General features: G+C 70.3%; 50 protein-coding genes and 2 pseudogenes (1 of these 52 only partly in view). 33 read left to right on the top strand and 19 right to left on the bottom strand.

The genetic code is table 11. The features are described from left to right. A complete protein-coding gene (locus FBY35_RS04795; RefSeq protein ID WP_142212586.1) occupies positions 1-348 on the top strand; it encodes a GNAT family N-acetyltransferase in 348 nt (115 codons plus the stop codon). Continuing rightward, positions 348-1,046, top strand: a complete 699-nt coding sequence (locus FBY35_RS04790) for an aspartate/glutamate racemase family protein (protein WP_142212585.1) — start codon at positions 348-350, stop codon at positions 1,044-1,046. Before FBY35_RS04795 ends, FBY35_RS04790 begins: the two co-directional genes overlap by 1 nt. 267 nt (positions 1,047-1,313) lie before the next feature. Here FBY35_RS04790 and gndA read toward each other — a convergent pair whose 3' ends face one another. After that, positions 1,314-2,753 carry an NADP-dependent phosphogluconate dehydrogenase gene (gene gndA / locus FBY35_RS04780; RefSeq protein ID WP_142212583.1) on the bottom strand — a complete coding sequence of 480 codons (1,440 nt, stop codon included), beginning with the start codon at positions 2,751-2,753 and terminating at the stop codon, positions 1,314-1,316. A 266-nt stretch (positions 2,754-3,019) separates the two neighbouring features. On the opposite strand from gndA, the gene FBY35_RS04775 reads away from it, so the two are divergent. Then, positions 3,020-4,033, top strand: coding sequence for an NADP-dependent oxidoreductase (locus tag FBY35_RS04775; RefSeq protein WP_186356860.1), 1,014 nt, complete (start codon positions 3,020-3,022; stop codon positions 4,031-4,033). A 5-nt stretch (positions 4,034-4,038) separates the two neighbouring features. Next, a complete protein-coding gene (locus FBY35_RS04770; RefSeq protein WP_142212582.1) occupies positions 4,039-4,827 on the top strand; it encodes an SDR family oxidoreductase in 789 nt (262 codons plus the stop codon). Between the two features lie 131 nt (positions 4,828-4,958). Here FBY35_RS04770 and FBY35_RS04765 read toward each other — a convergent pair whose 3' ends face one another. Genes FBY35_RS04765 through FBY35_RS04750 form a run of 4 tightly spaced genes read right to left on the bottom strand, consistent with a single transcriptional unit; the run spans position 4,959 to position 9,536 of the window. After that, positions 4,959-6,314, bottom strand: a complete 1,356-nt coding sequence (locus FBY35_RS04765; RefSeq protein WP_142212581.1) for a GH1 family beta-glucosidase — start codon at positions 6,312-6,314, stop codon at positions 4,959-4,961. Between the two features lie 25 nt (positions 6,315-6,339). After that, the gene (locus FBY35_RS04760) at positions 6,340-7,203 is read right to left on the bottom strand and encodes a carbohydrate ABC transporter permease (RefSeq protein WP_142212580.1); all 864 of its coding nucleotides are present in this window, start codon (positions 7,201-7,203) and stop codon (positions 6,340-6,342) included. Then, positions 7,196-8,212 carry a carbohydrate ABC transporter permease gene (locus FBY35_RS04755; RefSeq protein ID WP_142212579.1) on the bottom strand — a complete coding sequence of 339 codons (1,017 nt, stop codon included), beginning with the start codon at positions 8,210-8,212 and terminating at the stop codon, positions 7,196-7,198. The genes FBY35_RS04760 and FBY35_RS04755 overlap by 8 nt, the downstream gene beginning before the upstream one ends. Positions 8,213-8,222: 10 nt before the next feature. Next, the gene (locus FBY35_RS04750) at positions 8,223-9,536 is read right to left on the bottom strand and encodes an ABC transporter substrate-binding protein (RefSeq protein ID WP_142212578.1); all 1,314 of its coding nucleotides are present in this window, start codon (positions 9,534-9,536) and stop codon (positions 8,223-8,225) included. Between the two features lie 142 nt (positions 9,537-9,678). Between FBY35_RS04750 and FBY35_RS04745 the strand changes: the two genes are divergently transcribed. Both FBY35_RS04745 and FBY35_RS04740 read left to right on the top strand, forming a co-directional pair. Next, positions 9,679-10,947 carry an ROK family transcriptional regulator gene (locus FBY35_RS04745; RefSeq protein WP_142212577.1) on the top strand — a complete coding sequence of 423 codons (1,269 nt, stop codon included), beginning with the start codon at positions 9,679-9,681 and terminating at the stop codon, positions 10,945-10,947. A 90-nt stretch (positions 10,948-11,037) separates the two neighbouring features. Next, entirely contained in the window at positions 11,038-12,294 is a 1,257-nt protein-coding gene (locus tag FBY35_RS04740) for a transglycosylase family protein (RefSeq protein ID WP_142212576.1), read from the top strand. Here FBY35_RS04740 and FBY35_RS04735 read toward each other — a convergent pair. Next, the gene (locus tag FBY35_RS04735; protein WP_142212575.1) at positions 12,196-13,275 is read right to left on the bottom strand and encodes a DMT family transporter; all 1,080 of its coding nucleotides are present in this window, start codon (positions 13,273-13,275) and stop codon (positions 12,196-12,198) included. The two genes, FBY35_RS04740 and FBY35_RS04735, sit on opposite strands and share 99 nt — an antisense overlap. A 221-nt stretch (positions 13,276-13,496) precedes the next feature. Between FBY35_RS04735 and FBY35_RS04730 the strand changes: the two genes are divergently transcribed. The 7 genes and pseudogenes from FBY35_RS04730 (at position 13,497) to FBY35_RS36350 (ending at position 19,145) form a co-directional block, all read left to right on the top strand. Beyond that, positions 13,497-14,189, top strand: a complete 693-nt coding sequence (locus FBY35_RS04730) for a (2Fe-2S)-binding protein (RefSeq protein ID WP_142214902.1) — start codon at positions 13,497-13,499, stop codon at positions 14,187-14,189. A 180-nt stretch (positions 14,190-14,369) separates the two neighbouring features. Continuing rightward, positions 14,370-15,089, top strand: a pseudogene (gene glgA, locus FBY35_RS04725) (glycogen synthase); the annotation flags it as partial. After that, positions 15,085-15,591 (top strand): annotated as a pseudogene (locus FBY35_RS04720) (glucose-1-phosphate adenylyltransferase); the annotation flags it as partial. The pseudogenes glgA and FBY35_RS04720, both read left to right, overlap by 5 nt. A gap of 142 nt (positions 15,592-15,733) precedes the next feature. Next, the gene (locus FBY35_RS04715) at positions 15,734-16,150 is read left to right on the top strand and encodes an ATP-binding protein (protein WP_142212574.1); all 417 of its coding nucleotides are present in this window, start codon (positions 15,734-15,736) and stop codon (positions 16,148-16,150) included. A gap of 121 nt (positions 16,151-16,271) precedes the next feature. After that, the gene (locus FBY35_RS04710; protein WP_142212573.1) at positions 16,272-16,802 is read left to right on the top strand and encodes an SRPBCC domain-containing protein; all 531 of its coding nucleotides are present in this window, start codon (positions 16,272-16,274) and stop codon (positions 16,800-16,802) included. Between the two features lie 164 nt (positions 16,803-16,966). Further along, a complete protein-coding gene (locus FBY35_RS04705; protein ID WP_142212572.1) occupies positions 16,967-18,430 on the top strand; it encodes an SDR family NAD(P)-dependent oxidoreductase in 1,464 nt (487 codons plus the stop codon). A 541-nt stretch (positions 18,431-18,971) separates the two neighbouring features. Continuing rightward, the gene (locus FBY35_RS36350) at positions 18,972-19,145 is read left to right on the top strand and encodes a hypothetical protein (RefSeq protein WP_186356859.1); all 174 of its coding nucleotides are present in this window, start codon (positions 18,972-18,974) and stop codon (positions 19,143-19,145) included. Between the two features lie 54 nt (positions 19,146-19,199). Here the strand turns inward: FBY35_RS36350 and FBY35_RS04700 are convergent, their stop codons facing one another. The 5 genes from FBY35_RS04700 to FBY35_RS04680 all read right to left on the bottom strand — a co-directional run bounded on the left by FBY35_RS04700 (position 19,200) and on the right by FBY35_RS04680 (position 24,612). Further along, positions 19,200-20,135, bottom strand: a complete 936-nt coding sequence (locus FBY35_RS04700) for a helix-turn-helix domain-containing protein (protein ID WP_142212571.1) — start codon at positions 20,133-20,135, stop codon at positions 19,200-19,202. 28 nt (positions 20,136-20,163) lie between these two features. After that, entirely contained in the window at positions 20,164-21,603 is a 1,440-nt protein-coding gene (locus tag FBY35_RS04695; RefSeq protein WP_222123103.1) for a carotenoid oxygenase family protein, read from the bottom strand. Positions 21,604-21,773: 170 nt separating this feature from the next. Beyond that, positions 21,774-23,180: a lipase maturation factor family protein gene (locus FBY35_RS04690; RefSeq protein ID WP_142212569.1), complete on the bottom strand. Its 1,407-nt coding sequence runs from the start codon at positions 23,178-23,180 to the stop codon at positions 21,774-21,776. Further along, positions 23,180-23,722, bottom strand: coding sequence for a DUF1990 family protein (locus tag FBY35_RS04685; protein WP_142214901.1), 543 nt, complete (start codon positions 23,720-23,722; stop codon positions 23,180-23,182). Before FBY35_RS04685 ends, FBY35_RS04690 begins: the two co-directional genes overlap by 1 nt. A gap of 71 nt (positions 23,723-23,793) precedes the next feature. After that, positions 23,794-24,612 (bottom strand): YndJ family protein, encoded by an 819-nt coding sequence (locus FBY35_RS04680; protein ID WP_142212568.1) that lies wholly within the window; start codon positions 24,610-24,612, stop codon positions 23,794-23,796. Between the two features lie 160 nt (positions 24,613-24,772). On the opposite strand from FBY35_RS04680, the gene FBY35_RS04675 reads away from it, so the two are divergent. The 4 genes from FBY35_RS04675 to FBY35_RS04660 all read left to right on the top strand — a co-directional run bounded on the left by FBY35_RS04675 (position 24,773) and on the right by FBY35_RS04660 (position 30,751). Then, positions 24,773-25,840: a DUF6777 domain-containing protein gene (locus FBY35_RS04675; protein ID WP_186356858.1), complete on the top strand. Its 1,068-nt coding sequence runs from the start codon at positions 24,773-24,775 to the stop codon at positions 25,838-25,840. A 54-nt stretch (positions 25,841-25,894) separates the two neighbouring features. After that, positions 25,895-27,967 carry a SpoIIE family protein phosphatase gene (locus FBY35_RS04670; RefSeq protein WP_142212567.1) on the top strand — a complete coding sequence of 691 codons (2,073 nt, stop codon included), beginning with the start codon at positions 25,895-25,897 and terminating at the stop codon, positions 27,965-27,967. Between the two features lie 115 nt (positions 27,968-28,082). After that, on the top strand, positions 28,083-29,426 hold the full coding sequence (locus FBY35_RS04665; protein WP_142212566.1) for a wax ester/triacylglycerol synthase family O-acyltransferase: 1,344 nt from the start codon (positions 28,083-28,085) through the stop codon (positions 29,424-29,426). Positions 29,427-29,890: 464 nt separating this feature from the next. Further along, the gene (locus FBY35_RS04660; RefSeq protein ID WP_142212565.1) at positions 29,891-30,751 is read left to right on the top strand and encodes an Fpg/Nei family DNA glycosylase; all 861 of its coding nucleotides are present in this window, start codon (positions 29,891-29,893) and stop codon (positions 30,749-30,751) included. A 28-nt stretch (positions 30,752-30,779) separates the two neighbouring features. On the opposite strand, the gene FBY35_RS04655 is transcribed toward FBY35_RS04660, so the two are convergent. Then, positions 30,780-31,451, bottom strand: coding sequence for an anti-sigma factor (locus FBY35_RS04655; RefSeq protein WP_142212564.1), 672 nt, complete (start codon positions 31,449-31,451; stop codon positions 30,780-30,782). A 240-nt stretch (positions 31,452-31,691) separates the two neighbouring features. On the opposite strand from FBY35_RS04655, the gene FBY35_RS04650 reads away from it, so the two are divergent. The 5 genes from FBY35_RS04650 (at position 31,692) to FBY35_RS04630 (ending at position 36,420) form a co-directional block, all read left to right on the top strand. Next, entirely contained in the window at positions 31,692-32,540 is an 849-nt protein-coding gene (locus FBY35_RS04650) for a LytTR family DNA-binding domain-containing protein (protein WP_142212563.1), read from the top strand. 163 nt (positions 32,541-32,703) lie between these two features. Beyond that, complete coding sequence (locus FBY35_RS04645) at positions 32,704-32,973, top strand: hypothetical protein (RefSeq protein ID WP_142212562.1); 270 nt, start codon at positions 32,704-32,706, stop codon at positions 32,971-32,973. A gap of 92 nt (positions 32,974-33,065) precedes the next feature. Then, positions 33,066-33,446 carry a hypothetical protein gene (locus tag FBY35_RS04640; RefSeq protein ID WP_142214899.1) on the top strand — a complete coding sequence of 127 codons (381 nt, stop codon included), beginning with the start codon at positions 33,066-33,068 and terminating at the stop codon, positions 33,444-33,446. A 23-nt stretch (positions 33,447-33,469) separates the two neighbouring features. Continuing rightward, positions 33,470-35,203, top strand: a complete 1,734-nt coding sequence (locus tag FBY35_RS04635; protein ID WP_142212561.1) for a cation acetate symporter — start codon at positions 33,470-33,472, stop codon at positions 35,201-35,203. Then, complete coding sequence (locus tag FBY35_RS04630; protein WP_142212560.1) at positions 35,200-36,420, top strand: sensor histidine kinase; 1,221 nt, start codon at positions 35,200-35,202, stop codon at positions 36,418-36,420. Before FBY35_RS04635 ends, FBY35_RS04630 begins: the two co-directional genes overlap by 4 nt. A 91-nt stretch (positions 36,421-36,511) precedes the next feature. On the opposite strand, the gene FBY35_RS04625 is transcribed toward FBY35_RS04630, so the two are convergent. The 3 genes from FBY35_RS04625 to FBY35_RS04615 all read right to left on the bottom strand — a co-directional run bounded on the left by FBY35_RS04625 (position 36,512) and on the right by FBY35_RS04615 (position 38,793). Further along, positions 36,512-37,036, bottom strand: coding sequence for a hypothetical protein (locus FBY35_RS04625; protein WP_186356857.1), 525 nt, complete (start codon positions 37,034-37,036; stop codon positions 36,512-36,514). Positions 37,037-37,287: 251 nt separating this feature from the next. Next, the gene (locus FBY35_RS04620) at positions 37,288-37,947 is read right to left on the bottom strand and encodes a hypothetical protein (RefSeq protein WP_142212559.1); all 660 of its coding nucleotides are present in this window, start codon (positions 37,945-37,947) and stop codon (positions 37,288-37,290) included. A gap of 318 nt (positions 37,948-38,265) precedes the next feature. Continuing rightward, positions 38,266-38,793, bottom strand: coding sequence for a sigma-70 family RNA polymerase sigma factor (locus FBY35_RS04615; protein ID WP_142212558.1), 528 nt, complete (start codon positions 38,791-38,793; stop codon positions 38,266-38,268). Positions 38,794-39,038: 245 nt separating this feature from the next. On the opposite strand from FBY35_RS04615, the gene FBY35_RS04610 reads away from it, so the two are divergent. Further along, positions 39,039-40,106: a CapA family protein gene (locus tag FBY35_RS04610; RefSeq protein WP_142212557.1), complete on the top strand. Its 1,068-nt coding sequence runs from the start codon at positions 39,039-39,041 to the stop codon at positions 40,104-40,106. A gap of 24 nt (positions 40,107-40,130) precedes the next feature. On the opposite strand, the gene FBY35_RS04605 is transcribed toward FBY35_RS04610, so the two are convergent. After that, positions 40,131-40,604, bottom strand: coding sequence for a universal stress protein (locus FBY35_RS04605; protein ID WP_186356856.1), 474 nt, complete (start codon positions 40,602-40,604; stop codon positions 40,131-40,133). 61 nt (positions 40,605-40,665) lie between these two features. On the opposite strand from FBY35_RS04605, the gene lysX reads away from it, so the two are divergent. Together lysX and FBY35_RS04595 are read left to right on the top strand one after the other, a co-directional pair. Continuing rightward, positions 40,666-43,971 carry a bifunctional lysylphosphatidylglycerol synthetase/lysine--tRNA ligase LysX gene (lysX, locus tag FBY35_RS04600; RefSeq protein WP_142212555.1) on the top strand — a complete coding sequence of 1,102 codons (3,306 nt, stop codon included), beginning with the start codon at positions 40,666-40,668 and terminating at the stop codon, positions 43,969-43,971. Between the two features lie 101 nt (positions 43,972-44,072). After that, the gene (locus FBY35_RS04595) at positions 44,073-44,915 is read left to right on the top strand and encodes a polysaccharide deacetylase family protein (protein WP_142212554.1); all 843 of its coding nucleotides are present in this window, start codon (positions 44,073-44,075) and stop codon (positions 44,913-44,915) included. A gap of 65 nt (positions 44,916-44,980) precedes the next feature. Here the strand turns inward: FBY35_RS04595 and FBY35_RS04590 are convergent, their stop codons facing one another. Then, positions 44,981-45,631: a class F sortase gene (locus FBY35_RS04590; protein WP_142212553.1), complete on the bottom strand. Its 651-nt coding sequence runs from the start codon at positions 45,629-45,631 to the stop codon at positions 44,981-44,983. Between the two features lie 312 nt (positions 45,632-45,943). On the opposite strand from FBY35_RS04590, the gene FBY35_RS04585 reads away from it, so the two are divergent. Continuing rightward, positions 45,944-46,483 carry a hypothetical protein gene (locus FBY35_RS04585; protein ID WP_142212552.1) on the top strand — a complete coding sequence of 180 codons (540 nt, stop codon included), beginning with the start codon at positions 45,944-45,946 and terminating at the stop codon, positions 46,481-46,483. 110 nt (positions 46,484-46,593) lie between these two features. On the opposite strand, the gene FBY35_RS04580 is transcribed toward FBY35_RS04585, so the two are convergent. Beyond that, positions 46,594-47,112 carry a hypothetical protein gene (locus FBY35_RS04580; RefSeq protein ID WP_142212551.1) on the bottom strand — a complete coding sequence of 173 codons (519 nt, stop codon included), beginning with the start codon at positions 47,110-47,112 and terminating at the stop codon, positions 46,594-46,596. A 268-nt stretch (positions 47,113-47,380) separates the two neighbouring features. Between FBY35_RS04580 and pip the strand changes: the two genes are divergently transcribed. The 4 genes from pip (at position 47,381) to FBY35_RS04560 (ending at position 52,744) form a co-directional block, all read left to right on the top strand. Further along, positions 47,381-48,346, top strand: a complete 966-nt coding sequence (gene pip, locus FBY35_RS04575; protein ID WP_142212550.1) for a prolyl aminopeptidase — start codon at positions 47,381-47,383, stop codon at positions 48,344-48,346. 205 nt (positions 48,347-48,551) lie between these two features. After that, entirely contained in the window at positions 48,552-49,544 is a 993-nt protein-coding gene (locus tag FBY35_RS04570) for an SCO0930 family lipoprotein (RefSeq protein WP_142212549.1), read from the top strand. A 222-nt stretch (positions 49,545-49,766) separates the two neighbouring features. Continuing rightward, positions 49,767-50,579, top strand: a complete 813-nt coding sequence (locus FBY35_RS04565) for an SAM-dependent methyltransferase (RefSeq protein WP_142214897.1) — start codon at positions 49,767-49,769, stop codon at positions 50,577-50,579. After that, positions 50,579-52,744: a bifunctional diguanylate cyclase/phosphodiesterase gene (locus tag FBY35_RS04560; RefSeq protein ID WP_186356855.1), complete on the top strand. Its 2,166-nt coding sequence runs from the start codon at positions 50,579-50,581 to the stop codon at positions 52,742-52,744. Before FBY35_RS04565 ends, FBY35_RS04560 begins: the two co-directional genes overlap by 1 nt. Positions 52,745-52,790: 46 nt before the next feature. Here FBY35_RS04560 and FBY35_RS04555 read toward each other — a convergent pair whose 3' ends face one another. Further along, positions 52,791-53,681 (bottom strand): LysR family transcriptional regulator, encoded by an 891-nt coding sequence (locus tag FBY35_RS04555; RefSeq protein WP_142214896.1) that lies wholly within the window; start codon positions 53,679-53,681, stop codon positions 52,791-52,793. An 83-nt stretch (positions 53,682-53,764) separates the two neighbouring features. On the opposite strand from FBY35_RS04555, the gene FBY35_RS04550 reads away from it, so the two are divergent. The 3 genes in view from FBY35_RS04550 to FBY35_RS04540 are tightly spaced (at most 1 nt apart) and all read left to right on the top strand, a layout consistent with a single transcriptional unit that may run on beyond the window. Next, entirely contained in the window at positions 53,765-54,469 is a 705-nt protein-coding gene (locus FBY35_RS04550; RefSeq protein ID WP_142212547.1) for a succinate dehydrogenase, read from the top strand. 1 nt (position 54,470) lies between these two features. Continuing rightward, a complete protein-coding gene (locus tag FBY35_RS04545) occupies positions 54,471-56,417 on the top strand; it encodes a fumarate reductase/succinate dehydrogenase flavoprotein subunit (RefSeq protein WP_142212546.1) in 1,947 nt (648 codons plus the stop codon). Beyond that, a protein-coding gene (locus FBY35_RS04540; RefSeq protein WP_142212545.1) for a succinate dehydrogenase/fumarate reductase iron-sulfur subunit crosses the window boundary here: on the top strand, positions 56,414-56,590 show its beginning. The gene runs 570 nt beyond the window's last position; the window shows 177 of its 747 coding nt (coding positions 1-177); it begins with the start codon at positions 56,414-56,416; its stop codon lies beyond the right edge, outside the window. Before FBY35_RS04545 ends, FBY35_RS04540 begins: the two co-directional genes overlap by 4 nt.

Here is a 56,590-nt window from a genome sequence, read left to right as displayed (position 1 = left end):
GTGGCAGAACACGACATCCGTGACGACAGGCCGAAGGGGCTCCTCCAGACGCATGCGGACGGTCACGTGACGGGCCGCATCGTCTACTTCACCCTCGACGCCGATCCCGCCGCCCTGGTCGCCGTGCACACCGAGGTGGAGCCGGAACACGAGGGCAAGGGCATCGCGAGCGCCCTGGTGCGGGAGTTCTACGCGATGGCGGCACGCGAGGGTGTACCCGTCGTGCCGCTGTGTCCGTACGCCGCCAAGTGGGCCACCAAGCACCCCGACGAGGCGCCCGTGCCCCCGGCAGAGCTTGTGCAGGAGGCCAAGGCGCAGCTCAAGACCGATCACGCGGAGCTCCGGTAATGCCCGGCGCGCCCGCGGGGACGCTGGGGCTGCTGCACACCTCCCCGGCCCATGTTCCGGTCTTCGACGCGCTGCGGGACGCGGACCATCCCGGCCTCGGGCTGCGTCATCTCGTCCGCGAGGATCTGCTCGCCCGGGCCCGGGCGGAAGGGCCAAAGGCCGTCGCCCCTGCCGTCGCGGCCGCGCTGGCACAGGCGGCGGACGAGGGGGCGAGCGCCGTCCTGTGCACCTGCTCCACGATCGGCGCCGTCGCCGAGGCGTGCGCGGCCGGGCTCGGTGTGCCGGTGCTGCGGGTCGACCGCCCGATGGCCGCGACGGCGGCAGCGGCCGACCGGATCGTGGTGGTCGCCACCGTGCACAGCACCCTGGAGCCGACCCTCGCGCTGATCCGTGAAGAGGCCGCCGGCCGTGGCGTCGAGCTGCGCACCCTGCTCGTCGAGGGCGTCTGGGAGCTGTTCGCGGCGGGCGACCGCGACGGCTATCTGGACGCGGTGGCCGCCGCCGTCGACGGTGTACGGGAAGCGGACGTCATCGTGCTGGCCCAGGGGTCGATGGCGGAGGCGGCAGCCCGTACGACGACAGCCCTGCCCGTACTGTCGAGCCCGCGGTCCGGACTGCGGGCCGCCGCCGGGGTCATCACGTCCGCATCGCGACGCGTGGACCCGGCGGGCGTGGGCACGCGCAACGGGAGACAGTAGGAACGCACGACTCCGTACTTCTGGAGGCCCGGCATGACCCAGCCGCCCGTACCGCCGTCGCCGCCCCTACCGGGACCTGATCCGGGGCCCCTTCCGGGCCCGGTGCCTCCCTCACCACCGCCGGGCCCCTCGCCGGACCCCGTTCCGCAGCCGCCGGGCCCCGGCCCGGCCCCCGGCCCCCAGCCCGTACCCCCGCCGGAGCCGGAGCCCCAGCCGGGGCCTGCGAGCTGATCGACCGGACAGCCTCACCGAGGCCGGAGCGCGGACTCAGCCGCTCACCTCGGTGCGGTCACCGCCCCACAGGGTGTGGAACGAGCCCTCCCGGTCGGTCCGCCGGTAGGTGTGCGCACCGAAGAAGTCGCGCTGCCCCTGGGTGAGCGCCGCGGGCAGCCGCTCCGCGCGCAGTGCGTCGTAGTACGCGAGGGCAGCCGAGAAGCCAGGCGTCGGCACGCCCTGCCGGGCAGCTGTCGCGACCACCTCGCGCCAGTCGTCCTGCGCCGCGCCGATCTCCTCCGCGAACTGCTTGTCGGAGAGCAGACTCGGCAGCTCGCGCTGAGCGTCGTACGCGCCGCGGATGCGGTCCAGGAACGCGGCCCTGATGATGCAGCCGGCCCGCCAGATCGCGGCCACCGAGCCGAGGTCGATGTTCCAGTCGTACGTCTCGCTGCCCGCCTGGATCTGATGGAAGCCCTGCGTGTAGGACACGATCTTGGACGCGTACAGGGCCTGCTCGACACGGTCGGCGAAGCGTCCGGCATCGGCGGCGCTCATCGGCTGCGCCGTCGGCCCGGGCAGGGTGCGTGAGGCGTCGCGCAGTTCGGCATGGCCCGACAGGGAGCGGGCGAACACGGCCTCCGCGATGCCGGAGACCGGCACACCCAGGTCGAGTGCGATCTGTACGGTCCAGCGCCCGGTGCCCTTCTGCTCCGCCTGGTCGGTGACGATGTCGACAAAGGGCTTCCCGGTCGCGGCGTCCGTATGGGCCAGCACCTCGGCCGTGATCTCGATCAGATACGAGTCGAGGCGCCCGGTGTTCCAGGTGCGGAAGGTCTCGGCGATCTGCGCGGGGGAGTAGCCCGCGACGGCGCGCAGCAGGTGGTACGCCTCGGCGATCAGCTGCATATCGGCGTACTCGATGCCGTTGTGGACCATTTTCACGAAGTGCCCGGCGCCGTTGGGGCCGATGTGCGCGACGGTCGGGGTGCCGTCGGGAGCCTTGGCGGCGATCTTCTCGAGCAGCGGTCCGAGCGACGCGTACGACTCGGTGGAGCCGCCCGGCATGATGCTCGGTCCGTGCAGCGCGCCCTCCTCGCCGCCCGAGATGCCCGTGCCCACGAAGTGGATGCCGCGCTCGCGCAACTCCTTCTCCCGGCGGACGGTGTCGGCGAAGTGGGCGTTGCCTCCGTCGATGATGACGTCGCCCTCTTCGAGCAGCGGCGCGAACTCCTGGATCACGGCGTCCGTCGGGTCGCCCGCCTTGACCATGATGATCAGGCGGCGCGGGCGCTCCAGGGCCGCGACGAACTCCTCGGGCGACTCGGCGGGCACAAAGGTGCCCTCGCTGCCGAACTCCTCCACCAGCGCGCGCGTCCTGGCCGCCGTGCGGTTGTGCACGGCGACGGTGAGGCCGTTGCGCGCGAAGTTACGGGCGAGATTGCGGCCCATCACCGCGAGCCCCGTGACGCCGATCTGGGCTGTTCCACTCATGCGTGCGCTCCTGGATGTCCGTCGGATAATCCGGCTCCCACGCATACGTACGGGCGGAGCCGGCCATTCATTGATCCCTGGCCCTGCCCATGCTTCCGTATTCCCGGCGCCGACGAGTCCCGTCGCGGGGCCGGCGATGTGACGGGCACCACTCATGGGCGTCTGGTGGGCCGCTTGCCTCCTGTTGCGGTGGCATCTAGCCTCGCATGTGTCGTACCGACCAGTTGGTACGTTCGGATGTGCCCACCACGGCCGAGGAGCAGACGATGAGCCGCACCAACCACCAACTGCGCCTGGCCGCACGTCCCGTGGGGCAGCCCCGGCCCAGCGACTGGGAGCATGTCGAGGAGCCGGTCGGCGAGCCGGGCGACGGTGAGCTGCTGGTGCAGGTCCTCTACCTGTCGATCGACCCGGCGATGCGCGGCTGGATGAACGCGGGCAAGTCATACATACGCCCCGTCGAAATCGGCGAAGTGATGCGCGCCGGCGCTGTGGGCCGGGTCATTGCCTCCCGGCACCCCGGATTCTCGGTGGGTGACCACGTCTCGGGCTCGTTCGGTGTCCAGGAGTACTGCGTCTCGGACGGGCGCGGTGTGACGAAGGTCGACCCGGCCATGGCGCCGCTGCCCGTGTACCTCGGCACCCTCGGCATGTCGGGCATGACGGCCTACTTCGGCCTGCTCGACATCGGCCGCCCCGAGCCGGGCCAGACCGTCGTCGTCTCCGGAGCGGCGGGCGCGGTCGGCAACGTGGTCGGCCAGGTCGCCAAGATCCTCGGCTGCCGGGTCGTCGGCATCGCCGGCGGAGAGCGCAAGTGCCGTTCGCTGGTGGAGGAGTTCGGGTTCGACGCCGCGATCGACTACCAGACGGAGGATGTGCGCAAGGCGCTGCGTGAACACGCCCCGGACGGTGTGGACATCTACTTCGACAACGTCGGCGGCGACATCCTGGACGCGGTGCTGACCAGGCTGGCGCGCGGCGCCCGGATCGTCATCTGCGGCGCGATCTCCCAGTACAACAACACCGAGCCGGTCAAGGGGCCGAGCAACTACATGTCGCTGCTGGTCAACCGTGCCTCCATGACGGGCATGGTGGTCTTCGACTACGCCGACCGCTACGGCGAGGGCGTCGCGCAGCTCGCCGAGTGGCTGGCAGACGGACGGCTGCTGTCGAAGGAGGACGTCGTCTCCGGCGGGGTCGAGGCGTTCCCCGAGACGCTGCTGCGGCTGTTCCGCGGTGAGAATTTCGGCAAGCTCGTGCTCCAGATCGCGGACGCGTGAGGCAGATGGCTGCCATGGATCTCAAGGACGCGGGTGTCGTCGTCACGGGCGCCGGGTCGGGCATCGGAGCGGCGCTCGCCCGCCGCTTCGCCGCCGAGGGCGCCCGGCTCGTGATCAACGACCTGGACGGCGGGGCGGCCGAACGCGTCGCTGCGGAGGTCGGCGGGCTGGCCGTAGCGGGCGACGCCGGGGCCGAGGAGAGCGTGGCCGCCATGGTTGCGGCGGCGCGCGCCCACCTCGGCGAGATCGACCTGTTCTGCGCGAACGCGGGCATCGAGCCCGGCGGCGGGGAGAACGCCCCCGAGGACGTGTGGGACCAGGTCTGGCAGGTCAACGTCATGGGCCACGTGCGGGTCGCCCGCCACCTCGTCGGGCCGTGGCTGGAACGGGGACGCGGCCACTTCCTGGCCACGGTCTCCGCCGCGGGCCTCCTGACCCACCTCGACTCGGCGCCGTACTCGGTGTCCAAGCACGGCGCGCTGGCCTTCGCGGAGTGGCTCTCGGCCACGTACGGCGACAAGGGTCTGACGGTCCAGGTGGTATGCCCGCTGGGTGTTCGCACCGAGATGTACGAGAAGACCGACGCGGCTGCGAAGGCGGTGCTCGGCGGCAACGTCCTCGAACCCGAGCAGGTGGCCGACGAGGTCATGGAAGGTCTCGCGGACGGGCGGTTCCTGATCCTTCCCCACCAGGAAGTACGGGACCATTATGCGTTCCGGGCGGCGGACACGGACAGGTGGCTTCGGGGGATGCGGCGCCTGCGGCGGCGGATCGACGAGGTCGGCAACACCTGAGCCGGGCGTCGGTAGCCGCCGCCGGCCAGCACGAGGGCGTCGAGGTAACGGACGTCGACGACGGGGGAGTTCTCGAGCGGCATGATCCGTCGCCGGTCGGGCCGGGGGAACCGGGGTGGCGTGGACCCGGCTCACGCCGCCCTGCGCCCCCTCCTCGCCGCCGTCCTGATGATGGCCGCGTACCGGTGGCCGCTCCCCTTGATCGTGCGGCGTTGGGTCGTGTAGTCCACGTGCACCAGGCCGAAGCGCTTGTCGTAGCCGTACGCCCACTCGAAGTTGTCCATCAGCGACCAGGCGAAGTACCCGGCCACCGGGGCCCCTTGGCGGGCCGCCCTGGCGCAGGCCGCCAGGTGCTCCTCCAGATACCGCACCCGTTCCGGGTCGTCGATCGTGCCGTCCGCCCGGACCACGTCGGGGTAGGCGGAGCCGTTCTCGGTGACGTGGATGCGCTGTGCGCCGTACTCCTCGGTCAGGCGCAACAGCAGTTGTTCCAGGCCGTCCGCGTGGACCTCCCAGTCCATGGCCGTGTGGCGGGCGCCCGGCACGAAGATCTGCCGGGCGTGGGGCACCGGGCCGGTGGGGTCGGCGGTGACGATCTGGCGGAAGTAGTAGTTCAGGCCCAGCCAGTCCAGCGGTGCGGCGATGGTTTCCAAGTCGCCCGCCCGCTGGGGCAGTTCGACGCCGTACACGTCGAGCATGTCCTGCGGATAGCCGCGGCCGTGGATCGGGTCCAGCCACCAGCGGTTGGTGTGGCCGTCCGCCCTGACCGCGGCTGCATGGTCTTCCGGGCGGTCGGTGGCCGGTTCGATCGGGCTGAGGTTGTTGACGATGCCGACGCGGGCGCCCGGCGAGGCCGCGCGGATCGCCTGGACGGCCAGGCCGTGGCCCAGGTGCAGATGGTACGAGGCGTGCACGGCGGCGCCGAGGTCCGTGAGGCCCGGTGCCATCCGGCCCTCCAGATGGCCGATCCAGGCCGAGCAGAGCGGCTCGTTGAGGGTGGCCCAGTCCCTGACCCGGTCGCCGAGCCGCTCGGTGACGGCGGAGGCGTACGCCGCGAAGTGCTCGGCGGTTTCACGGGACGGCCAGCCGCCGCGGTCCTGGAGCGCCTGCGGCAGGTCCCAGTGGTAGAGCGTCGCAAACGGCGTGATGCCCGCGTCCAGCAGCCCGTCCACCAGCCGGTCGTAGAAGTCCAGGCCGGCCTTGTTCACAGGTCCGTCGCCGCCCGGCACCACGCGCGGCCAGGCGATCGAGAACCGGTAGGCACCGAGGCCGAGTTGTTTCATCAGCGCGATGTCCTCGGGCCAGCGGTGGTAGTGGTCGCAGGCCACATCACCGGTGTCGCCGCCCGCCACCGCTCCCGGGGTGTGGGAGAAGGTGTCCCAGATGGACGGGGAGCGGCCGTCCTTGGCCACGGCACCCTCGATCTGGTACGCCGCGGTGGCGGCGCCCCAAGTGAAGTCGGCCGGAAGGGCGTTGAGGTCGTTCACGGACTGCCTTTCTGCTGGGGACGGTTCACTTGACGGCGCCCGCGGTGAGGCCGGCGACGAGATAGCGCTGGAGCAGCAGGAACCCGGCGACGACGGGGACGCTGACGACGAGCGACGCGGCCATGACCTGGTTCCAGTAGATGTCGTTCTGGGTGGCGTAGCCCTGGAGCCCGACGGAGAGCGTGCGGGTGGTGTCGTTCGTCATGACGGAGGCGAACAGGACTTCGCCCCAGGCCGTCATGAAGGCGTAGACGGCCACGGCGACGATGCCGGGTACCGCGGCCGGGACGACGACCCGGAAGAGCGCGCCGAGCGCGCCGCAGCCGTCGACCATCGCGGCTTCGTCGAGGTCGTGGGGGATCGAGTCGAAGTAGCCGATCAGCATCCAGATGGAGAAGGGCAGCGAGAACGTCAGATAGGTGAGGATCAGCCCGCCGCGCGAGCCGTAGAGGGCGATGCCGGTGCTGTTGCCGACATTGACGAATATCAGGAACAGCGGGAGGAGGAAGAGGATGCCGGGGAACATCTGCGTGGAGAGCACCGTGACGGTGAACACCCGCTTCCCCCGGAAGCGGTAGCGGCTCACCGCATAGGCGGCGAACACCGCGATCACCACGGACAGCATGGTCGCCGCCCCCGCCACGATCAGTGAGTTGAGGAAGTAGCGGGCGAGCGGCACGGTGTGCCAGATGTCGATGTACGGACGGATGGTGAGCCCGGAGGGGATCCACCGGAACGTGCCCGACACCTCCTGCAGCGGTTTGAGTGAGCTGCTGAGCATCACATAGACCGGTAGCAGCGCGAAGGCCGTGAGGAAGCTCAGGACGATACGACGCGTCCAGACGAAGGACCGTGGCGGTGCACTGGGAGAGACGGCCGTTCTAGGCATCGGCGCTCCTCCTTCCCCGTGAGCTTCGAGAGGTCACCAGCAGATAGACGGCCGTGACCACCAGCAGGAAGAGCAGCAGCAGGACGGACATCGCCGAGCCGGAACCGAAGTTCCAGGTGACGAACGACGACTGGTAGATGTGGATCGAGATCAGGTCGGCGGCCTCCGGTGCCGTCCTCCCGAACAGCACATACGGCGTGTTGAAGTCGTTGAAGGTCCACAGGAACAGCACGAGGACCAGCACCTGGTTGACGGGGCGGAGCGAGGGCAGGGTGATCCTGCGGATCTGCTGCCAGATGCCCGCGCCGTCGATCGCCGCCGCCTCGTACAGCTCGCGCGGGATGTTCTGCAGCCCCGCCATGAGGATGAGGAAGGCGAACGGCCAGGACTTCCAGACTGCCACCACCACCAGCGCGATGAAACTGTTGTCGCCGATCAGCCAGAAGGACGGCTCGTCGGTGAGTCCGAGCTGGTCGTGCAGTACGTGATTGATCAGGCCGTTGTCGCGCTGGAACATGAAGGCCCAGGTGATGACGGCCGCGTACACCGGCAGTGCGTACGGAGTGAGGAAGACGGCCCGCAGCAGGCCCCGGCCGCGGAAGTTCTCCTGCATCATGATCGCCGCGGCCACGCCGAACAGCCAGGACAGGCCGACCGCGATGACGGTGAACACGCAGGTGACGTAGAAGGAGTGGAGCAGGGCCACGCCGATCGGGGCGTCGAAGTCGACGGCGACCTGATAGTTGTCGAAGGCGGCCCACGGAGCCTCGCCCCAGTTGCGTATGTAGAACTGGGTGAGCTGACGAAAGCTCATCACGATGCCCATGACCATCGGGATGAGATGGACGAGCAGTTCGAGCACGACGGCGGGCAGCAGCAGGAGATAGGGCAGGCCGCCTCGGCGGATCCGGTCGGGGATGCGCGGCAGTCTGCCGCGCGCTTCCCCCTTGCCCACGCTCTCACCGCCGGCCGCACTGTCCGTGCGCCGTTCGGTCACGGTGACGGTCATCAGTGGGGCCTCACTGCTGCATCAGCTGCTCGGCCTTGGCCAGGCGCGCTTTGACGGACTTGGTCGTCACCGGCCGTCCGGCCGCGGCATCGGCCCACAGGTCCTTGACGGCCGTGCCGACGGTCGTCTCGAACTGCGACTCGGAGGGCACCTGCGGCAGCGGCGCGGCGCTGGTCGCCAGGGTGTCGCGCAGCACCTTCAGGTCGGGGGCCGAGAACGCCGGGTCCTGCTGCGCGGCCTTGACGGGCGGGATCGATCCGTACGTCGTGTTGAGCAGCTTCTGCTCGGCGTCGCTCGTCATGAACTTCACGAACTTCTTCGCGCCGTCGATGTTCTTGGTGTTCTTGAAGACGGCCATATTGATGCCGGCGACCATGGAGTTGGTGTTCCGGCCGGTGCCGGGAGCACCCGCGGCGACGGGGACGGGGGCGACTCCCCAGTCGGCGGGCTTCATGCCCTGCGCGGCGAAGGTCGATGCGGCCGCCTGCCACAGCACCATGGCTGTCTTGCCGCGGGCGAAGTCCTGGAGCGACTGGTTCTGCGCGTACTCGGCGTTGCCCGGGGCGACGATCTTGTCCTTGGCCATGAAGTCGACGTACTGCTTCACGGCTGCGACCGCGCCGTCCGAGGTGAAGGTGGGCTTGGCCGAGGAGTCGAAGAAGTCCGCGCCGTGCTGCTTTCCGAGGACGAAGACCTGATGGATGTTGTTGGCGAGGTTTCCGCCTTCGGCGCCCAGCGCCCATGTGCCGTTCTTCGAGATCTTCCTGCCGTCCGCGACCATCTGGTCCCAGGTGGCCGGCGGCTGCGAGATCCCGGCCTCGGCGAACACCTTCTTGTTGTAGTAGAGCGCGTACGCGAGGGAGTACAGGGGCACGGCCGCCGGGTCCTTGCCCTCGGCCCCGGCCGATGCGACCGCCGAATCGACGAAGCGGTCCCGTCCGCCGATCGCGTCGAAGTTCTTCCGGTCCCAGGGCAGCAGCGCGCCCGTCGCCTGGAGGGAAGCCGACCAGGTGTTGCCGATGTTGAGCACGTCGGGGCCCTGGCCGGAGGTGGTGGCGGCGAGGATCCGGTTGAGCAGGTCGGACCAGGGGATCACTTCGAGCTTGACCTTGATGCCGGTCTGCTTCTCGAACTTCTCCAGCTCGGGTGTGAGGATCTTTTTGTCGGCCTCGATGCTGGGGCCCTGATTGGAGGCCCAGTAGGTGAGCGTCTTGGGCGAATCGTTGCTGCCGGCCGAGTCGGTCGAGGTGCCACCGCCGCAGCCGGTGGCGGCTGCGAGTGCGGTGACGACGGCGAGGGTTGCCGCGGCTCTGAACGCGCGCATGAGAGGTGGCCCCTTTCCCGGGGTGGCTGCGTTCGGTTCCCGAACGGCCTCCATGACTTAATTTATGCCGTGATTTAAGAGGTGAGAGAAGGGTGCGTCAAGGTCTTTGACCGGGGTATGTTCCCTCCAGGGAAGGAGCACCATGGCGGAGAGCAACAGACGGACAGTGCGTGACCTGCGGCGGGGCAACCGCGCGCGGGTTCTGCAACGGTTGTATTTCGACGGCCCCCTGAGCCGCCAGGAGCTCGGACCGGCCACGGCTCTGAGTTCGGGCTCCGTCAGCAATGTCGTCGCGGAGCTCGTCGCCGAAGGAGTGCTCGAAGAGGCCGGGGTGGTCGACTCCGACGGCGGCCGCCCGCGCACCCTGCTCCGCGTCAGCCCCACCAGCGGCCTGCTGATCGGCATCGACATCGGCGAAACCCGCGTACGCGTCGAACTCTTCGACCTCTCGCTCACCGAACTCGCCCGCACCGAACGCCTGTTGGCTCAGCACGGCTACGACGTCGAGCGCATCGTCGCCCATGTCCGTACCGCCATTGCCGCAGTCCTGGACGACGCGGGCGCGAGTGCCGAGAGGCTGCTCGGCGTCGGGATCGGCGTCCCCGGCATCATCGAGCAGGACACCGCTCAAGGAGCGACCGGCGCGATCGTGCACGGCCAGACCATCGGCTGGAGCGCCGTGCCGCTCGAAAAACTGCTCCGGGACGCTGTCGAACTGCCCCCGGAAGTCCCGGTGTTCATCGACAACGGTGCCAGGACTCTGGGCCAGGCCGAGATGTGGTTCGGCGGCGGGCGCGGCTCCCGCGAGGCGGCCGTCGCCCTCATAGGCTCAGGCGTCGGCGCCTGTGTCGTCCATGCCGCCACCCCCGACGAGACCGCCCGCAGCAGCGCCCTCGAATGGGGCCACACGACCGTACGGATCCGGGGGCGGCGCTGCCGCTGCGGCTCGCTGGGCTGCCTGGAGGCGTACGCGGGGGCCGAAGCGCTGCGCGAACGGTGGCAGGAGGCCGGCGGACCCCTCCCTGCCGACGCCGACGACGAAACCGCGCTCGCCGCCCTGCTGGCCGCGGCGTTCCCCGGCGAGGAGGGACCCGAGCCCGACCCGGTGGCGCTCTCCCTCCTCGACGACACCGCCGAGTACCTCGGCGCTGCCGTGGCCGACCTGATCAATCTCTTCCGGCCCGAACGGATCCTGATCGGCGGCTGGGCGGGACTGCTCATCGGACCGCATCTGCTTCCCGAAGTGCGCCGGTACGCAGGCGAGTACGCCCTGCGGTACGCCGCCGACCGGACCGCCATCGAGCTGGGGCGGCTCGGCCCGGACGCGGTCACCGTCGGCGCGGCGACGCTTCCGCTGGCCGACTTCCTGGCGCGCGGCGGCAGCCGGCCGGCCACAGTGCGCCGGGCCTGAGCCCTTGTCATGGTCCGGGCCAAGCACCTAAGTTGACCGCTTGCGACATGACTGCATGCACGACCTACATGGCAGTGGGGGAGTCTCACCATGGGCGCAACCGGTCGGCACCGCCGATACCAGCCGAGCCGTATCAACCGCGCTTCCCTCACGGTCACCGCGGGCGGTGCGGGCATGGCCCTTCCGCTCATCGGCGCGGGCACGACGCACGCGGCCTCCGTGGATCCCTGGGAGAAGGTCGCGGCCTGCGAGTCCACCAACAACTGGAAGACCAACACCGGCAACGGCTACTACGGCGGGCTGCAGTTCACCCAGTCCACCTGGGAGGCGTACGGCGGCAGGCAGTACGCCCCGCGCGCTGATCTGGCCAGCAAGGACCAGCAGATAGCCGTCGCAGAGAAGGTACTCAAGGGCCAGGGGCCGCGGGCCTGGCCCGCCTGCTCGTCCCGCGCCGGTCTCACCCGCGGCGGCGACGCCCCCGCGATCGCACCGGCCAGGGCCTTACAGGCACACAGCGAGCGCAGGACCGCACCCCGCGAGGCCACGCCGACCACCGTGCCCACACACCGCGAGGGCTACACCGTGGCCCGCGGCGACTCCCTCTCCAAGATCGCGGATTCCGAGGACGTCGTCGGCGGCTGGCACCGCCTGTACGCGCAGAACCGCACAGTCATCGGCAGCGACCCCGACCTGATCTTCCCCGGCCAGAAGCTCGTCCTCCACATCGAGGCGCCCGGCAAGCAGAAGCCGACGGCCCAGCCCAAGCAGCAGGCGCCGAAGCGGCGGGCCGAGCCGGAACAGCAGAGGCCGAAGCAACAGGCCGAGCCTGGGCAGCGGGCACCAAAGCCCAGGGCCCATCCGAAACAGCAGGCGCCCAAGCCCAAAGCTCAGCCGAAACAGCACGCACCCAAGCAGGCGCACGCCGCCCAGCCCGCCCACACGAGCGGATTCAGCGCCCCGGTGGAGGCGGGCATCGGCACGCCCTACGGCAAGCCGGGCTCCTCCTGGGCCAGCGGTCACCACACAGGCGTCGACTTCCCTGTCCCCACCGGCACCTCGGTGAAGGCGGTGGCCTCCGGCCGCGTCGTCTCGGCCGGCTGGGGCGGTGCGTACGGCTATCAGGTCGTCATCCGGCACGCGGACGGCAGGTACAGCCAGTACGCGCATCTGTCGGCGCTCAACGTGCGCTCGGGCCAGCAGGTCAGCGGCGGTCAGCGGATCGCGCGCTCCGGCTCGACCGGCAACGCCTCAGGGCCGCATCTCCATTTCGAAGTGCGTACAGGGCCCGGATACGGGTCCGACATCGATCCCCTCGCCTACCTCAGGTCGGGTGGCCTCAGGGTCTAAGGGGTCCGACAGCACCTGCCGGTCCGAGGGCCGGGGCGTACCGTCCCCGTGGTGCACCCGCGGCTCCGCCTGGCGCGCCGGCCGCCGCAAGGGCGCCGGCCCCGACGCGGGGATCTGCGCCTCCGCCTCGGCCTGGCCTGTCGCCTCCGTACGCGTCGCCTTGATCCGCTCCGTCGTCAGCAGGATCAGGCCGCCCGCCGCCACGACCCCGAAGGCCAGCGCGAACGCCGTTCCCGGCACGCCGTAGCGGAAGCTCTCGCCGAACATCGTGAGGCCGACGGCCGCCGCGACCACCGGATTGACGACCGTGACCGTGGCCAGCGGGGCCGCGAGGCCCGCGCCGTGGTACGAGGACTGCGACAGCAGCAGCCCGCCGCAGGCCAGGACGGCGATCGCCACCAGGCTCGGCCACTGGTCGAGCGGCGCCGACCACGACCAGTCCACCGCGACGGTCTTGGTGAACACCGAGGCGATACCGAAGGCCACACCCGCCGCCGCGGCGAGCAGCACACTGCGGATGATCGGCCGGTGCACGGTCTGGGCGGCAAGGAAGAGCAGCGCCACCCCGCCGAAGGTCGCCCCCGCGAGCAGTCCGCGCTGCCCGCCGTCCAGCGACTGGGATGCGGAGGTGCCGGTCAGCGCCAGCAGTCCGGCGAGGCCGGCCGTGGCCATGATCGCGCCGCGCCAGGCGGCCGCGCCCGCCCTGCGCCCCACGAACAGCGCGGCCATCGGCAGGGCGAAGACGATCGTCAGCGCTCCGAGCGGCTGGACCAGGCTCAGCGGCCCGTACGCCAGCGCCGCGACGTGCAGTACGGCGCCGAGGCCGTTGAGCGCGACGGCGACCCACCACGCGGCGTGGTGCAGCGGGGCGTACGGCCGGGCCGAGGTGGAGGCGGCGACATGCTCCTGCGTGATCGCCCCGGCCGCATATGCGACCGCGGAGACCAGTGACAGCACCACGGCCAGCGCGAGGGAACTCATAGAGACCACGATCTCCCTCTTCAGCGTTCGCGTCGTCGTCCTTGAGCAGGCACTTGGACGTACTGCCGACGTAGTACGAGCCTAGGTCAAAAGTCCCCCTTGCGACGGGTGAGCAGGTCAGCGCGCGGGGGGACAGCCGACGCTATCGCTACCGTGACGCAGACGGCCATGCGCCGCGGGGGGTCTGACAAGAAGCTGACACCAGGGACGGAAGCGTGGGTGTGGATCTCGACGAGGTGGGGTCCGTGGGCGGTTTCTTCGCCCTGCGGACCGGCGAGCCAGGCGATGGGCATATGCCGCTGGCTCGGCTGTACGCGGGCGACACGGCCCCCCTCACGGCCCGGGTCGACACGGTCGCCGCACGGCTGCGCACCCCCGAGCGGCGCGTCGCCGCCTCCGTCGCACACCTCGGGTTCGCCGCCCGTCTGTGGTCGGTGGCTCTCGGCTGTGCCGCGCTGCACAGCGAACTCCCCGATCTCGACCCGGCCCGGCTGCACTGGGACCCTTCGCTCACCGCGCCGGACGATCTCTGTCTGACCGCCGTACGGACCGTGCCCGCCACCGCGGAGGTGGTTCGCGAGGCAGTGCAGTACAGCCACCTCGTACCGCTCGCCGACGCGCTCACCGCCGACACCCGCATCTCGAGACAGCTGCTGTGGGGCAACGCGGGCTCCGCACTCGCCGGAGCCGTACGCGAACTGCGTGCCTGGGCCCGGCGCGGTGGCCGGACCGAGGTCGCCGAGCGCACCTCGGCCCTCGCCGCCGGGCTCTTTGCCCACCCCGATCTTTCCGGCACGGTCGAAGGTCCCGCCATGCGGCGGCGGACGTGCTGTCTCTACTACCGCTGCCCCTCGGGCGGGCTCTGCGGCGACTGCGTCTTCGACCGTCCGCCGCGACACCGCTCAGCGCAGTGACCGTGAGCGGATGACGTGAGAGAAGCCGAGTGATCCGGGTCGTGGTCTTCCCCGCACGTCACAAGTGAGTGACCATCAATGGATGCTGTGTCCTCCCGGGGGACAACCCCCGGAACCCCGCCTGAAAGACAGGCCATTGGGGCTGAACCGGCCGCCTTCGCGAGGCGAATCGCCGTGAAGGTGGGACTGCTCACGCGCGAGTATCCCCCGGACGTCTACGGCGGCGCCGGGGTCCATGTGGAGTTCCTGGCCCGGGAGTTGAAAGCCCTGGCCGATCTGGAAGTGCACTGCTGGGGCCGGGGTGAGGCCGAAGGCGTCCTGCGCCACCAGGCCCTGGCGGGACTCGAGAACGCCAACGACGCCCTGCGTACCTTCTCCGTCGATCTGGCAATGGCCGCCGAGCTGCAGGGCCGCGAACTGGTCCACTCCCACACCTGGTACGCGGGCCTCGCCGGCCATCTCGCCAAGCTGCTCTACGGTGTCCCGCATGTGGTGACCGCCCACTCACTGGAGCCGCTGCGCCCCTGGAAGGCCGAGCAACTGGGCGGCGGCTACGCCCTGTCCAGCTGGGCCGAGCGCACCGCGATCGAGGCCGCCGACGCGGTGATCGCCGTGTCCCACGGCATGCGCGCCGACATCCTCGCCTGCTATCCGGCCGTCGACCCCGACCGGGTGCGCGTGGTCCACAACGGCATCGACACCCGTATGTACCGCCCCGACGACGACACGGACGCGCTGGAGCGCATCGGCCTCGACCCGGACCGGCCCTTCGCTCTCTTCGTCGGGCGCATCACCCGCCAGAAGGGCGTGCCGCATCTGTTGCGTGCCGCCCGCTCCTTCGACCCCGAAACCCAGCTGGTGCTGTGCGCGGGCGCCCCGGACACGCCGGAGATCGGGCGTGGCGCAGCTCTACGACTTCCATGAGAACCACGTGCCCGGCGAGAGTGCCCGGGAGCACGGCTACTGGCGCGATGTGGGCACGCTCGACACGTACTACGAAGCGCATATGGATCTGATCTCGGACCGCCCGGCCTTCGACCTCGACAACCGCCGCTGGCCCATCTACACCCACCCCGGGCAGCTGCCGCCGGCCCGCTTCGTCGGCGCGGGCATCGCGAGCGACTCCGTCGTCAGTCCCGGCTGCATCGTCCGCGGACAGGTGACCCGTTCCGTCCTGTCGCCGGGTGTGACAGTGGGGGAGGGAGCGGTGGTTCAGGGCTCGGTCCTCCACGACAATGTGCGCATCGGTCGGGGAGCGGTGGTGCGGGGCTCGATTCTCGACAAGAACGTCGACGTTCCGCCCGGCGCGACGATCGGTGTCAATCCCGAGCGTGACCAGGAGCTTTACACCGTTTCCAAGAACGGTGTCATCGCGCTGGGCAAGGGGCAGCCGGTGCTCTGAAGGCGCATCGCCGCACCTGGCCGATTGCCGATCACACCCCGTGGGAATCACTGGGGTGAGGGGCTTGTCGTTGCGCTTTCAGCGCGGACGAACGCCCCACACAGCTTTCCTGGCTGGTTCCGACCGGAAATGGAGTGATGACATGCGTGCGCACGGACGTTCCCGTCGGCGCGCCGCATGCGCGACGTACCTCCTGCCCCGGGCGGAGACCTCCGCCCGCTGGGCCCGGCATCTGACGACGGCCTTCCTCACCCGGGGCTGCGGCGAGAAGCTGTCCGGCGACCAGGTGGAGGACGCGACCCTGGTGGTGTCCGAGCTGGTCACCAACGCCACTCGGCACGGCAGGAGCAACTGCCGGCTGCGGCTGCACGTCGACCCGGGGCTGGTCACCGTCGAGGTGCAGGATGCCAGTCCGGTTCACCCGCGGCTGTGCTCGCCGCTGGACCTGGACGAGGGCGGACGGGGCATGGTGATGGTGCGCGAGCTGTCGCAGCACGTCGCTGTACGGGGCGGACGCGGGGGCGGCAAGACCGTCTCGGCGGTGCTCGCCGCGTCCTGAGCACCAGGTCCAAGGACAGATTCCTCAGCACGGCGGACGCCACCGTGCGCGCGCCGGACCCTACGGCAGCACGGTCACCGAATGGGATCCGCCGCACCGGCTGACCGGCCGGACCGACGACGTGGAGGGCATTCCCCAGCAGACCTGCAACCAGCTCGACCATGTCATCGAGCCGAGTGCGGGCGGCGGCTCCTGGGTGCGCTACGTGCACAGCGGCATCTTCGTCGACGACTGGGACTACCAGTACGACGGCGCGAGCAAGCACACGGACTTCTATCTGCACACCCTGCGGCAGTGCCTGAAGCACTTCGCCGGCCGGCCGGTTTCGTTCACCACGCTGGACGCTCCCGCCGCCTCGAACACCCCGGACGGCCTGGAGGTCGTCAGCCGCGGACTCGGGCTGCCGGACGACGCCGCCGAGGGCGCGACGGTACGGGTCGAGGTGCCCGGCGCAGGCGAGGTCGACGCGGTTCTCGACTACCGCAACCCGTACTTCGTCGGGCTGCGGACGGACGAGGCGATGTACCGCGTCTTCGGCCGCAACCACTTCGGTGTGCCCGTCGGGGTCAGCGTGCACGACTTCGCGAGGGGCGCGGACGCCGCGAAGAACGAGGAAGCCTGGCGGGCGTGGCTCACCGGCCTGTTCGCCTGAGGCACTGGGGGACAGCGACGGCCTTCGCCCGCGGACGTCGGGTCCGCGGGCGAAGGCCTGGCGCGAAGCCGCCGGTCACGAGAATTTTGTCGTCACCCTTTTGCTCAGTAAAGTTGCGCTTTTGAAAACCCCTGCGTACGAGTGACCGAGGAACGGCAAAGGCAATGACGGTGACAGAGGACAGCCCGGCGTTCGGCCCGGGCATCGACCCGGAGCGTCTGGCCGTCTGCCTCAGCGTGCTCGACGAACTCGACAAGCTCGACGTCGACCACCCCGACGCGATCACGGTGCGCCGCGCCACCGCGGGCATCTACCGCACCGTGAAGCAGCGCCGCCGCCAGGAGCGCCGGGCCGCCAAGACCGCCCACGACAAGGCGGTCACCGAGGCCACCGCGACCGGTTCCGCCGAGCGCATCGACGACGAGACCGAGGGCCTTCTCCCGTCCTCCTCGGTCAGCGGCGACATCGCGGGGATACTCCAGCGCCCCCGGTCCTGCTACATCTGCAAGACCCGCTATGTCGAGGTCGACGCCTTCTACCACCAGCTGTGCCAGAAGTGCGCGGCCGAGAACCGCGCCCGCAGGGACGCCCGTACCGATCTGGCCGGCAAGCGCGCCCTCCTCACCGGCGGCCGGGCCAAGATCGGCATGTACATCGCGCTGCGGCTGCTGCGTGACGGTGCCCACACCACCATCACCACCCGATTCCCCAACGATGCGATCCGCCGCTTCAAGGCGATGCCGGACAGCGACGAGTGGATCCACCGCCTCAAGATCGTCGGCATTGACCTGCGTGATCCGGCCCAGGTTGTCGCGCTCGCCGACTCGGTGGCCGCCGAGGGTCCGCTGGACATCCTGATCAACAACGCCGCCCAGACCGTACGCCGCTCCCCGCAGGCCTACAGCGAACTGGTCGCCGCCGAGTCCGCGCCGCTCCCGGCCGGTGAGCTGCCGCCCGCCCAGGTCATCGGCACCTTCGGCAGCGGCGCCGTGGATTCCGTGGCCGCACTGCCCTCCGGCGCGGGCGAGGGTCTGAGCGCCCAGGACGTCACCGACCTCGCACTGGTCAGCGGCTCGGCCTCACTGGAGCGCATCGCCGCGGGCACGGCCATCGACGCGGGTGGTCTCGTCCCCGATCTGCACGACAGCAACAGCTGGATCCAGACCGTCTCCGAGGTGGACCCGGTCGAGCTGCTCGAAGTGCAGCTGTGCAATTCCACCGCGCCCTTCATCCTGATCAGCAGGCTCCGCCCGGTGATGGCCGCGTCGCGGGGCAAGCGCACCTATGTGGTGAACGTCTCCGCGATGGAGGGCGTCTTCAGCCGTGGCTACAAGGGCGCGGGTCACCCGCACACCAATATGGCCAAGGCCGCGCTGAACATGCTCACCCGCACCAGCGCCCAGGAGATGTTCGAGACCGACGGCATCCTGATGACCGCCGTGGACACCGGCTGGATCACCGACGAGCGCCCGCATCCGGACAAGATGCGCCTGGCCGACGAAGGTTTCCACGCCCCGCTCGACCTGGTCGACGGCGCGGCCCGTGTCTACGACCCGATCGTGCGCGGCGAGGACGGCGAGGACCTCTACGGCTGCTTCCTCAAGGACTACGCTCCGGCGAACTGGTAGAGGGCATCCGACAGGGGAGGGCGCGATGCGCCGCTCGGCGCCCTCCCGGACTAAGCAGGTCAATTCGGCGCAGAACGCCCCGGGTGGGACGGTGTTCACGCCTGCACCCGGGGCGAGTTCGCCCGCGAGCGGCCCCGGCCCGAAAAGGCGCCCCGCGTTCACCGTGAACGCCTGCCGCCGTTCACGGGACAGGCCTTCCGGCCTCCATTACTCCATCCGTGTTCCGCGCCGTGACCACCCCTCACCCCGGCCGCGGCCCCCCGCCTGCCTTGAAATCACTGCCTACGAGCCCGCGAAGCCCCGCACAGAGATAGATCGTTGGCCGGAATTGGGTCGGTTTACAGGAGATTTACCGGACCCCATCGAGCAGGGGCCTGCTCATATGGTTACCCTGGGATGAACGGACGCCACCAGGGGATCCACGAAACTCCCCTGGCCGTCTTGGGACAAGTCTGCAACCAGGCTGCGGTCCCGCCCGAGTAACGGCGCCACCGCGACCCGAACTGCCCTGTCCCAGTTACGCGACACAGAGGAGTGCGCGGTGACATCAGAAGTCAAGAAGCACGAAAAGCGCCCGCAAGAACGCAGCGGCGAACGGACCACTCGGTCCGAAGAACTCGGCAGCCTCGAAGTGTGGGCCCGATCGGCCCCGATCCGGCTGGCCGGCTACGAGGAAGACCTCGCCGAGCCGCACATCCTGCCCAGCATCGACTGAGCGGACCGTTTCGCCCCCGTGCCCCCTGCCCCCACAGGCAGGGGGCACGGACGGTCAAGGAGCCCCCGCCCGCGCCCCGTCGACGACGAGCACATCGCGCTCCACCAGCCGCTCCCCGCACTCCGAGCACACCAGCCGCGGCAGGAACTCCCGCCCGCAGGACCGGTGTACGGACACCAGAGTGGGTCCTTCCGGCGCCGCGTACCAGCGCTGCCCCCAGTCGATCAGCGTCATCACCACCGGGAAGAACGCCCGGCCCTTGGCGGTGAGCCGGTAGTCCGAGCCCGTCGCCCGCAGGACTCCGAGTGCGCAAAACGTCCTCAACCGGTCGGCGACCATCGTCGGCGGTGCGCCGAGCCGCTGCTGGAACTGTCCGAACCGGCGATCACCGAGGAAGGCCGCGCCCAGCAGTGCGACCGACCACCGGTTGCCGATCAGCGCCATGGTCTCCGGAAAGAGACCGGCCTCGCCTGCGTCTCCGGAGGTACTGCGTCGCCGTGTCACGGCCGCCGGGATGCACCGGGCGGCCTCGCCGCTCGGCCCGATGACGGAGCGCACATCGCGCGGTCCGGCCCGCTCGCCGCAGCTGGCGCAGCTCAGCACCGGCTCACTGTCGCGGCCGCAGGAGCGGTGCCGCATCCACGGCAGTTCCTCGCGCCTGCCCGCGACCCAGCGGAACTCCCAGCCCCAGATGGCGACGAGAACCGGCCACACGGCGAGCCCGCGCGGGGCGAGCCGGTACTCGTACCGCACTGGCCGCTGCTGGTAGGCATCGCGCGTCAGCAGCCCGTGTTCCGTGAGTCTGGCCAGGCGTGCGGTGAGCACCGCGTCCGAGATCGGGAGCTGCTCGCGCCAGTCCTGGTAGCGGCTTACTCCCAGATGGGCCTGGCGCAGGATCAGCAGTGTCCACTCGTCGCCCAGGAGACCGAAGGTGACCGCGACGGCGTTCTGTCCGCCGGCCGGCAGCGGAGTTCTCGGCCCCTCGGTCATGACACCCCTCCCAGATGTCCGCGGGTCCTCAGATGTCCGCGGGTCCTTCGAGCCAGCCGGGGAGCGCGGAGCCGGGCGCCCAGGTGGAGTGGGTGCCGCTGGAGATCCGTTCCGGAAGGCGCACCCGGGCGACCGGACCGTCAGTCAGGCGCGCGGCGTCGAAGACCAGGCACTCGGAACGATCGGCGTTCATGTCGGTGGTCAGCGTAACAAGGTAGCCGTCGTCCTCCCCGGCCGAGCCGGTACGCGGAGCCATCGCCGTCTCACTGCCGAACACCCCGTCGCCGTAGGCGTATCGCTCCTCGCTCCCCGTCGTCAGGTCGTGCTTGACGATGCCGTTCATCAGGAACCAGCCCGGCTGCTGGGTCGAGGCGTACGCATAGCGGTAGGAGAGGCCGCCACGGTGCGGGTTGATCATGCCGAACTCCGTGAACCGCTCGCTCAGGCGCTCCTCCTTCACCTGCCCCGTACGGAGGTTGAGCCGCCAGCGGTGCAGCCGTGTCTGGAGCCGCTCGATCGCCAGAAAGCGGAACATCCGCTGGTAGATGCCTTCGCCGCGCGGATCCTCCGGCTCGGGGCAGCCCTGGTGGAAGCCGTCCAGGACGATCTCGTCGCCGTCCTCGTAGGCATTGGTGAAGTGCAGTACATACGTGGGGTCGGCCTCGAACCAGCGGACGTCGGAACCGAGTCGCGGTACGACACCGAAGCGGCTGGGCAGGTCCGGGTGGAAGCGCGAGGCGTACTTGCCCTGGGCGATCAGCTCCGGGTCCCAGAAGAGCGGAAAGTCGCCCAGGATCGCGTAGTTCTCCGTGAACGCCATGTCGTGCGGCAGGCGCGGGCCCGGCAGCGGCACGTCGGTGAGGTGCTTGAGGCGGTTGTCGGGTCCCACGACTCCGTAGCGGAGATACGGCGCCTGTGTCGAGTACGAGAAGAACAGCAGCTCGCCGGTCGCCTCGTCGACCTTGGTGTGCGCGGAGACTCCCCAGTCGGGTGCCCAGGGCGACGTGCCGAGCGTCTCAAGGGTGAGCGGGTCCAGACGGTAGACGTCGCCGCACTGCCAGAAGCTGGAGAGCGCCTGTCCCGCGTGCACGACGATGTCCGTGCTCGACGCGTCCTTCATCCGGGTGCGGGCGCCCCAGCCGTCCTCGCGCAGTGCCAGCGAGGGACGTTCGGCGATTCCCGCCCACAGGGACTGCTTGGCCTTCTGCTCCGCCTCGAAGCCTTCGGTGCGCACAAAGCGGTTGCGGTAGAAGGCCTTTCCGTCGCGGAAGCCGACCACATGGATCATGCCGTCCCCGTCGAAGGGGTGGTAGAGCTTCCGCGCCGGGTGCACCGGGTTCTCGGTGTTGCGCAGGTAGACGCCGTCGAGGTCGGCGGGTATCTCGCCGATCACCTGAAGGTCGCCGGCCCGCCACTCGGCGGTCTGCGGCTGCCACGGTCCCGTGCGGTACGGATGTTCATCGTCCACCGGGAGCGTCGATAAGGCGCGCGAAACGAGCTCAACGTCCATTGGGTGCGGTCCCTTTCCACGGTGAGGCCGTCGTGCCTCGGTGGCCGCGAGACTACAACTAACAGAGTCACTCGGTGAAGGCCGCTGCCGGTCATCCGATGACGGGTGAACGAAAGGCCGCCCGGGTGTTACAGCAGCCTGGTCGGCCTGAGGAATTCGCGTACGTAGGTCCGGTGCCACCAGGCTCCCGTGGCCCGCAGTTCGCGCCAGGTCGTGTACCGGTAGTGGTACAGCCTGGCGCGGACATACGCGGGCGGGGCCTCGGGGAACGGATTGCCGCTCAGCAGCCTCAGGGTGTCCCGGTCCCCGTCCAGCAGCCGCTCCACGAAGGGTCCGAACCAGGCATGCGCATAGCCGGGGGAGAGCGCGGCGAACCACATCATCCAGTCGAGCCGCAGATGGTAGGGGGCGTACTGGCGCGGCAGCCGGCGCACATCGCCGGGCTTGCCCTTGAACTCGTACTCCCGCCAGACCGTGCCCGGGTGGAGCGTCCTCTCGTCCGTGCCCTCGACCACCACCTCGAAGCGCACCCGCCCCACCGTGCCGAACGCGCCATAGGCGTTGACCAGATGGAAGGGGTCGTAGGAGCGGTTCATCGACTGCCGCCGCGAGAGCAGATTGCGCGCCGGGCGGTAACTCAGGCCGAGCAGCAGTGCGCTGACGGCGATGACCACGACCTCGTACCAGATCGGGGATCCGGGCAGCTCGTGAGGATCGGCGACCAGGGATCCCTCCACGACGGACAGCGCGAGAACGATCGTGATCCAGTTCAGCCAGGAGAAGTTGCCCGAGAGCACCAGCCACAGCTGGGTCAGGACGATCATTCCGGCGGCCACACTCGCGGTCGGCTGCGGGGTGAACAGCAGGACGGGAACGAAGAGTTGGGTCACATGGTTGGCCGCCACCTCCACCCGGTGGAAGGGCCTGGGCAGATGGTGGAAGAACCAGCTCAGCGGACCCGGCATCGGCTGCGTCTCGTGGTGGTAGTAGAGGCACGTGAGATCGCGCCAGCACTGGTCGCCGCGGATTTTGATCAGCCCCGCGCCGAACTCCACCCGGAACAGCACCCAGCGCAGCAGCCACAGCACGAGCACCGGTGGGGCGGTGCGTTCATTGCCGAGGAAGACGGCGAGAAAGCCCACCTCCAGCAGCAGCGACTCCCAGCCGAAGCCGTACCAGGTCTGACCGACGTTCACGATCGACAGATAGAGCACCCACAGCGCCGCCCACCACAGCATCGCGACCGGGAGCGGGATCCGGTCGGCGGCGCCCGCGACCAGGGCCGCCGAGAGCAGGGCGCCAAACCAGGCGCAGACGGCGAAGAGCCGGTCGGAGTAGCGCAGTTGGAACAGGCTCGGCGCATACCGCATCGGCACCCGGCGCACGTACGCGGGCACCGGCAGCATGCCCCGCTCGCCGATCAGCGCCCGGAACTGCCGGGCCGCGGTGAGAAAGGCGACCAGGTACACGGCGGCCAGCGCCCGCTGGAAGACCAGCCGGCTGAGCCAGTAGTCGCTGTCCGTGAACCACTCCATCACCTCCAGTATCGGTCGGCGGCAAGCCGCCGCACGGTGTGGCTCAGCCGCTTGGCGTACCACTTCTGCAGTACGGGCACGAGCGGGCCGGCGAGCCGGGCGTACCAGCGGGAGGGGCGGCTGAACGCCATGACGGTGAACCACACCGAGCCGTCGTCCCCGATGTCGACGACGAAGGACTCCTCCCCGCACTCGGGATGCCCGGCCAGGGTGCCGTACGCGAAGCCCGTGCGGTTGTGCTCGTACGCCGTCCAGATCACCTCGCACGGCGCGGTGAACCGCAGCGGGCCCACGCCGATCGAGACCTGGAGCCGGACGGCGGGCTCGGCCCGCGGCGCCGAGGTGCGTACGCGGGCCCCCGATGTGCGGTGCATCCGCCAGGTGGTGACCGCCTCGCCGGCCGCGTCGAAGACGGCGCGGCCGCGGCCGATGCGGGTGGTGTGGTGGAGATGGTGGTAACCGTCGGGCAGCTGGCCGAGCCGGGTGGCGCCCACCTCCGGGTAGCTCGGACCGCGGCCCGTGGCGGGGCGGTTGCTGCTCATACGGTCGCTGCTCAGCCGGTCGTCCTGCGTGCGGTCGTCCTGCGTGCCGTCCTCCTTCATGGGGTCATGCTTCATGCGGTCGTCTCCTTGAGTCGTCGCCAGGCGAGCACCGAGCAGAGCGCGAAGCCGAGGGCGTTGCCGAGGCCGTGGGTGGCGGCCATCCAGGTGAGATTCGGGTGGGGCAGGCCGGTTGCTTCGCCGAGCGCCCAGCTCAGGGCGAGCAGCATCGTCGCCACCAGCACGGCGGCGGAGATTGCCAGCAGGGTGCGGGTGAACCCGTCGCGTCCGCCGGCCCGGACATCGCGCCAGGTCAGCAGTGCCACGGTCCACATGCCGGCGGTGAGTAGGAGTGCCCCGAGCAGTTCGGCCCAGTCGTCGAAGAAATAGCCGGCCAGCACAAGCAGGGTGCCCAGCGGCACGCTCAGCGCGGCGAAGCGACCGGCGGCTCCGGCCGTCGTGCGGCAGACCAGGCCGGCCACGAGGGCGGCGGCGAATCCAACGAAGTGGAAGTGCGGCACAGTCAGTGCGAGGACCGTCAGGCCGAAACCGAAGAGCTCGTGCCCGGCGCGTTCCGCGACGAGCGCGAGCCCGGCGACGCAAGGGGTTACGAGCGCGGTGAGCTGTGCGATCTCGGCGGGCGTCGGCGAGCGGGTGCGGGCCGGCCGGCGCGGGGCCTGAACGGCGAGGGCAAGCGTACCGAGCGCGTACAGGCCCGCCAGGACGGCGGCCGACGTCGAGCGTGGCAGCCAGAGCGAGACCGCTCCGGGGACCGCGAACAGCAGCCAGATCCGCCGAATGGGCGCGAGTTCGACGGCGTCCATGAGGTGCAGTCCGGCGGGCACGATCACCAGCATGCCGAGCATCACGATCACGTTGACCAGTACGGACATCACGCACCCACCCCAGGCTTGAACGTGTTCAATTCCCTGCGGACCTGAGACTAGGGCCAAACTTGAACGCGTTCAAGTCGCGACGGTGGCGGCAATCCGGCAGAACTTGAGAAACACATCGGCTTGAGGAACACATCGGGTGAAGAGGCGGGAGATTTTCGTGCGTCCACCCAAGCGTCGTCGGTACGCCGCGGCTGCCGCCGCGATCTTTGTCACGCTCCTGGCCGCCGGCTGCGGTGGCGCCAGCAGTGCTGCGACGGACGGGCAGGGGGAGGTCTTCCTCCAGCCGGCCGCGGTCCAGGGTCCGGACCCCTACACCTCGACCACGGCTCTCTCCGGGGGCGCGCCCCCACCTCCGCCGCCCGTGCCGGCGAGCGAGCCGAGCCCCACCAGAGGCCTGACTCTGCGCACCCTGTCCGGCGCAACGCCCGGGCTCTACGGCGGCACCCAGTCGATCGGCAGCTGCGACGTCGAGCAGCAGGTGACGTTCCTGGGCGGTGACCAGGCCAAGGCGCGCGCCTTCGCCCGGGGCGCGGGCATCTCCCAGTCGGACATCCCGGACTTTCTGCGAGGACTCACCCCGGTCGTTCTGCGGGCCGACACGCGCGTCACCAACCACGGCTATCGCAACCGCTCCGCCGCCGGCTTCCAGGCCGTACTGCAGTCCGGTACCGCGGTACTCGTGGACGGACACGGAGCGCCGAGGGTCAGATGCTCCTGCGGAAACCCGCTGGGGCCCCCGGTCGCGGTCAAGGGCGCCGTGGTCCACACAGGTCAGTCCTGGGCGGGCTACCGGCCCGACAAGGTGGTCGTCGTCAAGCCCACGGTGCAGATCGTCAACAGCCTGGTGATCGTCGACGTCATCAACAACACCTGGATCGACCGGAAGGCCGGGACCGAAGGGGAAGAGGACAAGCGGCCCGATGTGCTCCCGCCCGTGACCCCGGACGACATCTTCACCTACCCGCCGCTCGCGGAGCCGCCCGAGACCGGTGATCCGACCCGGCCGGGCGACTCGACCGGACCGAGTGACGGCACGAGCAGCCCCGCTCCGCCCGAGCAGCCGCCGATGAACCCGCCGGTGGAACAGGTGCCGGACATGCCGAGCGACCCCCTGCCACCGCCCGTCCAGCCCGATGTGCCCCCCGAGGAGGGGGTCACACCCTCCCAGCCGGACCTGCTCGTGCCCTCCGAGGAACCGGCGGAGCCGGACACCTTCCCGGGTTGAGCGGATCTGTCCGAATCGGTCGAAGAATCCGACAAATGATGGCAGAGTGGCGACATGGTTGATCGGGCAGCGGGTGCCCTGTCGCTTCCCGACGACTGGCCGGCCGACTCGGACCTGAGCCTGACGCTCAATCGGATGGGCAGCTTCGACTGGGACCTGATCAGCGGGCTGATGCATATGGACGGGCCCGCTCTTGAGGTGTTCGACCTGCGTCCCGACGAGTACGACGGCCGCCCGGAAAGTCTTTCCCGCCGGGTGCCGGCGGACGAGGCCGCCCGTCTGGACACGATGGTGGCTCAGGCGCTCAAGAAGGGCAGCGACCACTACGGCGCGTACTTCCGTATCCGCCGCCGCGACGGGAAGATGCGCTGGACCCACACCCAGGGATCCGTCCGCCGGGACGACACCGGCCGTCCGCTGCGCATCATCGGCATCATCCGCGACGCCACCGAAGAGCTCGCGGAGTCAGCCGCGCGCGTCGGGGTCGACAGCGACCGGCGCAGACAGACCAGCGTCGTGGAGACCACCACCGCGGCACTCGCCCACGCGAGGACCGTCCAGGACGTCATCGACGTACTGAAGGACTCGCACGGCCTGGAGCACTTCGGGGCCACCAGCCTGGTCATGGGGCTGCTGGAGGCAGGCCGGATCCATCTCGTCGCCGAGGGTCCCGAGGACGCCTTCGTGCCCGGCACGCGCTACACACGCGTCGACGAGGAGTACCCGATGAGCGAGGTGGTCCGCACCCTCACTCCCCGTTTCATCGAGTCCAAACGGGACTTCGCCGAGTCCTATCCGCTGCTGTGGCCGCACATCAAAGGGCTCGGCATCACCGCGGCCGCCTATCTGCCGCTGATCGCCCAGGCCCGTCCCATCGGGGCGCTCGGACTGCTGTACAGCGACAAGACCCGCTTCACCCCCGACGAGCGCAATCTGCTGGTCGCGCTCGGCAGCAGCATCGCGCAGAGCCTGCAGCGTGCCGTCCTGTACGAGCAGGAGCACGACCTCGCCGAGGGACTCCAGCAGGCGATGCTGCCGCGCCGGATCCCCGACGTCCCCGGCGCGCAGATCGCCGTGCGCTACCGCTCCGCGCGGCTGGGCCGGGACATCGGCGGCGACTGGTACGACATCATCGCGCTGCCCGGCGGACGCGTCGGCGCGGTCATCGGTGATGTACAGGGGCACGACACCGACGCGGCCGCGGTGATGGGGCAACTGCGGATCGTCCTGCGGGCGTACGCGGCCGAGGGGCACACCCCGGCCACCGTGATGGCACGCGCCTCCGTCTTTCTTCATGAACTGGACACCGAACGCTTCGCGACCTGCCTGTACGCGGAGGTCGACCTCACTACCGGAGTGGTCCAGGTGGTGCGCGCCGGACATATCGACCCGCTGATCCGGGACACCGACGGCGACTGCCGCAGGCTGCCCGTGGAGGGCGGGCTTCCACTGGGTCTCTCGGCGGAGTTCGACCGGCTCGAATACCCGGTCAGCACCGTCGAACTGGACCCCGGACAGACCCTTGTGCTCTGCACAGACGGGCTGGTCGAACAGCCCGGCACCGACCTCGACGACGGCATGCAGCTGCTCACGGCGCTGGTGTGCTCCGGTCCCCGGGATCTGCAACTGCTCGCCGACCGCCTGTGCGAGGTGGTGGAGGAGCGGGGCGGCGAGGACGATGTGGCGCTCCTGCTGCTGCGCCGCAGCGGCGCGTTCACCCCGCAGTCGGGCGGCCGGCTGCAGCAGCACGTCAGGCAGAACGATCCGGAGGCGCTGCGCTCGGCCCGGCACATGATCCGGGCCGCGGTACGGGCGTGGGGCGCGCGCGAGCGGTCGGACGAGGTCGAGCTGGCGGCGGACGAGATGATCACCAACGCCCTGGTGCACACCGACGGCGGCGCGATCGTGACCCTTCGCGCGCTGGCGGGCCCCGAGCGGCGGCTGCGGGTGGAGGTCGAGGACCGTTCCAGTGCGCTGCCGCGCCGCCGCGAGGCAGGGGAGTCGGGCGTGTCCGGCCGCGGGCTGATGCTGGTGGACCGGCTGACAGAGGCCTGGGGCGTCGAATCGAGAGGCAGCGGCAAGTGTGTCTGGGGCGAGTTCATCGTTCCGGACAGGCAGGTCCGCTGATTATTACCTGTTGTTAACTGTCCGTGAACTGATCGTACTTGACCGTAACCGACCGCAGGCGGTTGACTTCGCATTCTGTGGCCTTCCTGGACACTTCTAGGACAAGAGGACCCCTTTGAGCACCGAGCTTCTCGCCCCCCTCGATCTGGCGTTCTGGCATCTCGAGTCGGCCGGACATCCGATGCATCTCGGCGCCCTCGCCTTCTTCGGTCCCGCCCCGGGCGCCCGGAGTGGCGAGCAGGTCCTCGAACTGCTCGCCGCCCGCGCCGCGGCGATCCGCCGGCTGCGGATGCATGTACGGGACGTCCTGCTGCCCGTCGGAGGTGCGGCCTGGTCCGTGGCCAAGGACTTCGACGTACGGCGGCACGTTCACCAGATCCGTATCCCCGACGGCGACTTCGCCGCCGGGGCCGTCTCGATCGCCGGCGAGTTGATGGAGCGGCCGCTCGAACGGGGCCTGCCGCCCTGGGAGATGTACCTGCTGACCGGACCGGAGGGCGGGGGCCCGTTCGCGGTGCTGGTCAAGCTCCATCACGCGCTGGCCGACGGCATGCGCGCGGTCGCCATCGGTGCCGGGATCTTCGACGAGATCGTCGACGCCAGAACCGCCCGTGCCCGGCGGGCACGAGCCGTGCAGCCCACGTCCTGGCTCACCGGCCCCCGGCAGGTGGCCGGATTCGCCCGGGGCCGTATCGAGGAACTGGGCCGGGCCGTCGGCGTCGGCGCCTCTGTCGTACGGGCCAGCAGGCTCGACCCGCGCGGCGTGCCCGCACTCTCGGCCGGCTCCAGCGGCACCAGGCGGCTCGGCACCGCCGTGCTCGACCTCGACGACGTCCAGCGCGTCCGCAAGGCGGCGGGCGGAACCGCCAACGATGTACTGCTCGCCCTCGTCGCGGGCGGTATGCGGCGCTGGCTCCTGGCCCGCGGCGAGCCGTTGCCCGCCGCCGGCCCGCGGGCCCTGGTGCCGGTCTCCCGGCGCCGACCCGGCAGCCCGCCCGGATCGGGCAACAAATTCTCCGCGTATCTGCTCGAACTGCCGGTCGGCGACCCGGATCCGCGCTCGCGGCTGGATTCCGTACGCACCGCCATGGACCGCAACAAGGCGGCCGGGCCCTCCCGCGGGGCCGGGGCACTGGCCGTACTCGCCGATCAACTGCCGCCGCTGGCACACCGGTTCGGCGCGCCGCTGGCCGGAGGGGCCGCCCGGATGCTGTTCGACGTCCTGGTGACCAGCGTGCCGCTGCCGCGCTCGGCACTGTCGCTGGGCGGCTGCCCGCTGCGCGAGATCTACCCGATGGCGCCGCTCGCTCGCGGGCAGTCCCTGGCGATCGCGCTGTCGACCTACGGCGGACGGGTCCATGTCGGCCTGGTCGCCGACGGCAAGGCCGTTCCGGACCTCGACCGGCTCGCGCGGAGCCTGGGGGAGGAACTCGGCGAACTCCTCACGCTCAGCCCATAGATCGGACAACTCGGCCCATCAGCGCGGGATCTCACCCTGTTGGGGGTGCTGACGCTCTCCAGTGATCCGATGAATATTCGTCGTGATGGGCCGACGCCACGGCGAGAGGGCAGCTGCGGATGCAAGGAGCCGCCTTCCGCCACGGTTATCCGGCCCTGGAACGGCTGCGCGCCGAAGATGTGATCGGCGCGATCGGCGCCGGAATGAACCAGGCGCCCATGCTCAGCCGCTTTCTGCGTGACACCGACACGACGCCGTCCTGTGCGCCGGCCGCTTCACGCTCCTCGAAGCCCGTGTGCCGGCTCGCCGCGAGCTATGCCGAGGTGATGGCCGCGGCCCGCGCAATGACCCAGCGGCTGGGCGACGCCGAGCGCACCTCGTCTTCGGCAGGACCGCCTGCCGGGTCTACGGGCTGCGCGCGCTCTGAGCCTGCGGCCCCCTCACGCCTTTGGCACTCTGGATGCATGCCGGAGCTGCCCGAAGTCGAAGCGCTGAGAGAGTTCCTCGACGATCACCTCGTGGGACAGCGGATCGTCCGCGTCCTGCCGCTGGCGATCAGCGTCCTCAAGACGTACGACCCGCCCCTCACCGCGGTCGAGGGTGCCGAGGTCACCGCCATGGACCGGCACGGGAAGTGGCTCGACATCAGTGCCGGCGGACTCCATCTCGTCGCCCATCTCGCCCGGGCGGGCTGGCTCCACTGGAAGGACGAGTTCCCGGCCGCGCCACCGCGCCCCGGCAAAGGGCCGCTCGCCCTGCGTACCGTCCTCGAATCCGGCGGCGGCTTCGACCTCACCGAGGCGGGCACGACCAAACGCCTCGCAGTCCACCTCGTCCACGACCCCGGTGAGGTGCCGGGCATCGCCCGCCTCGGCCCCGACCCGCTCGCCGACGGCTTCGACCGCGACGCCTTCGCCGCTCTCCTCGCGGGCGAACGACGGCAGGTCAAGGGGGCCCTGCGCGACCAGAGCCTGATCGCGGGCATCGGCAACGCCTACAGCGACGAGATCCTGCACGCGGCGAAGATGTCCCCGTTCAAACCGGTGCAGAACATCGACGAGGCCGGGATCACCACCCTGTACGAGGCGCTGCGCGCCACCCTGAGCGAGGCCGTCGAGCGCTCCCGCGGCGTGGCAGCCGGCCGGCTGAAGGCCGAGAAGAAAAGCGGCCTGCGCGTCCACGGCCGCACCGGTCAGCCGTGTCCCGTCTGCGGCGATACCGTCCGTGAAGTCTCCTTCAGCGACTCCTCGCTGCAGTACTGCCCCACCTGCCAGACCGGCGGCAAACCGCTCGCCGACCGCAGGCTCTCCCGGCTGCTCAAGTAAGCGAGCTCAGCGGCGGCGGGCAGGGGGGCTACCCCGTGAGGGTCACCAGCGGCTGCCCGTCGGCCGCACGGACCTCCCAGCGTGCGATCTCGCCGCTCGGCAGGTCCGTACCGCCCTCGATGTCCAGCGGCTCCTCGTGTCCGGGCGAACCCGCGATCCCGTAGCCGCCCTCCGGCACCGCCCAGCTGAGGACCGGGTGTTCGGTGCCGTTCTTGCCGACGGCGACCAGCGTGCAGGTGCGCGGCCCCTTGACGTCCCACACGTGCAGCGAGACCGCGGTGCCCCACTGCCGGTCCTGAAGCGCGGCGGACACACTCACCCCCGTCCTGGCGTCCTTCGCCGCGACCTCCTGCCGGGCCGGTCCCGAGCCGCCGTCGCGGAGCGCCACCGCCGCCACCGGCAGCGCCACGATCAGCGCGGCGGCGGCCGCCACCAGCCGGAGCCGGCGCCGGCGGCTCCTGTGCCGCTCCAAGGCGACCTCGCCGGTCAGCCGGTCGAGCAGGCCCGGGCTCACAGTGGCCTCGACCCGTGCGGGTCCCGCGAGTTCGGCCAGCGACGCGGCGGTCGAGGTGAAGTCCGAGAGCTGTACCGTGCACATCACGCACTGGGCGAGATGCTCCTCGAACCGGAAGGCGTCCGCGGGCTCCAGGACGCCCAGCGCATAGGCGGCGATGTCCCGGTGCCGCTGCTGGGGGCTCATGGCGTCCTCGATTCGTCTCTTGCGGTGCTGCGTTCGTTGCGGTCTGTTGCCATGGAGTACGCATCAGGTGCGCGCTGTACTCAACCCGTGTGTCACAAGCGCAACGCGGCCGGCGTTCGGGCCGTGCGGGAGGGTGAGAGGCTTGGCCGCCGGACTCCCTCGGAGGCCGGGGACAGACTCGGCGGTCCCGGCGACGGCACACCGTAGTCCTGCCGTCCGGGCGCGCCTACACTCCGCAGCATGCTGCGCGTACTGGCTGTCGACGACGAGAAACCGGCACTTGAGGAACTGCTCTACCTGCTGCGTTGCGACTCCCGGATCAGGAGCGCGGAGGGCGCGACGGACGCCACCGAGGCACTGCGCCGCATCAGCCGCGCGCTGGACGCGGGCCCGGACGGCGAGGACGGCATCGATGTCGTCTTCCTGGACATCCACATGGCAGGGCTGTCCGGCCTCGATGTCGCCCGGCTGCTCGCAGGGTTCGCGCGCCCGCCGCTGATCGTGTTCGTCACCGCCCACGAAGGCTTCGCCGTCCAGGCCTTCGACCTCAAGGCCGTCGACTATGTCCTCAAGCCCGTGCGCAGGGAACGGCTGGCCGAAGCCGTACGGCGGGTACGCGACCTGGTCGTCTCGGCGCGCGAGCCCCGGCAGCCCGAGCCGCGGGACCACGCCGTGCCCACGCCCGCAGCGCACCCGCCCGTACAGAACACCGCACCGGCTGCTCCGCAGCACATCCCTGCCGGGAGCACCACCGGTCCCGAGCAGATACCGGTCGAACTGGGCGGCGTCACACGGTTCGTACCGATCGACGACATCGCCTATGTCGAGGCCCAGGGCGACTACGCCCGCCTCCACACCAAGGACGGCAGCCACCTGGTGCGCATCCCGCTTTCCACGCTGGAGGAGCGCTGGGCCTCCCGTGGGTTCGTACGCATCCACCGCAGCCATCTCGTCGCTCTCGCCCGGATCGACGAACTGCGCCTGGACGCAGGGACGACCACGGTCCGGGTGGGCGACGCAGAACTCGCCGTCAGCCGCCGTCACGCCCGCCAGCTGCGCGATCTGCTGATGCGGCACGCCAGGGGCTGACCCATGGGCCATGTGACCGTTCGGCGGCCGTGGGCAGCCGCTCGTCGAGCCGTCACTGCCGTACGGCGACGCGCGCCGTCCGCCGAACGACCGGTCTCCCGTTCGGCCGCAGCCGTCCCCGGTCGCCGCCTAACCTTGATCCGGCAAGCGGAGAAGGGGCCTGATGTCCGACATCGAAGCACTGCTGGAGGAGCTCCGGAGCCTGTCGGCGACCCGGGTGGCCGGCGCTCAAGACCTCGAGGCAGTGCTCGCCACGGTCAAGAGCGCCGCCGGACGCTGGGCGGATGTGCTGTACGAGATCCGGGAATCGGCCCAGGGACTCGTCGGCCCACGTGCCGAAACCGCCCTCGAAGTCGCCTTCCGCAGGGCCGAGGAGTCCTATGTCGAGCTGGAGATCGCACTGAGCGACTGTGCCCGGCGCACGGGCCGCTGAACCGGTCGCCACTGGCCCTACCGCAGGTCATCGCGCCTGCGTAGACTCCACAGCTCCCAAGGGTTCGCCTACCGACGCTGGAGCGGACGATGATGTCTGCAGAGCAACACCCCCGCCGTGAGGTGGTCACCGGCGTGCCGCGCAGCGCCCGGCGTGCACCGGGGCACGCGCCCGCCCGGTCCGAGATCAGCGAGCAGACGACACTCGGCGCCACCTATGTGCGTTCCCTGATGCGCAGCCAGCTGCGGGCCGCCCTCTACTCCCTGGGGGCACTCGCCCTGCTCGTCGGCTCGCTGCCGCTGCTGTTCGCTCTCCCGGCCGCATTCGGCGGCACCCTCTCCGCACCCGAGCCGTTCGTCTGGGTGGCGCTCGGTGTGGCGGTCTATCCGGTGATGTGGCTGACGGCGCGCTGGTACGTACGCCGTGCCGAGCGCAACGAGCGGGACTTCAGCAGACTTGTCGAAGGCCGCTGACCCGTGCTCATCGGTGACATGACATGAACCAGACCTACGCGGTGACCGCCGTCACCGTCGTAGTGCTGGCCACTGTGCTCATCGGCGCGCTCGGCCTTCGCATATCCCGTACCACCTCCGACTTCTACGTCGCGTCACGCACGGTGAAGCCCGGTCTCAACGCCGCCGCCATCAGCGGCGAGTACCTCTCCGCAGCCTCCTTCCTCGGCATCGCCGGACTGGTGCTCCTCCAGGGCCCCGACATGCTCTGGTACCCGGTCGGGTACACCGCCGGCTATCTCGTCCTGCTGGTGCTGGTGGCCGCCCCGCTGCGCCGCTCCGGCGCGTACACCCTCTCCGACTTTGCCGAGGCCCGGCTCGAGTCCGCGGCCGTACGCAGACTCGCCAGCCTCTTCGTCGTCGGCATCGGCTGGCTCTATCTGCTGCCCCAACTCCAGGGCGCGGGACTGACCCTGGAAATCCTCACCGGCGCACCCGACTGGGTGGGTGGCGTGGTCGTCGCCTGTGTCGTCACGGGGGCGGTCGCGGCGGGCGGAATGCGCAGCATCACTTTTGTGCAGGCCTTCCAGTACTGGCTCAAGCTCACCGCTCTGCTGGTGCCCGCGCTCTTCCTGCTCGCGGCGTGGGCCGGTGACGACACACCGCGGGCCCGCTTCGACGCACCGGGCCTGTTCCGCGAACACACCACCGTGCGCATCGACGACACCGTCCGCGTCGACTTCGACAAACCCCTGACCCTCACCGTCACCGGCGTCATCGACAGCACCCCGTACGAGAAGGGGGAGGTCACCCTCGACCGGGGTACCCACCGCATCGGCGCGGGGACCAGCCTCGGCTTCCCGCAGGGCGCCGAGGTGCCCCGGCGGACCACCTCCGGCTCCGATCCGGCCAGTTGGTCCCAGCCGCTGTCCGGCGGCAGGGACGGCTACCACCTGTACGCGACGTACGGACTCATCCTCGCCACCTTCCTCGGCACCATGGGGCTCCCGCATGTCGCCGTGCGCTTCTACACCAGCCCCAACGGGCGCGCCGCCCGCCGCACCACACTCGTCGTCCTCGGGCTGATCGGCGCCTTCTATCTGCTGCCGCCCGTCTACGGCGCCCTCGGACGGATCTACGCCCCCGAACTCTCGCTCACCGGCGACGCGGACGCGGCCGTGCTGGTGCTGCCGGAGCGGATGGTGGGCGGTATCACCGGGGACCTGCTCGGGGCGCTGCTCGCGGGCGGTGCGTTCGCGGCGTTCCTGTCCACCGCGTCCGGGCTGACCATGTCCGTCGCAGGTGTGATCACCCAGGATGTGCTGCCCGCGCGCGGTGTACGGCACTTCCGCCTCGCGACCCTGCTCGCCATGGCGGTGCCGCTGGCCCTGAGCGTGGTGGCCACCCATGTGCCGGTCGCCGACGCGGTGGGGCTCGCCTTCGCCGTCTCGGCCTCCTCCTTCTGCCCGCTGCTCGTGCTCGGCATCTGGTGGCGCGGACTCACCCCGCCCGGCGCCGCCGCCGGGCTCGTCGCCGGCGGCGGGTCGGCTCTCACCGCGGTGATGGCCACCCGCGCGGGCCTCGCCCCCGGCGGCTGGGCGCACACACTGATGGCGTGGCCCGCCGTGTGGTCGGTACCCGTCGGCTTTCTGACCATGGTTCTGGTGTCCCTGGCCACCCAGCGCCACGTACCTCCCGGCGCAGCCGCCATCCTCGCGCGGCTGCATCTGCCGGAGGACCTTGTCGGCAGGCCGCAGCCCGAAGGAGCCGAACGATGACCGGGACTTCCATGGCCGCGCTGGCCGCGGCCGGAGCGCTCCTGCTCGCCGTCGGTGTCGCGTTCGGCAGACTGAGCGCCCGCCGTGGCGCCAGACCCGACCTCGATCTGGGCACACCCGTCGAACTCGCCACCTTCCACACCCTGCACACCGCATCGCTCGCAGCGCCACCACTGCGCGCGGGCCTCACCGAGGACACCGCACGCAAGGCCGCCCGGCGACTGCGCTCCCTGCTCGGCACCGAGGCGCTGTGCCTCACCGACCGCGAATCCGTACTCGCCTGGGACGGTCCCGGCGCCGACCACCACGAGCAGCGGGTGATGGTGCGTGTCGCCGACATGCTGGACTCCGGACGCAGCCAGAGCGTGCACACCGAGTGCGAGGACCTGGAATGCCCGCTGCGCTGGGCCGTGATCGCCCCGCTCACCGGCGAGGAGGGTGTGCTCGGGGCCCTCGTCGCCTACGGTTCGCGGGAGTCGGCCGTCCTGGTGCGGGCCGCGACCGAAGTGGCCCGCTGGGTCTCCGTACAACTGGAACTCGCCGAGCTCGACCGGTCCCGCACCCGGCTGATCGAAGCCGAGATCCGCGCACTGCGCGCCCAGATCTCGCCGCATTTCATCTTCAACTCGCTCGCCGCGATCGCCTCCTTCGTCCGTACCGATCCCGAGCGGGCCCGTGAACTGCTCCTGGAATTCGCCGACTTCACCCGCTACTCCTTCCGCCGGCGCGGCGACTTCACCAATCTCGCCGACGAACTGCGCTCCATCGAGCAGTACTTGGCGCTCGCAGGTGCCCGCTTCGGAGACCGTCTCAAGGTGACGCTCCAGGTGGCACCCGAAGTACTGCCGGTGACCCTGCCGTTCCTGTGTCTGCAGCCGCTCGTCGAGAACGCCGTCAAACACGGTCTGGAGGACTCGAAGGACGACTGCCGCGTCACCATCGCGGCACAGGACGCCGGATCCGAGGCCATGGTGACCATCGAGGACGACGGTGTGGGCATGGACCCGGCCGTACTGCGGGGGATCCTCGCGGGGGAGCGGACTGAGTCGTCGGGCATCGGGCTGTCCAATGTCGACGAGCGACTGCGCCAGGTGTACGGCGACGATCACGGGCTGGTCATCGAGACGGGCGTCGGCGCGGGCATGAAGATCACGATCCGGCTCCCCAAGTACCGCTCGGGCGTGCACTCCTCGGCAGGCCGCCGGTCCCCGGGCTGAGACTGCGCCGATGTCCTGTCGGCATCGAGTCGCCCGGCCACTCGTTTCGTGTCACGCCGTCGGCAGGCCGGCCAAGGAGCCGTCCGGGCCGTCAGCAGAAGAGGTGGATGGCCAGGTGGCTCAGCGGCAGCCCCAGCTGCCAGGCCGGAGTCCAGACCTCCGCGTACTCGTCCACGACACCGGACTGCGCGGCGGCCGGGTGCCAGGGCTCGCTGTCCCCGAGATCGGCGGCGAGCAGCTCCGTCTGCCGCAGCCAGCGCCAGGCGTCCAGCGCGAGCGCAAGATCCGGATCGGCTCCCTCGTCGAGGTCCCGTTCCCGCTCCTGCCGGGCGGTCAGCCGCTCGTGCACCCACTCCTGCCAGGGATGGTCGTACGAGGTCAGTGACAGCCATTCGTCGATCCGGGAGACCACCCGCACGCCCGCCAGCTCGTCCGCGCTGTCGCACAGATAGATGGTGAGCGCCAGCGTCTGTCTGCCCGCGCGGTATTCGAGCGAACCGCCCTCCACGAGCGCGCCCGCCCGCAGCATCTCGTCGGCGATGTACTCGGCGCAGAGCCACGCCATGGGGACTGCCAGCCCGCCTCCGCTGGTTCCGTTCGTACTCTCGGGCTGCACCCTTCCCACCTTCTTCCCGGACGACTTCGTGCCGACTCGACGACGAGCCTCCACCGTCAGACACGGCTGGGAGCCCGTCTTTACTCAACTTGAGCGTGAGGTTTCGCATACTGTCGCTCCTTGGACGTGGTCCGAGGGGGACGAGGACACCGAAGGGACATCCGGGGCACGCGGGACTGAACTTCGGACGGACGGACGGCGTGCCGGGGCCACCGTGGCAGGCGGCCACCGGGACCGGCCGGGCGCCCGCGTCAGGCTGCCACCGGGACCCGCCGGTGCCGCCAGCTGCCGTCGTGGAGCTGAATGCGCAACAGCCCGGCCCGGCATCTGCGCCAGGCGGGACTGCCCGCGTCCGCCGCGCTGAGCGCGAGCAGAGCAAGCGCCGTGGCGGGCGGCTCGTCCTCGATGCGCGCCGCGTCGCGTCGCGAGGCCGCGATACGGGCCACCGTCTCGCGCACCGGCAGGCGGCCCGCCGCCGGATACTCGACCAGCAGCCGGGCCGCGAGCAGCGCGGGGGAGCCCGGCCGGCCGGTGAAGGGGCACGGCGTACCGGTCGCGATGTCACGGGCCAGCAGCCCGCCCAGCCTGTCGATCGGCGGGCCACCCACCACGGCCAGATCGACGTGGACGGCGAGGGCGTGGACGATCCGAGTGAGGGCGGCGCAGCCCGGTGCGACGAGCAGGGGGTGGGTGAGATCGACCGGCTCGCCTTCGCGCAGAGCGAGCGTCCGCAACGCGGCTTCGATCAACCCGGCCGTGGAGTGCGCAGGTTGGGGCGAGGCGCCGCGCAGCCAGCGCCGGGCCCGACGAGCCGCCCGGGCGGCCGCCGCGTCGGGGCAGCGGCTGAGCGCCACGGCGGCGAGCGCCGTCTCGGCGATCGCCGGCTGCCGGGATGGGGACGTCTCGGTCACAGGAACCGTCCTCGGATGGTCGAAGCGCGATGGTTACTCCGGGCATTACGCACGGCGCGCGCCGCGAGTTCAGCCGCCCCCCGCGCGCCGCCCACGCCGCGAGTTGAGCCGCCCCCCGTGCCGCGACGGCCGGGCGAGGGAATCCGCCACCGCAGCACGTCACGGGGACGGTTGGTGGCCGCGTGTGGGTCGGTCGAGAACTCTCCACATGTCGCCGCCCGGCGGATCCCGGCCTGCTCGGCGATCAGCCGCACGGACGCAGAGTTTCGACGAACGGTCGCCCCGGCGCGACGAGCGGTGCGAACCCCGGGCGGGTGCTCAGCGGCGGCGCGCGTACCCCGGCAGACAGCGGGCAAGCGCACGCAGTGCGTAGTACGAACGCGACTTGACCGTCCCGGCAGGTATGCCGAGTTCCTCCGCCGCCTCGTTCACGCTCAGCCCGTGGAAGTAGATGTGCACCAGCACCGCGCGGTGCTCCGGGCTCAGTGACTCGACCGCGGCCCGCACGTCCAGCACTGCGACGGCCGTCTCAGTGACATCCGCCGGGTCCGGCGTGGTGGCGAGGACACCGTCGCCGATCTCGGTCGGCCGGGCCAGCCGGGAGCGCCTGGCGTCGATCGCGAGCCGCCTGCCGACCGTGAAGAGCCAGGGCCGCATCGACTCGTAGGGCCCGTCGAAGGCCTCGGGGTGCTGCCAGGCACGTACGAGCGTCTCCTGCAGCAAGTCCTCGGCGCGTTGCTGGTCCCCGTAGGTCAGACCGAGCAGAAAGCTGAGCAGGGCGGGCCCGTGCTCACGCTGCAGCTCCGCCATGGCCCGCTCGTCGGTCGTCGCGGTCGCCGTCGCCATTGCCTACACCCTTTCGCGCGGAGTCGCTGCCACGTGGCGTATACGAACGCATCGGGACGCCGAGGGACAGACGGCCTGCAGCGGTCGTCGGCGAGCGGTCGCACGGAGCGGCGAATGGTGCGGTGAGCGGTCGGCCGGTAGCAATCGAACGGCCGGACACCCCTGGGGGTGTCCCGGGCTCCGTCTCAGTGACATGTCGGCTTCGTCGCTTGACTCGGCCGTGCCCTGACGGGCAACCCTGACCGATGACTCAGCGCACGCGTCAGGGAACGGTGGCAGCCACCCTCGTACTCCTCACCACCGCGGCAGGCTGTGCCGGACAGACGGGCCCCGCCGGCACCCCGCAGCACGGGGGGACCGTGCACCCCGCCCCCTCCGCAGCGGGAGGTGCCGGCGTAACGCGCGGTTTCACGCTCGTCGCAAGCGGTGACGTGCTCCCGCACGACTCGGCCGTCAGCCGGGCCAGGACGGACGCGGGCGGCGACGGTTACGACTTCCGGCCCATGCTCGCGGGTGTCAGGTCCGTCGTCTCGCGGGCCGATCTGGCGATCTGCCACTACGCCACCGCCACATCCCTGCCGCAACTCGCGAAGGCGCTCGGCTCCACCGGGTACGACTCCTGCTCGACCACCTCGAACCGCAGCCTCGACGCGCTCGACACGGCGGGCCTCAGACATGCTGGTTCGGCCCGCACGGCCGCCGAGGCCCGCCGCCCCGCCTGGCTGAGGGCCGGCGGCGCAAAGGTCGCCCAACTGGCCTACAGCTCCGGCACCAACGGCAGCACGGTCGCCGACGAGCGGTCCTGGACGGTCAGTCGCATCGACGAGAAGAAGATCGTCGCCGATGCGCGCGCCGCCCGCAGGGCCGGAGCGGATGTGGTCGTCGTCAGTCTGGACTGGGGTCACCAGTGGCGGACCGAGCCCGACGATCGGCAACTGAGCCTCGGCAGGCGGCTCACCGCGTCCACCACTGCGGGCCGCCCTGACATCGACCTCGTCCTCGGCACGCACGCCCGTGTGCCACAGCCGTACGAGAAGGTCAACGGCACCTGGATCGTCTACGGCATGGGCGGCAACCAGGGATCCATGGCCCGCTTCACCTTCGTACCGCCCGCAGGGCCCGGTCGGCGCTGGGTGGTGAAGAAGGCGGAGTTCGTCCCGACGTGGACGGACACCGACGCCGGACGCGTCATCAATCTCCCGGAGGCGCTGCACGGCGGGGCGGACCGGGACGAGCTTCGTGAGGCGCAGCAGGCGATCTTGGAGGCGGTGCTCAGCCGCGGCGCGGCCGGGGACGGCCTCACCATGGGGTAGCGCCACCCGGCATCCGGACCGGCCCTACGGTACGACCGTCACCGGCCAGCGCCCCGCCTTGACCAGCCGGACGGCCACCGAGCCGATGATCCGGTGGCCCGCGGACTCCGAAGCACCCACCACCACGGCGTCCGCCTTCAGTTCGTCGGCCGCCGTGACCAGTCCGCTGTACGGGTCACCGCGGACGGTGTGGAACTCCCAGCGGACGTCCCAGATCCCCTTGACCCGTTCTGCGGCGCAGCGGATCTCGGCCACCAGTTCCTCGGTGATGTCCCCGGCCGCGTCCCCGACCGGAACGCCGAACGCCGAACCGGTCGGCATCACCGGCTGCACGTACACAACCGCGAGCAGGGCGTTCTGCCGCCGGGCAAGCCCTCCCGCGTACGCCGCCGCCCGCATCGAGGAATCGGATCCGTCCAGACCGACGACGATCACCTTCGGGCCGTCCGTGCCGCGCTCGAAGCGCTGGGGCTGCTGGTGGGGCCGCTGCTCGGTCACACCATCGAGGCTATCCCCTTCCAACAGGCGGCCCGCCTGTGCCCTCCCTAAAGTGCAGATCATGAGTGTCACCGTGGAGGAGCCCACTTCCGCCCGTGGCGGCTTGCTCAGCAGGGTGCCCGACGCGTTCGCGATGTTCTTCGCCGCCCTCGGTGTCTTCTGCGCGATCCTCGCCGTCATCCCTCCGCTGCGGCGCCTGCTTCGCCCCGTCGCCGTGTTCCTGGACCGCGTCACCGTCCCCGTCAGCGCGAACCTCGCCTACGCGGCCTTCCTGCTGCTGCTCGCCGCGGCCATCGGCGCGCGCAAGAAGGCCGCGTGGTGGCTGGTCGTCAGCTATCTGGCGCTGCTGCTGATCGCCGACGTGCTGGTCGTGGCCATCGACCACGAGTGGTCGTGGATCCCCAATCTGGTGCTCTGCATCGCCGCCGTCGCGGTGCTCGTCGCGGCGCGCGGGGAGTTCTACGCCAAGTCCCGGCGCGCGTCGCTGGGTCATGCGCTTCTCGTCCTCGTTCTCGGGCTCGCCGCGGGCGTGCTCGTCGGCTGGGGCCTGGTCGAGCTGTTCCCCGGCGGACTGCCGCAGAACCAGCGCCTGCTGTGGGCCGCCAACCGCGTGTTCGGCGGGCTCGTCTCCGGTGATCAGTTCGACGGCCACCCGCCGCGATTCCTCTTCTTCCTCCTGGGACTCTTCGGCGCGATCGCCCTGCTCAGCGCGGCCGCCACGCTGTTTCGTTCACAGCGCATGGAAGCCGCCCTGCACGGTGACGAGGAGCCCCGGATCCGGGCCCTGCTCGGTGCCTACGGCTCCCAGGACTCACTTGGCTACTTCGCCACCCGCCGCGACAAGGCTGTCGTCTTCTCGCCCAGTGGCAGGGGCGCCGTCACCTATCGCGTCGAGGCCGGTGTCGCTCTGGCCAGCGGCGATCCGATCGGCGACCGGACGTCCTGGGCCCCGGCCATCCAGGCCTGGCTGGACCTCGCCAAGCGCTATGCCTGGGCCCCCGCCGTGATGGGAGCCTCGGAGGAGGGCGCCAGGGCTTTTGCGCGCTCCGGGCTCGGCGCGATCCAGCTCGGCGACGAGGCGATCCTGAACGTCGCCCGCTTCGACCTGGACGGCCGCGACATGCGTGTCACCCGGCAGGCCGTGAACCGGGTCAAGCGCACCGGAGCCACCGTCCGGATCCGCCGCCACCTGACCCTGAGCGACGAGGAGATGCGGCGCATCGTCGACAAGGCCGACGCCTGGCGGGACACCGAGACCGAACGCGGCTTCTCCATGGCACTCGACCGGCTCGGTGACCCGGCCGACGGGGACTGCCTGCTCGTCGAGGCATTCGACGCCGACGAGCATCTGATCGCCCTGCTCTCCTTCGTGCCGTGGGGCAAGGACGGCGTCTCGCTCGACCTGATGCGCCGCGACCGCACCGCCCCCAATGGCGTGATGGAGTTCATGGTCGCCGAACTCTGCGCCCAGGCACACAGACTCGGCGTCCGCCGCATCTCCCTCAACTTCGCCGTCTTCCGCTCGGCCTTCGAGGAGGGCGCCCGCATCGGCGCGGGCCCGGTCCTGCGGATGTGGCGCAGGCTGCTCCTGTTCTTCTCCAAGTGGTGGCAGCTCGAAGCCCTCTACCGCTCCAACGTGAAGTACCAGCCCGAGTGGTATCCGCGCTTCCTCTGCTACGGGGATGCCGGCTCCCTCGCCCGCGTCGGCCTGGCCTCGGGGATCGCGGAGGGTTTCGTCTCCGTACCGAGCCTGCGCAAGCTCTGGGGCAAGGGGAAGGCACGGAACCGGGGCGTGGTCAGCCCCGTCACGACCGCGGGGCTGCCGTCCATCGATTCCCTCGGTCTGGTGGGCCCGGCCCCGGCGGAGACGGCGGGGGAGCAGCGGCTGCCCGAGCAGGTGCGCATCCGTCACCGCAAGCTGGAGCGGCTGCGGGCGGACGGCACCGATCCCTACCCGGTCGGTATCGCGCAGCGCACCGACACGCTCGCCGAGATCCGAAGCCTCACCCCCGCACCCGCGGCCGGTACCCGCACCGGCCGGAAGGCGACTGTCGCGGGGCGCGTGATAGTCGTACGCGACCTCGGCGGCGTCGTCTTCGCCGTGCTGCGCGACTGGTCCGGTGACCTCCAGCTCGCCTTCGCCCGTGACACCTGCGGCGCGGACGTACTGAAGCGCTTCACCTCCGACGTCGACTTCGGCGACCACATCACCGCCACCGGCGAGATCGGCGCGAGCGACAAGGGCGAGCTGTCCCTCTTCGTCAGCGCGTGGCAGCTGACCGGCAAGTGCCTGCGCCCGCTGCCCGACAAACGGCGCGGCCTCGCCGACCCCGAGGCGCGTGTCCGCCGCCGTTATCTCGACCTCGTGTCCAGCCCCGACGCCCGCGATGTCGTACGCCACCGCTCCGCCGCCGTCCAGGCACTGCGCCAGGGGCTGCTGGAGCGCGGCTACCTCGAGGTCGAGACGCCGATGCTGCAGCAGATCCACGGCGGGGCCAATGCGCGCCCCTTCACCACTCACATCAACGCCTACGACCTCGATCTCTATCTGCGGATCGCCCCCGAGCTCTATCTCAAGCGGCTGTGCGTGGGCGGTCTGGAGAAGGTTTTCGAGCTGGGCCGGACCTTCCGCAACGAAGGCGTCTCCTACAAGCACAACCCCGAGTTCACGATGCTGGAGGCCTACCAGGCCTTCGCCGACTACGACGTGATGCTCGATCTGACCCGTGAGCTGATCCAGGGCGCGGCCACCGCCGCCTTCGGCGCCCCGATCGCGCACAAGGCGGGCCCGGACGGCAAGCTGGTGGAGCATGACATCTCCGGTCCCTGGCCGGTCAGGACGCTGTACGAAGCGGTGTCCGACGCGCTCGGCGAGCAGATCGACGCCGACACCGACGAGGCGGTGCTGCGAAGTCTGTGCGACAGGGCGGGTGTGCCGCACATCCCGGACGACACCCGGGGCGACGTGGTCCTCGAAATGTACGAGCGCCTCGTCGAGGAGCGGACCCAGCTGCCCACCTTCTACAAGGACTTCCCGACCGACGTCTCCCCACTGACCCGCCAGCACCGCCGCGACCCCCGGCTGGCCGAACGCTGGGACCTGGTCGCCTTTGGAACCGAACTGGGCACCGCTTACTCGGAGTTGACCGACCCGGTCGAGCAGCGGCGCCGGCTCACCGCGCAGTCCCTGCTGGCCGCGGGCGGCGACCCGGAGGCCATGGAGATCGACGAGGACTTCCTGGACGCGCTGGAGTACGCGATGCCGCCGACCGGCGGTCTCGGGATCGGGGTCGACCGGCTCGTCATGTTCCTCACCGGACTGACCATCCGGGAGACACTGCCCTTCCCGCTGGTCCGCCGCAACTGACGCGCCGTTCGCGCCCACCGGACTGCTCCCATCGGGTGCTTTCGCCCGCCCGAACGGTGTTGATGCAGCGGTGGCGGCCCCATTCGTGCGAGCAGTTAGTCATGAAAGCGGATCAGATGCTCCCGGGCCGCCGTTCGGTACTCCGTATCGCGGCCTGCCTCGGCGCTGCCGTCACCATGGGGACGCTCTTCACCGAGCGGGACCGGAGCCCCGGCAGGGAAGCATCCCCGGGCCCGGCGGCGGGCCCCCGGGCAGCCGCGGCGGGCCCGCCCATGCACGAGTCGGCGTACCGGCTGCGGCCGATGACGGCAGACGCCCCACCGAGATTCCACCGGGCGCTCCCGCCCGTGCGCACCAGACCCTTCGAGCGGTTTCCCCAGCTGGGCCGCACCCTGGTGCTCACCTTCGACGACGGGCCCGATCCCCACTACACGCCCGGCATTCTGAGCACCCTGCGCCAGTACCACGTGAACGCGATGTTCTTCGTCTGCGGCGAGATGGCCGCCGCCAACCGTGAACTGCTGCGCGAGATCGCCGACGACGGACACGTCGTGGGCAACCACACCTGGTCCCACCCGCTGATCCCCAAGCTCCCGGCCTCGAAAATCCGCGGCGAACTGGGCCGCACCAGCGAAGTCATCGCGCGGACCCTGGGTGCCGCGCCGCTGTGGTTCCGCGCCCCGTACGGAGCATGGAACAAGCTCACCTTCGAGATCGGCGCGGAACTCGGCATGGAGCCCGTGGGCTGGACCGTCGACTCGCTCGACTGGACCGAGCCCGGCACCACGACAATCGTCCGCAAGGTGCTCGACGGCGCGGCGCCGGGCGCCGTGATCCTTTCGCACGACGCGGGCGGCAACCGATCCCAGAGCGTCGCAGCCCTGCGCCGCTATCTGCCCAGGCTGCTGGACGCCGGATACCGCATCACCGTGCCGCACCGCTGAGCGCCGCCCGGACCGCCGCCCGTACCGGCGGGCGGCCGGGTGGCGGACCGCTCTCTGGGCCCAGGTCAGCGGATCTTGATCATCCTGGCGAAGACAACGACGTTTCCGTCGTAGCCGCTGCGCTTCGAATAGCCGCCGCCGCAGGTGATCACGCGCAGTTCGGCAAAGCCCGTGTCGCCGTACACGTGGGCCCCGGGGAAGTTCGCCTTGGAGAACACCTCGACTCCGTACACCTCGAAGACCGCGGTCTTGCCGTCGAAGCGGGCCACCTCGATGTGGTGGCCCCTCTGGATGGAGCCGAGACCGTAGAAGACCGCGGGCCCCGACAGATTGTCGACATGGCCGACGACGACCGCGGTGCCGCGCTGGCCCGGGGAGATGCCGTTCTGGTACCAGCCCGCGATATTGGGGTCTCGGGGCGGCGGTGCCTCGATCCAGCCGTCGGCGTCCAGGCCCACGTTCATGATGGGCGCGTCGACCTTGATCGCGGGGATCCGCACGCGTTCCGCGGGGGCGTACGGCAGCGTCCGGGCGGCGACCACAGGGGCGAAGATCTCGCCGGGGCGGCTCAGCGATGCGGCGGAGGCCGGCTGGGGCGGGCCGAGGCCCACATCGACGCCGTTCCTCATCATCGCCAACCCGGTGAGCATGACAAGGGCCAGTACGCCCCAGGGCGAGCGTTTCCTCGACTCCGAGCCGCTGTAGAACTCGCCCATGACTCTCCCTTTTCGTAGGCGCCTGTACGCACGCTAAGTGACCACCGGAGGACCGGCGAGGAGGGAGAGGCGAACGGGTGGCAGGCAGGGGGAGGCTGGCCCATACGACGTATTTGTCGGATAAAAATTCTGACGGTCCGTGACCTGGGACTCCGTCAGATCCTCCGGCGTGTCGTCGGCGTGTCGCTCACCGGAAGGGATCAATTCCGAAATGCGGGGGTCGTTCGGCCCGGTGAGGGTTCGTCGTGGAAGACGTACTCGTCGAATCGCCCGGAGCGCCGCTTTGGGGCGTCTTCCACAGGAGGTTCTACGATGCGTGCATCACGCGCTCTCGCAGTGGCCGCGGCCGCCATCGCGGCCGTCGGGCTCTCTGCCCCGATGGCCGCGGCCGGCGGCGACGCCGGTCAAGGGGGAAGTGGCCAGGGTGGCAGGGGGCAGGGGGGCGACGGCGGGGTCCAGGTCCTTTCCGTCAGCCCCGAGGCCGTCCACCAGGGCGGCACCCTGACCGTCACCGTCCGGGGTTGCAACCGCGGCGGCACGGTCACGTCCAACGCCTTCCCGCAGACCAATCTCTCCCAGGCTCGTAACGGCATCTCGACCGCCACCGCACGGGTCAACGACAACGCGGCGCCGGGACAGTACAACCTGGCCGTCAGGTGCAACGACAGCCAGGGCATTGCGACCGCGCAGTTCACCGTGCTGGCCGGCCGCGGCGCACAGGGCGGCCTCGGCGGCTCGGTAGGCCCGAGCGGCACCGAGATGGCGATCGGCGGCGGACTCGTCGCCACGGCGGCCGTCGGCGGTTCGCTCTTCATCGTCCGGCGTCGCCGCATGATCAGCGGAAAGGTCTGACTGGTCGAACCTCCCGGTCAACCCGTAACCGCCCGCCGCCCCGAGTCCTGGCCAGGACTCGGGGCGGCGGGCGGTTACGGGGCGATCAGCGCTCAAGTGGCGGGTGGGCGTCAGTGCCGACGGCCCTCCGCGCGCCTGCGTACGACGAAGATCGTGCCGGTGGCCGCGATCACCACCAGCGCCGTGCCGAGGGCGAGTTCCCCGGCGTTCAGTCCGCCGATGCTGCCGCCGAGCCCTCCCCTGACACCCGCGGGCGCGGTGGACGTGGTGCTGATGGTCGGCGTGGACCGGCCGCCGGTGATGGTGAGGTTGAACGAGCCCGTGCCCTGCCCCGGGCAGTTGAACTGGACCGAGTACTGGGCGCCCGGCCTGGCGCTGAGGTCGACCGTGACCGTGGCCGAGGAACCCGGGCTGATGCTGACGGTGTTGAAGACCCCGGAAGAGGCGGTGGAGGTCGTGTTGCACCCGCTGGCGGACAGGGTGACGCGGCCGCCCGGCGAGACGGTCGAGGGGGTGACACTGAAGACGGGCGACGACGCCTGACTGTCGGCTGCCGTGGCGATGGGGGCGGTCAGAGCGAGTGAGGCCACTCCCAGCAGAGCGGCGGATGCGGCACGTTTCGCGCGCATGGTCAGTCCTCCGGGTCTCCGAGGAGCAGCTGCGGAACCTGTTTCCACAAAATGCGGGGAATGCACCTCGATGCCCGAAACGCTAGAAGCGGCTGTTATGCCCCGCGATCGCTGTAGCGCGAATGGGGTATCGGTGTCGCCCGGGCGGCGGACGGCCGGGCGTGTCGGGCGGTCGTCCGGGGCGGGGGATGAGAAAGGAGGGGCCGGTGGGCCCCGGCCCGGGGTGTACTGAGCGTCCGGGTCGTCCGTCCAGACAGGGAGCGCAAGGATGTCCGAGCTGTATCCGCCGATCGAGCCGTACGAGCAGGGGATGCTCGATGTCGGCGACGGCCACCTCGTCCACTGGGAGGTCTGCGGCAACCCCGGGGGCAAGCCCGCACTCGTCGTCCACGGCGGCCCCGGATCCGGATGTTCCACCGGCGTACGCAGCTACTTCGACCCGGACCGCTATCGCGTCGTCCTGTTCGACCAGCGAGGCTGCGGACGCAGTACACCGCACGCCGCCGACCCGTCGTCCGATCTGACCCACAACACCACCGGCCACCTCCTCGCCGACATGGAGCGCCTGCGTGAGCACCTCGGGATCGAGCGCTGGCTGCTCTTCGGCGGCTCGTGGGGTTCGACGCTGCTTCTCGCCTACGCCGAGCGGCATCCTCACAGGGTGTCCCAGATCGTCGTCAACGGCGTCACCACGACCCGTCGGTCCGAGATCGACTGGCTCTACCGCGGCGTCGGACGGTTCTTCCCCGAGGCATGGGACCGCTTCAGTTCCTTCGCCCCGGCCGCCGACGGCGAGGTCAATCCGGTGGCCGCCTACGCGCGGCTGATGGCGGACCCCGACACCGGCGTACGGGAGAGGGCCGCAGCCGAGTGGTGCCGCTGGGAGGACACCGTCCTGTCCATGGAACCGCAGGGCGCTCCCAGCCCCTATGGCGGCCGCCCGCCGGCCGCGCGGCTGGCGCTCGTACGGATCGCCTCCCACTACTTCGCCCACGGCGCCTGGCTGGACGAGGGCGCTCTGTTGCGCGACGCCGGCCGGCTGAAGGGAATTGGGGGAGTGCTCTTCCACGGTCGGCTCGATCTGAGCAGCCCCCTCGACACCGCCTGGGAACTCCAGCGCGGCTGGCCCGACGCACAGCTGGTGGTCGTCGACGACTCCGGGCACAAGGGCAGCCGGTCGATGCGAGGGCAGGTGCGCCGGGCACTGGACCGGTTCGGCTCCCCGAGTGACTGATGGAGCCTGTGGTGCAGTTGAGATCAGGCCATTTCGTTGTGTGATGAATTCCCCTGGCGGAAGGGGGATTTCGCCGATTCGCGGTCGCGACCTCGGATATTTTTCCGGACGCGTTGAACACATCCCGCCCCGCTGTCCGTACCTAGGGCCATGAACACGGCGCACCCAGGCGTCGCAACGGGTTCGATGGACAACAGGAGTGGACATGAACACCTGGCGGAACGCCTCGCTCGCGGTGACTGCGGCGGCCGTACTCGCTCTGACGACGGCGTGCGGTCAGGACAAGGGCACCGAGACTCCCAATGGCCAGGCCGTCGGAGCCGTCAATCCGGCCGCGCCCGCCGCCGGCGGCTACGGCTCCGACTACGGTTCCGATTCCGGCACCGCGGCCCAGGCGGCGGCCAAGCCCGCCGGTCAACTGGCCGTGTGGGACAGCAAGGAGCTCGGCAAGGTCGTCACCGACAGCGCGGGCTTCACGCTCTACCGCTTCGACAAGGACACCGCCAGCCCGCCGAAGTCGAATTGCGAAGGCCAGTGCGCGAAGACCTGGCCCGTCGTGGCCGCCGGCGGCGCCTCGGCCGCTCCCGGCATCGACCCCTCCCTGATCGGCGAGGTCACCCGGTCCGACGGCAGCAAGCAGCTGACCATCGGCGGCTGGGCGATGTACCGCTACGCCAAGGACACCAAGCCCGGTGACGCCAAGGGCCAGGGAGTGGGCGGCACCTGGTTCGCTTCCGCCCCCGACGGCAAGAAGGCCGCGGGCGGAGCCGGCGGCGGCGGCGGTGGCTCGGAATACGGCGACGGCGGCGAGGCAGAAGGCGGCGAGCAGGCGGATCTCGCGGGCCTGTCCGTCCGTAAGGACCCCAAGCTCGGCGAGATCATCGTCGACAAGAACGGTATGACGGTCTACCGCTTCAAGAAGGACTCCGCCTGGCCCATGAAGTCGGCCTGCACTGGAGAATGCCTCAAGAAGTGGCCGGTTGTCGCCCCTGTGGACAAGAACGACACCGAGGGAATCATCAAGAAGGGCTTCGTCACCTTCAACCGTCCCGACGGAATCAAGCAGCAGAGCATCGACTGCTGGCCGATCTACACCTTCGCGGGCGACGCCAAGCCCGGTGACACCAATGGTCAGGGCGTTGGCGGCACCTGGTACGCGGTTTCTCCCCAGGGCAAGCTGGTCGGAGCGCCCAAGTAGTCCCCACGCTGCGCCTCCGGCCCGGTCGGCCCGTCTCACGCCCCCTGCGTGATGGCGGGCCGGTCGTTATGTCAACACCCGTGCGCAGCAACCTGTGTGACCAAGAACGGACCGCTAATTTCCGTTTGGGCTCGCTCTCTCGGCGGGCGATCAGTAGCCTCGGCTCGAACACTGGCCATGAACATGGCCGAACTCCCCCGTGGCGACTTGTTGGAGACATCGATGGAGCGTCCCGCCTGGGCCCCGCAGGGCATCGACATATCGGTGCCGAGCGTGTCCCGGATTTACGACTACTACCTGGGCGGTTCGCACAATTTCGAAGTCGACCGGCAGGCCGCCCGCAAGGCGATGGAGTTCATGCCGGGCCTCCCCAAGATCATGCAGGCGAACCGGGCGTTCATGCGCCGGGCCGTGAATTACGCGGTGAGTGAGGGCGTCACCCAGTTCCTCGACATCGGCTCCGGCATTCCGACCTTCGGCAATGTCCATGAGGTGGCGCAGAAGGCCAGCGCCGAGGCCAGGGTCGTGTACGTCGACCATGATCCGGTCGCTGTCGCGCACAGCCGGGCCGTCCTGGAAGGCGACGAGCACTCGGCCGTCGTCTCCGCCGACCTGCGCAAGCCGCGGCAGATACTCGACAGCCCCGAGGTCGCCGGACTGCTCGACCTGGAGCGGCCGGTGGCGCTGCTCCTCGTCGCCGTACTGCACTTCATCGAGGACGAGGACGACCCGTACAGTGCCGTGGTCGAGCTGCGGGACGCCCTGGCGCCCGGCAGTCTGGTCGTCGTCACCCACGCCTCGTACGAAGGGATCCCGCTGTCCGAGGAGCAGGCGGGCGGCGCCGTCGGCGTCTACCGGAACATACGCAACCCGCTGATCATGCGCTCGCGTGAGCAGATCATGCGGTTCTTCGAGGGGTACGAGATGGTCGAGCCCGGTCTGGTGTCCATGCCGCAGTGGCGGCCCGACGCCCCTGCCGAGCAGGAGGACCCATATGCCTTCTCGGGCTTCGCCGGGGTGGGGCGCAAGGCGTGATGGCGCCGTCGCAGGCGGCGGGTCCCCCGGCGGACCCGGACGGCCTGGAGGACAGACTCCGCCGGTTCGCGACGATCTGGAGCCGTGCCGTGTTCCCGGTGACGGCCACGTCGCTGACCCGGCCCGAGGTCGAAGAGCATCTGCTGCCGCTGGCACGGCAGTTGAGCCAGTCGCTGCACGCGCGTCCCTTCGACCCGCAGACGGCCCAGCGGATCGGGGCGGCCCTCGTCGATGCCCACTGCACGCACCCGGAGGCGCTCAGCCGCACGCTCGGCGTCATCGACGCCTATCTGGTGCTCTACTGCGGCAGCGGTGATCCCGGGCAGTCGGCCGAGGAGAGCCGGGCCCGCTGCGCGAAGCTGCAGCACGCTCTGGCCGCCGGTTTCGCCCAGGGGTTGCGTGAGCGCACCCTGGCCGAGCAGGAGGCCATCGCCCGCTCCTCGCTGCTGGCGCGCAGCGACGCCATGCAGGCGCTGCACGCGACCGAGGCCCGCTTCCGCGCGGTGTTCGAGGGAGCCGCGATCGGCATCGGGATCGCCGACCTCGACGGCAATATCCTCGAGGTCAACGACACGCTCATGCAGATGTTCGGCGGCCTCGAACACCATGTGCGCGGCAGGAAGGTGACCGAGTGGTCCCATCCCGAGGACAGGCCCCACGTCTGGCAGCTGTACGGGGAGCTGGTACGCGGCGAACGCGACCACTACCGCGTCGAGAAGCCGTTCTTCCGCAATGACGGCACCGTGCTCTGGACCAATCTGACGGTCTCTCTGCTGCGGGACGCCGAAGGCAAGCCGCAGTACCAGCTGGCGCTCATGGAGGACACCACGGAGCGCCGGCTGCTCAATCTGCGGCTGCGCTACGAGGCCACGCACGACGCCCTGACCGGACTGCCCAACCGGACGCTCTTCTTCGAACGGCTGGAAAAGGCCCTGACCGGCGGCGAGGGCTCACGCTTCGGGCTCTGCTACCTCGATCTCGACGGATTCAAGGCGATCAACGACAGCCTCGGCCACGCGGCGGGCGACCGGCTTCTGGTGGAAGTCGCCGACCGGCTGCAGAGCTGCGCCACCGCGCAGGGCGAGATGGTGGCCCGCCTCGGCGGCGACGAGTTCGTGGCGCTGACCACCGGAGCCGATACGCAGCTCGGCGTCGACGAACTCGCGGGCCGTATCCTCGGCGCGCTCGCCTCCCCGATCCGGGTCGACGGACGGGAGTTCACCGTCCGGGGGAGCATCGGCATCGTCGAGGGCCCCGCGGGTGAGCGCACCCCTGCCGAGGTGCTGCGCAGCGCCGACATCACGATGTACCGGGCCAAGTCCGCGGGCGGCAACCGCTTCGAGCTCGCCGACCCGGAGGCGGACGCCCGCGCGATCACCCGGCACGGTCTGACCACCGCGCTGCCCGCGGCACTGGAGCGCGGTGAGTTCTTCATCGAGTACCAGCCGCTGGTGCATCTGGGCGACGGAAGCGTGCACGGCGCGGAGGCGCTCGTACGCTGGTGCCACCCGCAGCACGGAGTGCTGGGACCGGACCAGTTCATTCCGCTCGCCGAGCACACCGGACTGATCGTGCCGCTGGGGCGCTGGGTGCTCCAAGAGGCCGTACGCCAGGCCAGATACTGGCAGGAGCGCCATTCCGACGGCGGTCCGCTGCGGATCAATGTGAACCTCTCGCCTGCGCAACTGCACCACCCGGGCCTGGTCGCCGACACCGTCGACGTCCTGGAGCGCTCCGGCCTCGAACCGGGTGCGCTCTGCCTGGAGGTGACCGAGTCCGCGCTGATAGGAGCGGACGAGGACCTGCTCAAGCCGCTGCGCCAACTCGCCGAGATGGGCGTGGACATAGCGCTCGACGACTTCGGTACGGGGTACTCGAACCTGGCGAACCTGCGCAGGCTGCCGGTGAGCGTCCTCAAGCTCGACCGGTCCTTCACACAGGGAATGCAACGCCATCCGGTCGACCCCGTCGATCTGAAGATCGTCGAGGGTATCGTCTCGCTGGCCCACAGCCTGGAACTTGCGGTCACGGTCGAGGGAGTGGAGACGGGCGCGCAGGCGGCGCAGCTGCGGGAACTCGGCTGTGACACGGCGCAGGGCTGGTACTACGCGCGCCCGGGCCCGCCGGACAAGCTGCACGCGCTGTCTCTGGCGGACGCGGTCTGACGTCCGCCGGGATGCAGACCCCCTGTGCGGCCCTCGGCCGCATGGGTCAGTGCACCGCCGCCCGCGAGCCGAGCAGCACACGCTGGAGCTCGCGGGCCGCCCGCGGCGGGGCCACGTCGCTGCGGTGCGCGAGCGCGATGGTGCGCCGCAGTCCCGGCCGGGCGAGCGGGGTGACCCGCAGGTCACGGCCGGACCGGTCGGCGACCATGCTCGGTACGACCGCGATGCCGAGCCCCGCCCGCACGAAGCCGAGCACCGCGTCCATCTCGCCGCCCTCCACGGTGAAGCCCGGCTCGAATCCCTCCGCCCGGCACGCGGCGACCGTCAGCTCGCGCAGGTCGTAGCCGTGCCGGAACATCACCAGCGGCTGATCACGCAGATCGCCGATCCGCACCGGCCGCCGCGGTCCAGCCACCGATGCGGACGACACCACCACCAGGTCCTCGCGCAGCAGCTCGACCGTGGTCAGCGCCGGTGAGGCGGGCGGCAGCGGCAGCACGATCAGGGCCAGGTCGAGGGAGCCGCGCGCCAGTTCCCGTACGAGATCGTGCGAACCACTCTCCTCGATCAGGAGCTCGATGCCCGGATGCAGGTCGTGGAAGGCGCGCAGCACCTCGGGGAGCAGCCCCGTGCAGAGGCTGGGTGTCGCGCCGAGCCTGACCCGGCCCCGGCGCAGCTGCACCAGCTCCTGCACCTCGCGCCGGGCGGTGTCGGCGTCGGCGAGGATACGGCGGGCCAGCGGCAGCAGCGCCTCGCCCGCGTCCGTGAGCGCGATATTGCCGCGGGCCCGGCTGAACAGCTCGGCACCGAGCTCCTTCTCCAGCGCCCTGATCTGCTGTGAGAGCGAGGGCTGGGACACATGGACGCGCTCGGCGGCATGCGTGAAGTGCCGGGTCTCCGCGACCGCGACGAAGTAGAGAAGCTGCTGGAACTGCATGCCACCACGATAGGTCAGGGCTATGGAGATGAGCCGGATCATGTCTTGGACCTCTGGAGTATCCCGGCCCTAGCGTCCCTGGTATGGCTCTGGCAACGCGGACGGATCGAAAACCGTCGCCCCCGCGCACCTTCTGGGGATCGACGGTCGGCAAGAAGACGGTGATGGCCGTGAGCGGTCTGATCATGCTCGGCTATCTTGTCGCGCATGTGATGGGCAACCTCAAGGTCTTCTTCGGGGCGGGGGAGTTCAACGCCTACGGCCACTGGCTGCGCACCATGGGCGAACCCGTACTGCACTACGCGTGGGGACTGTGGATCGTCCGGGTCGTGCTGCTCGCGGCCGTCGTGGGCCACGCGGTCTCGGCGTACCAGCTCAGCAGGCGGGATGTCAGGGCGCGCCCCGTGCAGTACGCGCACAAGCGGCGCCGGGCCGGTTACGCCACCCGCACCATGCGCTGGGGCGGGATCATCCTGGCGCTGTTCATCGTCTGGCACCTGCTCGACCTGACGACGCTGACGGTGAACGAGAACGCCCAGCCGGGCCATCCGTACGAGAACGTCGTCGCGACCTTCTCCACCTGGTACGGCGATGTCATCTACATCGTCGCGATGCTCGCGGTGGGACTGCACGTCCGTCACGGCTTCTGGAGCGCCGCCCAGACCCTCGGTGTCGGCAACGCAACCCGCGACCGGGTACTCAAGTGTCTCGCCAATGTCCTCGCGCTGGTGCTCACCGTGGGCTTCATTTCCGTACCCGTCGCCGTCATGACCGGAGTGGTGAGCTGACATGAGCTACAGCGACTACACGACCGGTGCTCCCCTCGCCGACACCAAGGCCCCCGAAGGGCCCGTCGCCGAGCGCTGGGACCGCCGGCGCTTCGAGGCCCGGCTGGTCAACCCGGCCAACCGCCGCAAGCACACCGTCATCGTCGTCGGCACCGGCCTCGCGGGCGGCGCCGCGGGCGCGACTCTGGCCGAACAGGGCTACCACGTCGAGCAGTTCTGCTATCAGGACTCGCCGCGCCGGGCCCACTCCATCGCCGCCCAGGGCGGCATCAACGCGGCCAAGAACTACCGCAACGACGGCGACTCGATCCACCGCCTCTTCTACGACACCGTCAAGGGCGGCGACTTCCGCGCCCGCGAGTCCAACGTCCACCGGCTCGCCCAGATCTCGGTCGAGATCATCGATCAGTGCGTGGCCCAGGGCGTGCCCTTCGCCCGGGAGTACGGCGGACTGCTCGACACCCGCTCGTTCGGCGGCGTCCAGGTCTCCCGTACGTTCTACGCCCGCGGCCAGACGGGCCAGCAGCTCCTGCTGGGCGCCTACCAGGCACTCTCGCGGCAGATCGCCGCGGGCACCGTGACCCTGCACGCCCGTACCGAAATGCTCGACCTCATCGTCGTCGAGGGGCGCGCCCGCGGCATAGTCGCCCGCGATCTGGTCACCGGGGAGATCGCCGCTCACTTCGCCGACGCGGTGGTCCTGGCCTCCGGCGGCTACGGCAACGTCTTCTATCTGTCGACAAACGCGATGAACTCCAACGCCACCGCCATCTGGCGTGCCCACCGGCGCGGCGCGTACTTCGCCAACCCCTGCTTCACCCAGATCCATCCCACCTGCATCCCGCGCACCGGTGACCACCAGTCCAAACTGACCCTGATGAGCGAGTCGCTGCGCAACGACGGCCGCATCTGGGTGCCCACGGCGCACGGCGACGACCGGCCGCCGAACGAGATCCCCGAGAACGAGCGCGACTACTACCTGGAACGGATCTACCCGTCCTTCGGCAATCTCGTCCCCCGCGACATCGCCTCGCGCGCCGCGAAGAACGTCTGCGACGAGGGCCGCGGCGTCGGCCCCGGTGGGCAGGGCGTCTATCTGGACTTCGCGGACGCGATCTCGCGGATGGGCCGCAAGGCGGTGGAGGAGAAGTACGGCAACCTCTTCGACATGTACGAGCGGATCACCGCGGAGAATCCGTACGAGGTGCCGATGCGGATCTATCCCGCCGTGCACTACACGATGGGCGGGCTCTGGGTCGACTACGACCTGCAGACCACCGTCCCGGGGCTCTTCGCGATCGGCGAGGCCAATTTCTCCGACCACGGCGCGAACCGGCTCGGGGCGTCTGCGCTGATGCAGGGCCTGGCGGACGGGTACTTCGTCCTGCCGTCCACGATCAACGACTACCTTGCCCGTGCCCCGCGCACCGGGAGCGTCGACGCCTCGCACCCGGCGGTGGCCGAGGTGCTTGCCGAGACCGAGGACCGGCTGAATCTGCTGCTCGCGGTCGACGGCGACCGCACCCCCGACTCCTTCCACCGCGAACTGGGCGAACTCATGTGGGAGTTCTGCGGAATGGCGCGTACGGACGCCGGCCTGCGCAAGGCGCTCAACCGTATCCCGCAGATCCGCGAGGAGTTCTGGCGCCGTATCAAGGTGCCTGGTACAGGTGAGGAGTTCAACCAGTCGCTGGAGAAGGCCAACCGCGTCGTCGACTATCTGGAACTCGCCGAGCTGATGTGCCTCGACGCGCTGCACCGCTCCGAGTCCTGCGGCGGCCACTTCCGTGTGGAGTCCCAGACACCGGACGGCGAAGCCGCCCGCAGGGACGAGGAGTTCTCGTACGCGGCCGCCTGGGGATTCCGGAGCACCGGCCATCCGCCCGTCCTGCACAAGGAAGACCTTGTCTTCGAGTACGTCCATCCCACCCAGCGGAGCTACGCATGAAGCTCAACCTGCGCGTCTGGCGTCAGCGGAACGCCGAAGCGCCCGGCGCCATGGCCACGTACGAGGTCGACGGGATCTCCAGGGACATGTCCTTCCTGGAGATGCTCGACACTCTCAACGAGGAACTGATCCTGCGCGGGGAGGACCCCGTTGCCTTCGACCACGACTGCCGC

It is taken from the genome of Streptomyces sp. SLBN-118 (genome assembly GCF_006715635.1).
Taxonomy (GTDB): Bacteria; Actinomycetota; Actinomycetes; order Streptomycetales; family Streptomycetaceae; genus Streptomyces.
Note: the sequence above shows the minus strand (reverse complement) of the source record. Positions and strands in the feature narration are given on the sequence as shown.

Coding starts and splice junctions, on each gene's coding strand:
- FBY35_RS04790 (WP_142212585.1), top strand. CDS start 348: ATGCCCGGCGCGCCCGCGGGGACGCTGGGGCTGCTGCACACCTCCCCG.
- gndA (WP_142212583.1), bottom strand. CDS start 2,753: ATGAGTGGAACAGCCCAGATCGGCGTCACGGGGCTCGCGGTGATGGGC.
- FBY35_RS04775 (WP_186356860.1), top strand. CDS start 3,020: ATGAGCCGCACCAACCACCAACTGCGCCTGGCCGCACGTCCCGTGGGG.
- FBY35_RS04770 (WP_142212582.1), top strand. CDS start 4,039: ATGGCTGCCATGGATCTCAAGGACGCGGGTGTCGTCGTCACGGGCGCC.
- FBY35_RS04760 (WP_142212580.1), bottom strand. CDS start 7,203: ATGCCTAGAACGGCCGTCTCTCCCAGTGCACCGCCACGGTCCTTCGTC.
- FBY35_RS04755 (WP_142212579.1), bottom strand. CDS start 8,212: ATGACCGTCACCGTGACCGAACGGCGCACGGACAGTGCGGCCGGCGGT.
- FBY35_RS04750 (WP_142212578.1), bottom strand. CDS start 9,536: ATGCGCGCGTTCAGAGCCGCGGCAACCCTCGCCGTCGTCACCGCACTC.
- FBY35_RS04745 (WP_142212577.1), top strand. CDS start 9,679: ATGGCGGAGAGCAACAGACGGACAGTGCGTGACCTGCGGCGGGGCAAC.
- FBY35_RS04740 (WP_142212576.1), top strand. CDS start 11,038: ATGGGCGCAACCGGTCGGCACCGCCGATACCAGCCGAGCCGTATCAAC.
- FBY35_RS04735 (WP_142212575.1), bottom strand. CDS start 13,275: ATGAGTTCCCTCGCGCTGGCCGTGGTGCTGTCACTGGTCTCCGCGGTC.
- FBY35_RS04715 (WP_142212574.1), top strand. CDS start 15,734: ATGCGTGCGCACGGACGTTCCCGTCGGCGCGCCGCATGCGCGACGTAC.
- FBY35_RS04705 (WP_142212572.1), top strand. CDS start 16,967: ATGACGGTGACAGAGGACAGCCCGGCGTTCGGCCCGGGCATCGACCCG.
- FBY35_RS04700 (WP_142212571.1), bottom strand. CDS start 20,135: ATGACCGAGGGGCCGAGAACTCCGCTGCCGGCCGGCGGACAGAACGCC.
- FBY35_RS04690 (WP_142212569.1), bottom strand. CDS start 23,180: ATGGAGTGGTTCACGGACAGCGACTACTGGCTCAGCCGGCTGGTCTTC.
- FBY35_RS04685 (WP_142214901.1), bottom strand. CDS start 23,722: ATGAGCAGCAACCGCCCCGCCACGGGCCGCGGTCCGAGCTACCCGGAG.
- FBY35_RS04680 (WP_142212568.1), bottom strand. CDS start 24,612: ATGTCCGTACTGGTCAACGTGATCGTGATGCTCGGCATGCTGGTGATC.
- FBY35_RS04670 (WP_142212567.1), top strand. CDS start 25,895: ATGGTTGATCGGGCAGCGGGTGCCCTGTCGCTTCCCGACGACTGGCCG.
- FBY35_RS04660 (WP_142212565.1), top strand. CDS start 29,891: ATGCCGGAGCTGCCCGAAGTCGAAGCGCTGAGAGAGTTCCTCGACGAT.
- FBY35_RS04655 (WP_142212564.1), bottom strand. CDS start 31,451: ATGAGCCCCCAGCAGCGGCACCGGGACATCGCCGCCTATGCGCTGGGC.
- FBY35_RS04650 (WP_142212563.1), top strand. CDS start 31,692: ATGCTGCGCGTACTGGCTGTCGACGACGAGAAACCGGCACTTGAGGAA.
- FBY35_RS04645 (WP_142212562.1), top strand. CDS start 32,704: ATGTCCGACATCGAAGCACTGCTGGAGGAGCTCCGGAGCCTGTCGGCG.
- FBY35_RS04640 (WP_142214899.1), top strand. CDS start 33,066: ATGTCTGCAGAGCAACACCCCCGCCGTGAGGTGGTCACCGGCGTGCCG.
- FBY35_RS04635 (WP_142212561.1), top strand. CDS start 33,470: ATGAACCAGACCTACGCGGTGACCGCCGTCACCGTCGTAGTGCTGGCC.
- FBY35_RS04630 (WP_142212560.1), top strand. CDS start 35,200: ATGACCGGGACTTCCATGGCCGCGCTGGCCGCGGCCGGAGCGCTCCTG.
- FBY35_RS04615 (WP_142212558.1), bottom strand. CDS start 38,793: ATGGCGACGGCGACCGCGACGACCGACGAGCGGGCCATGGCGGAGCTG.
- FBY35_RS04610 (WP_142212557.1), top strand. CDS start 39,039: ATGACTCAGCGCACGCGTCAGGGAACGGTGGCAGCCACCCTCGTACTC.
- lysX (WP_142212555.1), top strand. CDS start 40,666: ATGAGTGTCACCGTGGAGGAGCCCACTTCCGCCCGTGGCGGCTTGCTC.
- FBY35_RS04595 (WP_142212554.1), top strand. CDS start 44,073: ATGAAAGCGGATCAGATGCTCCCGGGCCGCCGTTCGGTACTCCGTATC.
- FBY35_RS04590 (WP_142212553.1), bottom strand. CDS start 45,631: ATGGGCGAGTTCTACAGCGGCTCGGAGTCGAGGAAACGCTCGCCCTGG.
- FBY35_RS04585 (WP_142212552.1), top strand. CDS start 45,944: ATGCGTGCATCACGCGCTCTCGCAGTGGCCGCGGCCGCCATCGCGGCC.
- FBY35_RS04580 (WP_142212551.1), bottom strand. CDS start 47,112: ATGCGCGCGAAACGTGCCGCATCCGCCGCTCTGCTGGGAGTGGCCTCA.
- pip (WP_142212550.1), top strand. CDS start 47,381: ATGTCCGAGCTGTATCCGCCGATCGAGCCGTACGAGCAGGGGATGCTC.
- FBY35_RS04570 (WP_142212549.1), top strand. CDS start 48,552: ATGAACACCTGGCGGAACGCCTCGCTCGCGGTGACTGCGGCGGCCGTA.
- FBY35_RS04565 (WP_142214897.1), top strand. CDS start 49,767: ATGGAGCGTCCCGCCTGGGCCCCGCAGGGCATCGACATATCGGTGCCG.
- FBY35_RS04560 (WP_186356855.1), top strand. CDS start 50,579: ATGGCGCCGTCGCAGGCGGCGGGTCCCCCGGCGGACCCGGACGGCCTG.
- FBY35_RS04555 (WP_142214896.1), bottom strand. CDS start 53,681: ATGCAGTTCCAGCAGCTTCTCTACTTCGTCGCGGTCGCGGAGACCCGG.
- FBY35_RS04550 (WP_142212547.1), top strand. CDS start 53,765: ATGGCTCTGGCAACGCGGACGGATCGAAAACCGTCGCCCCCGCGCACC.
- FBY35_RS04545 (WP_142212546.1), top strand. CDS start 54,471: ATGAGCTACAGCGACTACACGACCGGTGCTCCCCTCGCCGACACCAAG.